46 protein-coding genes are annotated in these 48,523 nt (G+C 59.5%); 29 read left to right on the plus strand and 17 right to left on the minus strand.

The genetic code is table 11. The features are described from left to right. Window positions 1–377 precede the first annotated feature (377 nt). The 4 genes from FQ187_RS25800 to FQ187_RS25815 all read left to right on the plus strand — a co-directional run bounded on the left by FQ187_RS25800 (window position 378) and on the right by FQ187_RS25815 (window position 5,556). Window positions 378–1,982: a tetratricopeptide repeat-containing response regulator gene (locus FQ187_RS25800; protein ID WP_149631639.1), complete on the plus strand. Its 1,605-nt coding sequence runs from the start codon at window positions 378–380 to the stop codon at window positions 1,980–1,982. Further along, window positions 1,979–2,671 (plus strand): sensor histidine kinase KdpD, encoded by a 693-nt coding sequence (locus tag FQ187_RS25805; protein ID WP_149631640.1) that lies wholly within the window; start codon window positions 1,979–1,981, stop codon window positions 2,669–2,671. The genes FQ187_RS25800 and FQ187_RS25805 overlap by 4 nt, the downstream gene beginning before the upstream one ends. Window positions 2,672–2,872: 201 nt before the next feature. Beyond that, window positions 2,873–4,114: a glutamine synthetase family protein gene (locus FQ187_RS25810; protein WP_178122767.1), complete on the plus strand. Its 1,242-nt coding sequence runs from the start codon at window positions 2,873–2,875 to the stop codon at window positions 4,112–4,114. Window positions 4,115–4,185: 71 nt separating this feature from the next. Then, window positions 4,186–5,556, plus strand: coding sequence for an MFS transporter (locus FQ187_RS25815; protein WP_149631642.1), 1,371 nt, complete (start codon window positions 4,186–4,188; stop codon window positions 5,554–5,556). A gap of 72 nt (window positions 5,557–5,628) precedes the next feature. On the opposite strand, the gene FQ187_RS25820 is transcribed toward FQ187_RS25815, so the two are convergent. The 4 genes from FQ187_RS25820 to flgA all read right to left on the minus strand — a co-directional run bounded on the left by FQ187_RS25820 (window position 5,629) and on the right by flgA (window position 8,238). Further along, window positions 5,629–6,375 (minus strand): flagellar brake protein, encoded by a 747-nt coding sequence (locus tag FQ187_RS25820; RefSeq protein ID WP_129437609.1) that lies wholly within the window; start codon window positions 6,373–6,375, stop codon window positions 5,629–5,631. A gap of 92 nt (window positions 6,376–6,467) precedes the next feature. After that, a complete protein-coding gene (locus FQ187_RS25825; protein ID WP_123368748.1) occupies window positions 6,468–6,935 on the minus strand; it encodes a flagella synthesis protein FlgN in 468 nt (155 codons plus the stop codon). A 48-nt stretch (window positions 6,936–6,983) separates the two neighbouring features. After that, window positions 6,984–7,310 carry a flagellar biosynthesis anti-sigma factor FlgM gene (gene flgM, locus FQ187_RS25830; RefSeq protein WP_123368749.1) on the minus strand — a complete coding sequence of 109 codons (327 nt, stop codon included), beginning with the start codon at window positions 7,308–7,310 and terminating at the stop codon, window positions 6,984–6,986. Between the two features lie 166 nt (window positions 7,311–7,476). Further along, the gene (gene flgA / locus FQ187_RS25835) at window positions 7,477–8,238 is read right to left on the minus strand and encodes a flagellar basal body P-ring formation chaperone FlgA (protein WP_149631643.1); all 762 of its coding nucleotides are present in this window, start codon (window positions 8,236–8,238) and stop codon (window positions 7,477–7,479) included. 82 nt (window positions 8,239–8,320) lie between these two features. Here flgA and FQ187_RS25840 point away from each other — a divergent pair, with 82 nt between their 5' ends. From FQ187_RS25840 to flgE, 6 genes are all read left to right on the plus strand, one after another. Continuing rightward, window positions 8,321–9,253 carry a chemotaxis protein CheV gene (locus FQ187_RS25840; RefSeq protein WP_129437603.1) on the plus strand — a complete coding sequence of 311 codons (933 nt, stop codon included), beginning with the start codon at window positions 8,321–8,323 and terminating at the stop codon, window positions 9,251–9,253. Window positions 9,254–9,299: 46 nt separating this feature from the next. Next, window positions 9,300–10,127, plus strand: coding sequence for a protein-glutamate O-methyltransferase CheR (gene cheR, locus FQ187_RS25845; protein WP_008147958.1), 828 nt, complete (start codon window positions 9,300–9,302; stop codon window positions 10,125–10,127). 252 nt (window positions 10,128–10,379) lie between these two features. Continuing rightward, the gene (gene flgB, locus FQ187_RS25850; RefSeq protein WP_007980125.1) at window positions 10,380–10,787 is read left to right on the plus strand and encodes a flagellar basal body rod protein FlgB; all 408 of its coding nucleotides are present in this window, start codon (window positions 10,380–10,382) and stop codon (window positions 10,785–10,787) included. Window positions 10,788–10,790: 3 nt separating this feature from the next. Continuing rightward, a complete protein-coding gene (gene flgC / locus FQ187_RS25855) occupies window positions 10,791–11,234 on the plus strand; it encodes a flagellar basal body rod protein FlgC (RefSeq protein WP_149631644.1) in 444 nt (147 codons plus the stop codon). A gap of 15 nt (window positions 11,235–11,249) precedes the next feature. Next, complete coding sequence (gene flgD / locus FQ187_RS25860; protein ID WP_149631645.1) at window positions 11,250–11,972, plus strand: flagellar hook assembly protein FlgD; 723 nt, start codon at window positions 11,250–11,252, stop codon at window positions 11,970–11,972. 31 nt (window positions 11,973–12,003) lie between these two features. After that, a complete protein-coding gene (flgE, locus tag FQ187_RS25865; RefSeq protein ID WP_149631646.1) occupies window positions 12,004–13,323 on the plus strand; it encodes a flagellar hook protein FlgE in 1,320 nt (439 codons plus the stop codon). A 154-nt stretch (window positions 13,324–13,477) separates the two neighbouring features. Here the strand turns inward: flgE and FQ187_RS25870 are convergent, their stop codons facing one another. Beyond that, window positions 13,478–16,372, minus strand: coding sequence for a ribonucleoside-diphosphate reductase subunit alpha (locus tag FQ187_RS25870; protein WP_008147967.1), 2,895 nt, complete (start codon window positions 16,370–16,372; stop codon window positions 13,478–13,480). Window positions 16,373–17,111: 739 nt separating this feature from the next. Between FQ187_RS25870 and FQ187_RS25875 the strand changes: the two genes are divergently transcribed. Both FQ187_RS25875 and FQ187_RS25880 read left to right on the plus strand, forming a co-directional pair. After that, a complete protein-coding gene (locus FQ187_RS25875) occupies window positions 17,112–17,825 on the plus strand; it encodes a response regulator (protein ID WP_149631647.1) in 714 nt (237 codons plus the stop codon). Next, window positions 17,822–19,432: an ATP-binding protein gene (locus tag FQ187_RS25880; RefSeq protein ID WP_129437591.1), complete on the plus strand. Its 1,611-nt coding sequence runs from the start codon at window positions 17,822–17,824 to the stop codon at window positions 19,430–19,432. The genes FQ187_RS25875 and FQ187_RS25880 overlap by 4 nt, the downstream gene beginning before the upstream one ends. Window positions 19,433–19,559: 127 nt before the next feature. On the opposite strand, the gene FQ187_RS25885 is transcribed toward FQ187_RS25880, so the two are convergent. Next, entirely contained in the window at window positions 19,560–20,285 is a 726-nt protein-coding gene (locus tag FQ187_RS25885; RefSeq protein WP_218580714.1) for a 4'-phosphopantetheinyl transferase, read from the minus strand. 279 nt (window positions 20,286–20,564) lie between these two features. Here FQ187_RS25885 and FQ187_RS25890 point away from each other — a divergent pair, with 279 nt between their 5' ends. The 4 genes from FQ187_RS25890 (at window position 20,565) to FQ187_RS25905 (ending at window position 24,007) form a co-directional block, all read left to right on the plus strand. Continuing rightward, window positions 20,565–21,167, plus strand: a complete 603-nt coding sequence (locus tag FQ187_RS25890; RefSeq protein WP_149631649.1) for a porin family protein — start codon at window positions 20,565–20,567, stop codon at window positions 21,165–21,167. A 116-nt stretch (window positions 21,168–21,283) separates the two neighbouring features. After that, on the plus strand, window positions 21,284–21,961 hold the full coding sequence (locus FQ187_RS25895; RefSeq protein WP_046046505.1) for a response regulator: 678 nt from the start codon (window positions 21,284–21,286) through the stop codon (window positions 21,959–21,961). Then, complete coding sequence (locus FQ187_RS25900; protein WP_129437583.1) at window positions 21,958–23,304, plus strand: ATP-binding protein; 1,347 nt, start codon at window positions 21,958–21,960, stop codon at window positions 23,302–23,304. Before FQ187_RS25895 ends, FQ187_RS25900 begins: the two co-directional genes overlap by 4 nt. 448 nt (window positions 23,305–23,752) lie before the next feature. Next, a complete protein-coding gene (locus FQ187_RS25905; RefSeq protein WP_149631650.1) occupies window positions 23,753–24,007 on the plus strand; it encodes a DUF6124 family protein in 255 nt (84 codons plus the stop codon). A 108-nt stretch (window positions 24,008–24,115) separates the two neighbouring features. Here FQ187_RS25905 and FQ187_RS25910 read toward each other — a convergent pair whose 3' ends face one another. Continuing rightward, on the minus strand, window positions 24,116–25,114 hold the full coding sequence (locus FQ187_RS25910) for an AraC family transcriptional regulator (RefSeq protein WP_149631651.1): 999 nt from the start codon (window positions 25,112–25,114) through the stop codon (window positions 24,116–24,118). Window positions 25,115–25,453: 339 nt separating this feature from the next. Between FQ187_RS25910 and FQ187_RS25915 the strand changes: the two genes are divergently transcribed. Together FQ187_RS25915 and FQ187_RS25920 are read left to right on the plus strand one after the other, a co-directional pair. Further along, the gene (locus tag FQ187_RS25915; RefSeq protein ID WP_149631652.1) at window positions 25,454–26,788 is read left to right on the plus strand and encodes a dicarboxylate/amino acid:cation symporter; all 1,335 of its coding nucleotides are present in this window, start codon (window positions 25,454–25,456) and stop codon (window positions 26,786–26,788) included. Between the two features lie 144 nt (window positions 26,789–26,932). Further along, entirely contained in the window at window positions 26,933–28,114 is a 1,182-nt protein-coding gene (locus FQ187_RS25920; RefSeq protein ID WP_149631653.1) for a CaiB/BaiF CoA-transferase family protein, read from the plus strand. A 106-nt stretch (window positions 28,115–28,220) separates the two neighbouring features. On the opposite strand, the gene FQ187_RS25925 is transcribed toward FQ187_RS25920, so the two are convergent. Both FQ187_RS25925 and FQ187_RS25930 read right to left on the minus strand, forming a co-directional pair. Next, complete coding sequence (locus FQ187_RS25925) at window positions 28,221–28,715, minus strand: SprT family zinc-dependent metalloprotease (protein WP_033055255.1); 495 nt, start codon at window positions 28,713–28,715, stop codon at window positions 28,221–28,223. A 144-nt stretch (window positions 28,716–28,859) separates the two neighbouring features. Then, window positions 28,860–29,462 carry a Yip1 family protein gene (locus FQ187_RS25930; protein WP_008147981.1) on the minus strand — a complete coding sequence of 201 codons (603 nt, stop codon included), beginning with the start codon at window positions 29,460–29,462 and terminating at the stop codon, window positions 28,860–28,862. A 310-nt stretch (window positions 29,463–29,772) separates the two neighbouring features. On the opposite strand from FQ187_RS25930, the gene ttcA reads away from it, so the two are divergent. Together ttcA and FQ187_RS25940 are read left to right on the plus strand one after the other, a co-directional pair. Then, a complete protein-coding gene (gene ttcA / locus FQ187_RS25935) occupies window positions 29,773–30,597 on the plus strand; it encodes a tRNA 2-thiocytidine(32) synthetase TtcA (protein ID WP_149631654.1) in 825 nt (274 codons plus the stop codon). 42 nt (window positions 30,598–30,639) lie between these two features. Continuing rightward, on the plus strand, window positions 30,640–31,314 hold the full coding sequence (locus FQ187_RS25940) for a DNA-3-methyladenine glycosylase I (RefSeq protein ID WP_149631655.1): 675 nt from the start codon (window positions 30,640–30,642) through the stop codon (window positions 31,312–31,314). Window positions 31,315–31,413: 99 nt separating this feature from the next. Here the strand turns inward: FQ187_RS25940 and FQ187_RS25945 are convergent, their stop codons facing one another. From FQ187_RS25945 to arsC, 3 genes are read right to left on the minus strand one after another with little or no spacing between them, the layout of a single operon-like run. Then, the gene (locus tag FQ187_RS25945) at window positions 31,414–31,839 is read right to left on the minus strand and encodes a DUF2069 domain-containing protein (RefSeq protein ID WP_149631656.1); all 426 of its coding nucleotides are present in this window, start codon (window positions 31,837–31,839) and stop codon (window positions 31,414–31,416) included. A gap of 1 nt (window position 31,840) precedes the next feature. Beyond that, the gene (wrbA, locus tag FQ187_RS25950) at window positions 31,841–32,437 is read right to left on the minus strand and encodes an NAD(P)H:quinone oxidoreductase (RefSeq protein ID WP_109633953.1); all 597 of its coding nucleotides are present in this window, start codon (window positions 32,435–32,437) and stop codon (window positions 31,841–31,843) included. Next, window positions 32,434–32,787 (minus strand): arsenate reductase (glutaredoxin), encoded by a 354-nt coding sequence (gene arsC, locus FQ187_RS25955; RefSeq protein WP_149631657.1) that lies wholly within the window; start codon window positions 32,785–32,787, stop codon window positions 32,434–32,436. Before arsC ends, wrbA begins: the two co-directional genes overlap by 4 nt. Window positions 32,788–32,901: 114 nt before the next feature. Here arsC and FQ187_RS25960 point away from each other — a divergent pair, with 114 nt between their 5' ends. Then, window positions 32,902–33,369, plus strand: coding sequence for a TlpA disulfide reductase family protein (locus tag FQ187_RS25960; RefSeq protein WP_149631658.1), 468 nt, complete (start codon window positions 32,902–32,904; stop codon window positions 33,367–33,369). Window positions 33,370–33,420: 51 nt separating this feature from the next. On the opposite strand, the gene FQ187_RS25965 is transcribed toward FQ187_RS25960, so the two are convergent. From FQ187_RS25965 to FQ187_RS25980, 4 genes are all read right to left on the minus strand, one after another. After that, window positions 33,421–33,825, minus strand: coding sequence for an META domain-containing protein (locus tag FQ187_RS25965; RefSeq protein ID WP_134422728.1), 405 nt, complete (start codon window positions 33,823–33,825; stop codon window positions 33,421–33,423). Then, window positions 33,825–34,259 (minus strand): hypothetical protein, encoded by a 435-nt coding sequence (locus FQ187_RS25970; RefSeq protein WP_149631659.1) that lies wholly within the window; start codon window positions 34,257–34,259, stop codon window positions 33,825–33,827. Before FQ187_RS25970 ends, FQ187_RS25965 begins: the two co-directional genes overlap by 1 nt. 77 nt (window positions 34,260–34,336) lie before the next feature. Continuing rightward, window positions 34,337–35,329, minus strand: coding sequence for a 2-hydroxyacid dehydrogenase (locus tag FQ187_RS25975; protein ID WP_149631660.1), 993 nt, complete (start codon window positions 35,327–35,329; stop codon window positions 34,337–34,339). A 21-nt stretch (window positions 35,330–35,350) separates the two neighbouring features. Continuing rightward, the gene (locus tag FQ187_RS25980; RefSeq protein ID WP_149631661.1) at window positions 35,351–38,104 is read right to left on the minus strand and encodes a response regulator; all 2,754 of its coding nucleotides are present in this window, start codon (window positions 38,102–38,104) and stop codon (window positions 35,351–35,353) included. Between the two features lie 214 nt (window positions 38,105–38,318). On the opposite strand from FQ187_RS25980, the gene FQ187_RS25985 reads away from it, so the two are divergent. The 8 genes from FQ187_RS25985 to FQ187_RS26020 all read left to right on the plus strand — a co-directional run bounded on the left by FQ187_RS25985 (window position 38,319) and on the right by FQ187_RS26020 (window position 47,797). After that, the gene (locus FQ187_RS25985; protein WP_149631662.1) at window positions 38,319–39,041 is read left to right on the plus strand and encodes a response regulator transcription factor; all 723 of its coding nucleotides are present in this window, start codon (window positions 38,319–38,321) and stop codon (window positions 39,039–39,041) included. Then, a complete protein-coding gene (locus FQ187_RS25990) occupies window positions 39,028–40,431 on the plus strand; it encodes a sensor histidine kinase (protein ID WP_149631663.1) in 1,404 nt (467 codons plus the stop codon). Before FQ187_RS25985 ends, FQ187_RS25990 begins: the two co-directional genes overlap by 14 nt. Before the next feature lie 203 nt (window positions 40,432–40,634). Continuing rightward, a complete protein-coding gene (locus tag FQ187_RS25995; RefSeq protein ID WP_149631664.1) occupies window positions 40,635–41,657 on the plus strand; it encodes a YhcG family protein in 1,023 nt (340 codons plus the stop codon). A 108-nt stretch (window positions 41,658–41,765) separates the two neighbouring features. Next, window positions 41,766–42,668: a cysteine synthase CysM gene (gene cysM / locus FQ187_RS26000; RefSeq protein ID WP_149631665.1), complete on the plus strand. Its 903-nt coding sequence runs from the start codon at window positions 41,766–41,768 to the stop codon at window positions 42,666–42,668. After that, a complete protein-coding gene (gene rlmD / locus FQ187_RS26005; protein WP_149631666.1) occupies window positions 42,668–44,020 on the plus strand; it encodes a 23S rRNA (uracil(1939)-C(5))-methyltransferase RlmD in 1,353 nt (450 codons plus the stop codon). The genes cysM and rlmD overlap by 1 nt, the downstream gene beginning before the upstream one ends. Before the next feature lie 123 nt (window positions 44,021–44,143). Beyond that, complete coding sequence (relA, locus tag FQ187_RS26010) at window positions 44,144–46,387, plus strand: GTP diphosphokinase (protein WP_149631667.1); 2,244 nt, start codon at window positions 44,144–44,146, stop codon at window positions 46,385–46,387. Window positions 46,388–46,392: 5 nt separating this feature from the next. After that, the gene (gene mazG, locus FQ187_RS26015) at window positions 46,393–47,226 is read left to right on the plus strand and encodes a nucleoside triphosphate pyrophosphohydrolase (protein ID WP_149631668.1); all 834 of its coding nucleotides are present in this window, start codon (window positions 46,393–46,395) and stop codon (window positions 47,224–47,226) included. 28 nt (window positions 47,227–47,254) lie between these two features. After that, entirely contained in the window at window positions 47,255–47,797 is a 543-nt protein-coding gene (locus FQ187_RS26020) for a DUF2058 domain-containing protein (RefSeq protein ID WP_149631669.1), read from the plus strand. A gap of 70 nt (window positions 47,798–47,867) precedes the next feature. On the opposite strand, the gene FQ187_RS26025 is transcribed toward FQ187_RS26020, so the two are convergent. Further along, window positions 47,868–48,056, minus strand: a complete 189-nt coding sequence (locus tag FQ187_RS26025) for a hypothetical protein (protein ID WP_095132420.1) — start codon at window positions 48,054–48,056, stop codon at window positions 47,868–47,870. Between the last annotated feature and the right edge of the window lie 467 nt (window positions 48,057–48,523).

Genomic DNA, 48,523 nt, shown 5'->3' on the forward strand with positions numbered 1-48,523 from the left:
TCTGCTTACGTTTTCCGGCATATTCGGCATCGGCGAAGGACATCTGTTTCATCGGGGTTCAACCGCTCAGTTTGTGCGAGGTGCGTATTTCACCAAATCTGGATGTCTTTTTCAGAGTTTCCTTAAGGATATAAATTTTGGAAAAAGGTAGCACCAAGAGGCAAAAAAGAGCCCCGCCGGGCGATTTCCGACGGGGCTTTTTTAAGCGCGATCACCTGACGATCTACATGGAAAGTCTGTCATTGCTATCAGCGTGTCGCCCAGCACACCTTCAAATATTTAGCGCGTACTAGCGGCATGAAGTCTCAAGGGAACGCCACTACTGGCCGATAACCCGAACAGTCATGGTCTTCTTCTTAATTGCCTGGAAATCTTCGATGCTGTCGTATCACCAAAAGCGTTTTTTGATCGTCGATGATTTCTCGGATTTTCGCAGTTCCGTCAGGTCCATGCTGCGCGAACTGGGCGTCAAGGATGTCGACACCGCCGACTCCGGTGAACAGGCGCTGCGTATGTGTTCGCAGAAGGCCTACGATTTCATCCTGCAGGACTTTCACCTGGGCGACGGCAAGAAGAACGGTCAGCAGGTGCTTGAAGACCTGATGATCGAGAAGCTGATCAGCCATGAGGCCGTGTTCGTCATGGTCACCGCCGAGACCAGTCAGGCGATGGTGCTCAGTGCGTTGGAACACGAACCCGATGCGTACCTGACCAAACCGTTCAACCGTTCCGGCCTGGCTCAACGCCTGGAGCGGCTGGAGCAACGCAAGACCTTGCTCAAGCCGATTCTGCAGGCCCTTGACCGGGGCAAACCGGTTGAAGTGCTCAATGCCTGCATCGCCTTGTGCAAACAAGACATCCGCTATTCGCCGTTGTGCCTGCGCTACCGCGCCGATGCCTTGCGCGACCTGAATCAGAACGAGGCGCTGGAGCGTCTCTATGACAGCATCATTGCTGATCGACCGTTGCCGTGGGCGTTTGCCGGTCTGGGCAAATTGCTGTTCAAGCGTGGCCAGGTCGCTCAGGCCAAAGGCGTGTATGAAAAAGCCCTGAAAGTGTTCCCGATGATGCCGGCGCTCTACGACGGCATGGCTGATGTGCTGGTCGCCGAAGGCGACACCAAGGCGGCCCAGAGTGTGCTGGAAGAGGCGATCCGCTTGTCGCCGCTGGCGGTGCGCCGGCAAGCGCAGCTGGGCAAGTTGGCGATGGCCAACGAAGATTTCGACACCGCCTCCAAAGCCTATCGCCAGGCCGTGGCGCAGGGCGCGCAGTCACGTTTCAAGGATGCGGAGAGCAACCTTGGCCTGGCCCATGCCTTGATCAGTAAAGGCAGCGAAAAAGGTCTGGATACTCGGACTCGACTGGAAATCAACACGACGCTGAGCGCGGTGGCCAAGGAAAACCCTTCCGACCCGGGTCTGCAGATTCGTGCGCGATTGATGAAAGCCACCAGCCTGTTGCTCAACGATGCTGAAACTGCCGAGAAGCTCACCGAGCAGGCGATGATGCGCCTCGATGGCATGGAACAGTTCATGAGCGCCGAAGCGGCGCTGCTGGTGGCCAAGCAACTGCAGATGCTCGGCCAGGCCAGCGCCGGTGCCTCGATGTTGAAAAACTGCGCGGAAATCTACGGCGACGACCCGACGGTGATGAAGGGCATTGCCAAGTTGACCGACGACCCGACCATTCTCAACTCCGGCAACGCCGCTGCGGACCTCAACCGTCAGGGCGTGCGGGTGTACAAGACCGGCAACCTGGTGGAGGCGCGGCAGGTGTTCCGCAAAGCCCTGGCGCTGCAACCCAAGAACATCAGTATCGCGCTGAACATGGCGCAGTCGCTGCTGCACGGCACCGACACCAATGTTCCTTCGGCGGAGCTGGAGGAATGTCGGACCTGCCTGAAAATGGTCGGCCTGATGCCCGATACCGATGCGCGTTTTCCCCGTTATCAGAAGTTGCGAAGCAAGGCGTTTGGCGAATGAACAACAGCGAACAGGCACTCGATTTTTCCACGGTGATTGCCTCCACCGTGCACGACATGAAGAACTCTCTGGCGATGCTGATGCAGGCCCACAGCCAATGGTTGGCGCGCTTGCCGGATCCGCAGCAGCACACCCCGGAGCAGGGTGTGATCGAATTCGAGTTTTCTCACCTTAATGGCATGCTGGTGCAGTTGCTGGGGCTGTACAAACTCGGGGTCAACCAGATGCCGCTGCAACCGGCCTACCATGAACTGGATGACTTCATCGAAGCGCAATTGGCCTGCCACCAGGACGTATTTGCCAGTCGCGGCATCATGGCGACCTATGAAGTGGACCCGTTGAGCCCTCTGGGTTTCTTCGACCGGGAGCTGATTGCTTCGGTGCTGGGCAACAGCATCAACAACGCCATTCGTTACGCCCGCCACGCGGTGTTGATCAGCGTCAGCGATGAAGCGGGGCAACTGGTGCTGACCGTCAACGACGATGGCGAGGGGTATCCACCCGAGATGATCGAGCGTCAGGACGATTACGTGCAGGGCATCAACCACAGCAGCGGAAGCACTGGCCTGGGCCTGTACTTTGCCGGGCGGATTGCCGAACTTCATCAGCGCAACGGCGTGGGCGGACGCACCGAGATCAGCAATGGCGGCCCGCTGGGCGGCGGCGTGTTCAGCCTCTATCTGCCTTGACCGGTTCTTTTTGTGGGCCGCTGCTTGATATTCCGAACAGGCGGCGCCTATTTTGTACGGGTCGCCGTTCGCGGCTCGCACAACAAAAAGGATTGCGTCATGACAACCGATGGCCATAGTTCATTCGCGGAGCGATTGACGGGCATTGATGAGATCGAATGTGTCACGCCGGATTTGAATGGCGTACCCCGTGGCAAGGTAATGACCGCCGAGGGCTTTCTCGAAGGACGGCGTTTGCAGATGGCGCGGGGTGTGCTGCTGCAATGCATCATGGGCGGATATCCGCCAGCGCGCTTTTACGGCAGCGATGATGGCGACCTGGCGCTGGTGCCCGACTCTGCACAGATCCATCGCTTGCCGTGGAGCCAGCAGCCGCGAGCCTTGGCCATTTGCGATGCGGACGAGCTGACCGGGGGCAGCTCAAAGCTGTCGACCCGTGGCCAATTGAAGGCCGTGATCGCACGTTACGCGGCCCTCGGCCTGGCACCGGTGGTGGCGACCGAGCTGGAATTTTTTGTGTTTGCGCCCAACACCGATCCGACTCAACCGTTCCAGCCGCCGCTGGGCCTGGATGGTCGTCGCGAGGACGGTCATTCGGCGTTCAGTATCAGTTCCAATAACGGTTTGCGACCGTTTTTCAATGAGGTCTACGCCTGCATGGCGGCCCTGGGCTTGCCGCGCGATACCTTCATGCACGAGATGGGCGTCAGCCAGTTCGAGATCAACCTGCTGCACGGCGACCCACTGCTGCTGGCCGACCAGACACTCCTGTTCAAACATCTGCTTAAAGAAGTCGCGCTCAAGCATGGCCTGACCGTGGTTTGTATGGCTAAGCCGCTGGCGCACACGCCGGGCAGTTCGATGCATATTCACCAGAGCATCATCGAGATCGGCAGCGGGCGTAACGTGTTCAGCGACAAGGCTGGTGAGCCGACCGCGACCTTCCGTCATTTCATCGCGGGTCAGCAGGTCGGCATGGCGGATTTCACCGCGTTGTTCGCACCGAACGTGAACTCGTATCAGCGCTTGTGCCATCCGTATGCGTCGCCGAATAATGCCTGCTGGTCCCACGACAATCGCGCGGCCGGATTGCGTATTCCGGCCAGTTCGCCCGCCGCTCGTCGGGTCGAGAACCGCTTGCCGGGGGCTGATGCAAATCCTTACCTGGCGATCGCCACCAGTCTTGCCGCAGGGTTGTATGGCATTGAACACAAACTGGAGCCGAGCGAGCCGATCCAGGGTGAATTCGAAGTGCCGGACAATCTTTCGTTGCCGTGTACCTTGCATGCGGCTCTTGAGCGTCTGAAACGTAGCCAATTGGCGAAGGAACTGTTTGGCAAGGAGTTCATCGAAGGCTACATCGCCTCGAAGACCATGGAGTTGACCAGCTTCTTTGATGAAATTACTCCCTGGGAGCGGCGAGTTTTAGCGGCCCAGGCCTGACGATCCGTCGACATCAGGCTATCGTTTGTCGGTAGCCTGAAACTCACTGCAAGGAGCCGCTCGGAACGCCGATGCGCCAAATCTGGAAACCCTTTCGAGCGCTTTATTTTGCCTCGCTGATGATGTTGATCGGCTCTGGCCTGTTGAGTACTTACCTGGCCTTGCGCCTGGCCGCCGACCACGTCGACAGCCTGTGGGTCGGTGCGTTGATGGCAGCCAACTATTGCGGCCTGGTGCTGGGAGGCAAGATCGGCCACCGGCTGATTGCCCGGGTCGGGCATATTCGCGCCTATTCAGCCTGCGCCGGGATTGTCGGCGCGGCGGTGCTGGGCCATGGCCTGGTGGACTGGTTGCCTGCCTGGATCTTCCTGCGGGTCATCGTCGGCCTCGGCATGATGTGCCAGTACATGGTCATCGAAAGCTGGCTCAATGAGCAGGCCGAAGCCTCGCAGCGCGGAACGGTGTTCAGCGGCTACATGATCGCCTCGTACCTGGGGCTGGTGCTGGGTCAGCTGATTCTGGTCATGCACCCGGGCCTGGGCCTTGAACTGCTGATGCTGGTCGCCTTGTGCTTCGCGCTGTGTCTGGTGCCGGTGGCCCTGACTCGCCGGATTCACCCGGCACCATTGCACCCGGCACCGATGGAGCCGCGGTTCTTCATCAAGCGCGTGCCGCAGTCGTTGAGCACGGTGCTGGGGGCAGGGCTGATCATCGGTTCGTTCTACGGTCTGGCACCGCTGTATGCCTCACAGCAGGGGTTGTCCACGGAGCAGGTCGGTCTGTTCATGGGTAGCTGCATTTTTGCGGGCTTACTGGTGCAATGGCCGTTAGGCTGGCTGTCCGATCGTTATGACCGGGCGCTGTTGATCCGCTGTTTTGCGCTGGTCCTGGCGCTTACCGCGTTGCCGCTGGCAATCATGCAACAGGTACCGCTGGAGATTTTGTTTATCACCGGGTTCTGTTGTTCGCTGGTGATGTTCTGCCTGTATCCGCTGGCGGTGGCATTCTCCAACGACCACGTCGAAGGTGATCGTCGGGTGTCCCTGACAGCGATGCTGTTGGTGACCTACGGTGTCGGCGCCAGTATCGGACCGCTGGTGGCCGGGGTGCTGATGAAGCTGTTCGGCAGCCACATGCTCTATGCCTTCTTCAGCTTCTTCGCGTTGGTGCTGGTGTGGCGGATTCGCCCGAAAGCGGTGACCAACCTGCATCAGGTCGACGATGCGCCGCTGCATCACGTCGCCATGCCGGACAGCATGTCGAGTTCGCCGTTGGTCGCTTGCCTTGACCCGCGTGTCGATGAGCAGGTGGTGCAGGACCAGATGCAGAACCCGATCAACCTTGAGCCGGACCCGGAACCTGAATCAGAGCCCGAAACGGATCCGCCGCCCGAAGACCCTGATGCAACTCGCGAGCAAAGTTTTACCGAGGCCAGGCCTTAATGCATAAAAACAACGCATAAAAAAACGGGCAGTCACCGGAAGGGACTGCCCGTTTTCTATTGAAGCGTCGTATTACATGTCGTCTTTATCGAAGCGTCGCGCTTCACGCTGAAGCTGATAGACGAACCGCTCGACCTGCCGCTGTACCAGCCCGCTCATGTTGTGAAAGCGTACGCCGGCGAAGGTGATGGAGATCCTTTCTTCGAAGTGCAGGTAACGCAGCTCGACGGGTGCCGTCATGTTGCCAAAGGGCAGGGCGGCGATGAAGCGGTCATAGACCTGGCCCAGTTGCAGGCTGTCCGTGATGTCGCCTTCGAAGCGCAACTTGCAGCCGGTGGCTGAGATGTCCAATAGCTTGCCGCTGATCGGCGACTTGAGCTTTTCACCGCCCAGATCGACGTTGACCAGTTGTGCCAGCTTCAATGCTGCGCGGAATGCATTGCGACGCTGGTGGTAAACCACCTCGGCGGGCAGGGCGCCACGGTAGCAGCGACCGCCACCAGATTCGTCGATGGTCAACGGGCCGTTGCTTTCCCAGGCAATACGCACGCCGTCGTGAAAGCCTTCGACCTTGAACGGTTCGCCGGCGAGCAGGAAGCGTTCACCATCGCGGGGAATCATTTCGTCCAGGGCAATCATGTTGCTGTCACGGTCAATGTCCACCAGATAACTCTGGAAGCGCTGGCTGCGCTCATGGAACGTGATGATCAGCGGATCATGGCTGTCTTGCAGCTGGCGCAGGTTGCCGGAGATCTCCAACGGCGTGGTGAGCACCTTGGGTGGCTGCGGAGCATCTTCCGCGCTTAAGGCATTGAACACGGTTCATCAATCTCCAGACAAAATATGACTACGGCTGGCCGGCATATTGCCAGTATGTTACGCGTCTTGATAGTGCGCGCTTTTCAGCAGGCTCAAGCCTGACTGAGCGGGCGCGGCTTCGCAAGCATGGAGGTTGATCCGCGTGCATCATAGAGCGCTGGCGGCTCGCCGCCGTTGAGGATTTTCAGCTGATTGGCCGTTGCGGCCTGTTGCACCAGGATTGACTGGCCATTCTTGACGTTGGCGGCTTGGCACTGAGCCAGAAGATCGGTCAATACATCGCTCTGCTCCAATAGCTGATCGCCAATGCTCGAATGGCTGGCAAGTTGCTCCAGGCCGTTGCGATTGGTCGGCAGGTTGAGGCTGGCGAGGATTTCACTGCGCTTGCGGCCATGCTGATCGAGCAAAATGATCAATGCCTGTTTCTGCGCCAGAATCTCTTCGAGCAGTGGCATATCGCGACCGTGCAAGGCGAGGGACTCGGTTTGCAGTAACTCCAGCAAGTGCTGTGCTGGAGCGAAATCGTCGGTGATCAGTTGCAGTAAATTAGTGTCGTGCATGGCTGGCCTTGGGTTTTAAGCGTCCAAAAGCCTGGCGCAGGCCTTGGCCTAGCGCTGGGCTTCGAAGTTGAGCAGTTTGCTGGCTACACGGTTGCTGTCGACTTTGTAGCTGCCATCGGCAATCGCTGCTTTCAACTCGGCCACGCGGGCGTTGTCGACGGCAGGCTGATCGCGCAGCTTGTCAGTGACCTTTTGCAACTGTTGAGCCTCATTGCTGAGATGTACCGATTCCCCGCTTTTGACGGTACTGGCCTGTTCGGCCGGGGTATTCAGCGGCGCGGATTTGCCGGTTTCGGCGGTTTCCTTCGCGGTGCTGGTACGTGTGCTACCGGTAAGTGACGAGGAACTGTTCAAACGGCTGAAATCGATGACCATGACAAAAAACCTCTGGGTATTTGGACGCTTGCCATGTTTTCGGCCATACCCTGAAAAACTTTAGACTCATTTATCAATGAGCTTGCGCGCGTCAGCGCTTGCCCTGCATAGGGCACAGTCTAGGGAACAGTCGAGTGGCGCGCCACTTCTTCACAAACAGAGCGTTCTACATGGCTACTTCCACCTGGCCGGGCGCGGTGACTTGCGCCTTGATGACCCGCTGGGAGTTGAGGTTTTTCACCCGAATCTGTTCGCGCAAGCCGCCGTTGGACAGCGCTTCACCCGGCATGCGCACGCTGAGCGTTCCACTGCGGGCGGTAATCACCACCTGGTCGCCCTTGCTGATGACTTCTGCCTGTTCCATGTGCACCAGGGTCATGACCTGGTCGACGACCATTGGTCGGGTAAGTTTCTGCCCTATCGCCTGGTCGACGGAGGTCAGGTAACCCTGATTGATCAGGCTGATGTCGCGCTCGCGCAGGGTTACATCCTGGGGCTCGACGATGCCGGCGCGCCGCAATGCACGGGTGGTGGTCACAATGTCGCGAAACAGGCGCACTTGAGCGGGTACGAAGACGGTCCAGGGGGACGTGCCTTCGCAAGCAACCTTGACGGTCACCCGCCCCAGCGGTCTTGCAGGACTCTCAAGCGTGGCTGTCAATTCCTTGTCACACATGGGCATGCGCAGTCGCGGATCGAGCTGCTTGACCTCGATCTCGTAGCGGCCTTGCGTTTGACTGGTTGCCAAATAGTCTTCTACGGTGAATTCAAGAAAGCCCTGAGTGACGCCGATAAGCATGTCAGGCAAGGTAACCGCGTCAGCAAGGGCAGGGCAGCCAGCGTTGAACAGGCAGACGGCCGACACCGCGCAAAGCAATTTGCGGGCGTTTGATGTCAGGCGTCGGAAAAATGTCGGTTCTGTGTTCATAAGAGTTAAAAAGCAAGCGCCGTGCCGTTTAGTGAAGAATGCACGTCGCAACACACTTAAGCGTTGGTGTAGGAGTCTGTTCATGGCTGGTGTAATGGATGCGGTAAACCAGCGCACGCAACTGGTAGGGCAGAATCGCCTTGAGCTGTTGTTGTTCCGTCTCGACGGCCAGCAACTGTATGGGATCAACGTGTTCAAGGTTCGTGAGGTGCTGCAATGCCCCAAACTGACTCTGATGCCCAAGTCCAGTCCTGTCGTGTGCGGTGTGGCAAATATCCGGGGGGCGACCATTCCGATCCTTGATCTGGCGATGGCGACCGGCTCCGGCGCGTTGAAAGACCAAAGCAATCCCTTCGTGATCATCACGGAGTACAACACCAAGACCCAGGGTTTCCTGGTGCGGTCGGTGGAACGCATCGTCAACATGAATTGGGAGGAGATTCATCCGCCACCCAAGGGCACGGGACGCGATCATTACCTGACGGCTGTGACTCGGGTCGACAATCAGTTAGTCGAAATCATCGACGTCGAGAAAGTGCTGGCAGAAGTGGCGCCGACACCGGAAGCGATTTCCGTCGGCGTGGTGGATGTCGAAACCCAGCACAAGGCGCTCTCTTTGCGAGTACTGACGGTCGATGACTCGTCGGTCGCGCGCAAGCAGGTGACCCGTTGCCTGCAGACGGTCGGTGTCGAAGTGGTGGCGTTGAACGACGGTCGGCAAGCGCTGGACTACCTGCGCAAACTGGTCGACGAGGGCAAGAAGCCGGAGGAAGAGTTCCTGATGATGATTTCCGACATCGAGATGCCGGAGATGGACGGGTACACCCTCACGGCCGAGATCCGCAGCGACCCTCGCATGCAAAAGCTTCACATCATCCTGCATACTTCGTTGTCGGGTGTATTCAATCAGGCGATGGTCAAGAAGGTCGGTGCCGATGACTTCCTTGCCAAATTCCGTCCTGATGACCTGGCATCCCGGGTAGTCAACCGGATCAAAGCAGCAGACATTAGCTAGGGGCCTTCTGCCCCTGGCGGTTAACACGATTTAAGAGGCGGTATCTTTGTCTACGGGTAATTTGGATTTCGAACAGTTCCGGGTCTTCCTGGAAAAAGCCTGTGGCATTTTGCTCGGTGAAAACAAGCAGTACCTGGTCTCGAGCCGTCTCAACAAACTGATGGAGCAGCAAGGCATCAAGTCCCTGGGTGAGCTGGTCCAGCGCATCCAGACCCAGCCGCGCAGTGGTTTGCGCGAGATGGTGGTGGATGCCATGACCACCAACGAAACCCTGTGGTTTCGTGACACCTATCCGTTTGAAGTCTTGAAGAACAAGGTGCTGCCGGCAGCGATCAAGGCCGCCCCTGGCCAGCGTCTGCGGATCTGGTCGGCGGCCTGTTCGTCGGGTCAGGAACCGTATTCGCTGTCGATGTCGATCGATGAGTTCGAGCGCGTGAACATGGGCCAGTTGAAGATGGGCGTGCAGATCGTTGCCACCGACCTGTCTGGCACCATGCTGACCAACTGCAAGACCGGCGAATACGACAGCCTGGCCATCGGCCGTGGTCTGTCGCCCGAGCGCCTTCAACGTTACTTCGACCCGAAAGGGCCGGGGCGCTGGGCAATCAAGGCACCGATCAAGAGCCGGGTGGAGTTTCGCTCGTTCAACCTGCTGGACAGCTACGCGAGCCTCGGCAAGTTCGACATCGTGTTCTGCCGCAACGTGCTGATCTACTTTTCCGCCGAGGTAAAGAAGGACATCCTGTTGCGCATTCACAGCACGTTGAAGCCAGGCGGTTATCTGTTCCTCGGTGCTTCCGAGGCGCTGAACGGTTTGCCGGATCATTACCAGATGGTCCAGTGCAGCCCGGGGATCATTTACCAGGCGAAGTGATTCGTTGGCGTCATCAAAAAAGCGGGAGTCCTCAGGGGCTCCCGTTTTTTTTGCCTGATGATTTTCCCGAACACATCGCAATTCAATGTGGGAGCGGCAGAAAAGCGGCAGGCGGCGGTAATCAGTTGCCGCTTTTCTGGCATTGCCACATTGCCACTGCCGGCAAAGCCCCGGTTTACGGCCTTTTTTCAATTGGCACGACGCTTGCTATGTCCATGTTACGAAAAATCAGGTCACCCGAAGGTTTCCGACATGAGCATCAGCTTCGATAAAGCGCTCGGTATCCACGAACAAGCCCTGGGCTTCCGCGCTCAGCGTGCCGAAGTCCTGGCCAACAACATCGCCAACGCCGACACCCCGAACTACAAGGCTAGGGATCTGGACTTCTCGAAAGTGCTTGCCGAGCAGAACGAGAAGACCAAGAGCGGCACTTTCGCCTTGAACATGACCAACAGCCGTCATATCGAAGCCGAAGGCCTGGGCAATGGCGACGAGTCGCTGCTGTATCGCACGCCGATGCAACCGTCGATCGACCAGAACACCGTGGACGCCCAGCTGGAACAGTCGAACTACGCGGAAAACGCGGTCAACTTCCAGGCCAGCTTCACCCTGCTCAACAGCAAATTCAAAGGGCTGGTGTCAGCCCTTCGTGGAGAGTAAGTCATGTCACTAGCCAGCGTTTTCAACATTGCCGGTAGCGGCATGAGTGCGCAAACCACTCGCTTGAACACCGTCGCCTCGAACATCGCCAACGCCGAAACCGTCTCGTCGAGCATCGACCAGACCTACCGTGCACGGCACCCGGTATTCGCCACCATGTTCCAGGGTGGCCAGAGCGGCGGCAGTGACTCGCTGTTTCAGAACCAGGACGCCGCCGGTCAAGGCGTGCAAGTGCTGGGCGTGGTCGAGGACCAAAGCAACCTTGAAGCGCGCTACGAGCCGAACCATCCGGCGGCCGACGCCAAGGGCTACGTCTACTACCCGAACGTCAACGTGGTGGAAGAAATGGCTGACATGATTTCCGCGAGCCGTTCGTTTCAGACCAGCGCCGAAATGATGAACACCGCCAAAACCATGATGCAGAAGGTCCTGACCCTCGGTCAGTGATAAGGGGCGACTCAGATGAGTGTTACCGATACCACCAGTGGTTTGAGCCTCAAGGACATCCTGGCCAACTCCTCGATCAAGACCAACACCAGTGCCGACGGCCTGGCGTCGGCGACGAACAGCGCCACCGGCAAAAAGGCCCTGGGCAAGGACGCGTTCCTGCAGTTGCTGGTAACGCAACTGAAAAACCAGAACCCGCTGGAACCGCAGGACAACGGTGCGTTCGTCGCCCAGTTGGCCCAGTTCAGTAGCCTGGAAGGCATCACCACGCTCAACGACACCGTCAGTGGCCTGGCGAGCAATTACAACTCGTCCCAGGCGTTGCAGGCGTCGTCGCTGGTCGGGCGTTCGGTTATTGCACCGGGCGGCACGGCGGTGGTCGATACCTCCAAGAGTTTCAGCGGCACCATTGCCGTACCGGCGTCGGTGGACCCGGTCAAGGTCAAGATCACCGATGCCGATGGCAAGGTTGTCCGCACCATCGACCTGGGCAGCGAAGTCGCCGGTACTTCCACTTTCATCTGGGACGGCAAAAACGACGCAGGCGAAGTGGCCAAGGCGGGTACCTATACCTTCGGCGCTACGGCGACCTACGACGGCAAGGCGACCTCGCTGGTGACGTACCTGCCGGCAACGGTCAACAGCGTGACCATCAGCCAGACAGGCGGTGAGTTGATGCTCAACCTGGCCGGGGCGGGCAGCATCGCGCTGTCCAAAGTACAAACTATTGGTATGTAGAGCCGACTAACACGGCACAAAGGAGTGGAATATGTCTTTCAATATCGGCCTTAGCGGTCTCTATGCAGCCAACAAACAACTGGACGTGACCGGCAACAACATCGCCAACGTCGCGACCACCGGTTTCAAATCGTCCCGTGCGGAATTCGAAGACGTTTACTCGGCCACCAAGCTGGGTTCCGGCAGCAAAACCATCGGTAACGGCGTGCGCCTGGCCAACGTTTCCCAGCAGTTCACCCAGGGCGACGTCAACAACACCGGCAACGTGCTGGACATGGGCATCAACGGTTCCGGCTTCTTCGTGCTGAGCGAGAATGGTTCGATGTCCTACACCCGTGCCGGTACGTTCAAGGTCGACAAAGACGGTTACGTTACCAACACCGATGGCTCTGCGCGTCTGCAGGGTTATGGCGTGGATGCCAATGGCAAGATCCTCAATGGCGTTTTGACTGACCTGCGCATCGATACTTCGAACCTGGCGCCAAAAAACACCTCCACGGTTTCGTCGACGATCAACCTGAACTCCACAGCTCCCATCATCAACCAGATTACCAATCCGTTTGACCCGTCCAAGGAAGCGTCCTTCACCAAGCAGTTCAGTACCCCTATTTACGATACCCAGGGTAACAAGCACGTCATGGATCAATTCATGGTCAAGACTGCTGACAACACCTGGAAGACCTACACCCTGATCGAGGGTCGCAACCCGGATGGCAGCGATCCTACCGTTACTCCTCCTGTCGCTTCGACCATGAACTTCGACAGCGCCGGCAAGCTGACTTCGGTCACCACACCGGTTGTTCCAGCGACCGTTCCGCCATCCGTGATAACCAGCCCTGACCTGAAAGTCACCGGCTGGATTCCGGGTACCGTGACCAATGGCACGTGGACAGCCAACGGCGCTGCGTCCGGCGTCGTTACGGTCTCCATGGACAAAACCACGCAGTACAACGCTGACACCGCGCGTTCGATTCCTTCGCAGAACGGCTACGCCACCGGCCAGATCACCAACCTGACCATCGACACCAGCGGTGTGATGCTCGCCAACTTCAGCAACAGCCAGACCAAGCCCATCGGCCAGATCTCGCTCGCCAGCTTCACCAACGAACAAGGTTTGCAACCGGTAGGCGGCACCAGTTGGAAAGAAACCTACTCGTCGGGTATCCCGGGCTACGATGCGCCGAACACCGGTACCTTGGGAGAGATCCACTCCAACTCTCTGGAAGAGTCCAACGTCAACCTGACCAATGAACTGGTCGACCTGATCAAGGCGCAGAGCAACTACCAGGCGAACGCCAAGACCATCTCCACCCAGAGCACCATCATGCAGACCATCATTCAGATGACCTGATGCGGGTTGGCTGAAAGCGCTGCACAAAGAGCCCCTCGATCGAGGGGCTTTTTATGGCCGACACAAACCTGGAGCAGGCAAAAGAAAACCCCCGACAAACCAGAGGCCTGTCGGGGGTTTCGAGTAAGCGCCTTTCAGCGCCTACCGGCTCAGCTTATTGGCAAGCTTCGCAATCCGGCTCGTCGATGGCGCAAGCCTTCGGCACTGGAGCAGGGCCGGCAGGCGCTGCCAGGACCGAATCTTCACCGTGGTTGCCGCCGCTGGAAACAGCGTTCAGCTTGCCGGTGTTGATGGTCGACTTCTCGGTGCTGGTTGCGGCCAGGGCACGGAGGTAGTAAGTGGTTTTCAGGCCACGGTACCAAGCCATGCGGTAGGTCACGTCCAGCTTCTTGCCCGATGCGCCAGCGATGTACAGGTTCAGCGATTGAGCCTGGTCGATCCACTTCTGACGACGGCTTGCCGCGTCAACGATCCACTTGGTGTCCACTTCGAAGGCAGTCGCGTAGAGCTCTTTGAGTTCTTGCGGGATGCGCTCGATCTGTTGCACCGAACCGTCGTAGTACTTCAGGTCGTTGATCATGACCGAGTCCCACAGACCGCGAGCCTTCAGGTCGCGAACCAGGTACGGGTTGATCACGGTGAATTCGCCCGACAGGTTCGATTTCACGTAGAGGTTCTGGTAGGTCGGTTCGATCGACTGCGATACGCCAGTGATGTTGGCGATGGTCGCGGTCGGTGCGATGGCCATGATGTTGGAGTTACGAATGCCTTTCTGCACACGGGCACGAACCGGTGCCCAGTCCAGGGATTCGTTCAGGTCAACGTCAATGTACTTCTGGCCACGTTGCTCGATCAGGATCTGTTGCGAATCCAGCGGCAGGATGCCTTTGGACCACAGCGAGCCCTGGAACGTCTCGTAGGCGCCGCGCTCGTCGGCCAGGTCGCAGGAAGCCTGGATCGCGTAGTAGCTGACCGCTTCCATCGACTTGTCGGCGAACTCGACGGCAGCGTCGGAACCGTAAGGAATGTGCTGCAGGTACAAAGCGTCCTGGAAGCCCATGATGCCCAGACCGACCGGACGGTGCTTGAAGTTGGAGTTCTTCGCTTGCGGCACCGAGTAGTAGTTGATGTCGATAACGTTATCGAGCATGCGAACGGCGGTGTTCACGGTGCGTTCCAGCTTGGCGGTGTCCAGCTTGCCGTTGGTGATGTGGTTCGGCAGGTTGATCGAGCCCAGGTTGCAAACGGCGATCTCGTCCTTGTTGGTGTTCAAGGTGATCTCGGTGCACAGGTTCGAGCTGTGAACCACGCCGACGTGCTGCTGCGGGCTGCGCAGGTTGCACGGGTCTTTGAAGGTCAGCCATGGGTGGCCGGTTTCAAACAGCATGGACAGCATTTTGCGCCACAGGTCTTTGGCCTGGATGGTCTTGAACAGCTTGATCTTGCCCGGGTACTCGGACAGGGCTTCGTAGTACTCGTAACGCTCTTCGAAGGCCTTGCCGGTCAGGTCGTGCAGGTCTGGAACTTCGGACGGCGAGAACAGGGTCCACTTGCCGTCATCGAAGACGCGCTTCATGAACAGGTCAGGGATCCAGTTGGCAGTGTTCATGTCGTGGGTACGACGACGATCATCACCGGTGTTCTTGCGCAGCTCGATGAACTCTTCGATGTCCATGTGCCAGGTTTCCAGGTAGGCACAGACAGCGCCTTTGCGCTTGCCACCCTGGTTAACGGCAACGGCGGTGTCGTTCACTACTTTAAGGAACGGAACCACGCCCTGGGATTTGCCGTTGGTGCCTTTGATGTACGAACCCAGTGCACGAACCGGCGTCCAGTCGTTGCCCAGGCCGCCCGCGAATTTCGACAACATGGCGTTGTCGTGGATCGCGTGATAGATGCCCGACAGGTCATCCGGCACGGTGGTCAGGTAGCAGCTCGACAGCTGTGGACGCAGGGTACCGGCGTTGAACAGGGTCGGGGTCGAGGACATGTAGTCGAAGGACGACAACAGGTTGTAGAACTCGATCGCACGGTCTTCTTTGTTCTTCTCTTCGATCGCCAGGCCCATGGCCACGCGCATGAAGAAGATTTGCGGCAGTTCGAAGCGGATACCGTCCTTGTGGATGAAGTAACGGTCGTACAGGGTTTGCAGGCCCAGGTACGTGAACTGCTGATCGCGTTCGTGGTTGATCGCCTTGCCGAGTTTTTCCAGGTCGAAGGTGGCCAGGACCGGGTTCAGCAATTCGAATTCGATACCTTTGGCGATGTACGCAGGCAAGGCCTTGGCGTACAGGTCGACCATTTCGTGGTGGGTCGCGCTTTCGGCGACTTCCAGGAAGCTCAGGCCTTCGGCACGCAGGGTGTCCATCAGCAGGCGGGCGGTCACGAACGAGTAGTTTGGCTCACGCTCGACCAGGGTACGGGCGGTCATAACCAGTGCGGTGTTGACGTCGGTCAGGGCCACGCCGTCGTACAGGTTTTTCAGGGTTTCGCGCTGGATCAGGTCGCCGTCGACTTCTGCAAGACCTTCGCACGCTTCGGTAACGATGGTGTTCAGGCGGCCCATGTCCAGAGGAGCAAAGGTGCCATCGGCGCGGGTGATGCGGATCGACGGGTGAGCGTTGACTGCTTCCTCGGCCGGTGCGTGGGCGGCGCGTTCTTTCGAACGACCGTCACGGTAGATCACGTAGTCGCGCGCCACTTTCTGCTCGCCGGCACGCATCAGGGCCAGTTCGACCTGGTCCTGGATTTCTTCGATGTGGATCGTGCCGCCCGAGGGCATGCGACGCTTGAAGGTCGCGGTGACTTGTTCGGTCAGACGGGCAACGGTGTCGTGGATTCGCGACGAAGCGGCAGCGGTGCCGCCCTCAACTGCGAGAAACGCTTTGGTGATGGCGACGGTAATCTTGTCATCGGTGTAAGGAACGACAGTGCCGTTACGCTTGATCACGCGCAGCTGGCCAGGCGCGGTGGCGGACAGATCCGAAGTCGAATCTGCGGCCTGCGGCAAGGTGCCCTGCGGGTTCTCGCGAGTTGTGTCGGTTTGCATGGGGGGTTGTCTCCACATTCTCTATGTTTGTTTGGGCACCATTACGGTGCCCACCGTTCCGTCCTGAAGCACTACAACCGGCGAGGGGCCGGGCATACCAACTTCGGGACAGATCAGGAAGGGGCAATTGGGGCGCCGCTTCCATGCCGAAGTCTTTGGTCCCAGGCCTTGAACCTGAAACCGGGATCCTTTTGGGTGACAGTAATTGACTGCAACACCCGTACCGTTAACGCCGTTTTCGGCTCAAAAACAGTAGCCATCCGCACGCGCGGTTTGGTCTTTCGAAAATACGTTTGGTTCAACCGGACAGAGGCAATAAAAGCGCTTGAAATCGGTGTCTGGTTTGTGTTTGGTTTTTTACGCAAAACCCTACATGTAGGGTTTTTTTGGCGCCGAGGTACAAGATAATGCGTTTTGGGGGGTGTTGCAACGTACTACCTGTGGATAAACCTGTGCGTAAATTGTGTGTGAAAGGTGGAACGGGCGTGTAGGCCGCGACCTAGCTGGAGCGGACCGTTTTTCACTGATTTTCACCGATTGAAAACAGTCGCTCGGGTTTTTAAGGGCGCGAACCCTATCACAAAAAACCGCGTTGTCCGAACGCATTTACCGGCTTGTGTTCTTGGCGAGCGGCGTTTATACAATCGGCCAGTGCGTACGCATTCTTATCCTCCCCAATCATTACAAAAAGACGGGTGGATCCTTCCTTATTAAGTGTTGTTGGCAAGCAGAGGTCACCGTGGAGCAAGAAGCCTGGCAGGTATTGATTGTGGAGGACGACCAGCGTCTGGCCGAACTGACCCGCGATTACCTGGAAGCCAATGGTCTGCGCGTATCGATCGAGGGCAACGGCGCCTTGGCCGCGGCACGGATCATCAAGGAGAAACCGGACCTGGTGATCCTCGACCTCATGTTGCCGGGCGAAGATGGCCTGAGCATCTGCCGCAAGGTCCGCGACAAGTATGACGGCCCGATCCTGATGCTCACCGCCCGCACCGACGACACCGATCAGATTCTTGGCCTGGACCTGGGCGCCGACGACTACGTGTGCAAACCGGTTCGCCCACGTTTGCTGCTGGCGCGCATCCAGGCCCTGTTGCGGCGCAGTGAAAGCCCTGAAGTGGCGCCGGAAAAACAACGACGCCTGCAGTTCGGTCCGTTGGTGGTCGACAACGCATTGCGCGAAGCCTGGCTGAACGACAACGGCATCGAGTTGACCAGTGCCGAGTTCGACCTGCTCTGGCTGCTGGTGGCCAACGCCGGACGCATCCTGTCCCGGGAAGAGATTTTCACCGCACTGCGCGGCATCGGCTATGACGGCCAGGACCGCTCCATCGACGTGCGCATCTCGCGCATCCGCCCGAAAATTGGCGACGACCCGGACCATCCACGACTGATCAAGACCATCCGCAGCAAAGGTTATCTGTTCGTTCCTGAAGCCTGCACGCTGTGAACTCGATCTTCCTGCGCATTTACGGTGGCATGTGCGCGGCGCTGATTCTGGTGGCGGTACTCGGCGTGCTGGCCTTGCACCTGCTCAATCAGGTGCGCGGCGAGCAATACCGTGAGCGCCTGGCCCACGGCACGTTCTCGCTGATGGCCGACAACCTGAACCCGATGAACGAAACCGAGCGCCACCGGGCCTTGCTGGTGTGGGAGCGGTTGCTGGGGATTCCGTTGGCGCTGAAAACCTTTGCCCAGACCGATCTCGACCTCACCCAGCGCACCCGCGTGCTGCGCGGTCAGGCGCTGGTGGAGCAGACCGGTCCGCATGCGGCGAAGGTTTACCGGTTGGTCAGCGACAAGGAACAGCTGGTGCTGACCGGCGAAGTTCAGCAAATCAGCGAACAACTGGCCCGGGCGACTATTTACCTGCTGGCCGATGAACTGGTGCGCTATCCCGTGGCCGAGCAACCCGAACGCCTGGCGCAGTTGAAGCGCGATAAAGGGTTTGGTTTCGACTTGCGGCTGGTGACGATCGAGCAGGCGGACATGGACGAGGACCAGAGTCGCCGGGTGTCCGAGGGCGACACGGTGATGGCGCTGGGCAAGGGCGGCGATTCGATCCGGGTGTTTGCCGGCATGGTCGGTACGCCGTGGGTGCTGGAGATCGGCCCGTTGTATCAGATGAATCCTTATCCGCCGGAATGGCTGGTGCTGATCGCCGCCCTGGGTTTGAGCCTGATCGGTTTGATCGTCTATTTGTTGGTGCGCCAACTTGAGCGTCGTTTGCGTGGCCTGGAGGCGGCCGCCACGCGCATCGCCAAGGGCAGCCTGGAAACCCGCGTGCCGGCACGCGGCGCGGACTCGGTGGGACGGCTGGCTTCGGCGTTCAACGGCATGGCCGAGCACCTGCAGCAGTTGCTGGCGATCCAGCGTGAGCTGGTGCGCGCCGTGTCTCATGAGCTGCGCACACCCGTGGCGCGGTTGCGTTTTGGTCTGGAAATGATCGGCTCGGCCACCACGCCGCAGGCGTTGGAAAAATACTGTGAAGGCATGGACCACGACATCGAGGATCTCGATCGCCTGGTGGACGAGATGCTCACCTACGCACGACTGGAGCAGGGTTCGCCGGCGCTGAATTTTCAGCGGATCGATCTGGATACGTTGGTCAATCAGGTGATCGAAGAACTGGCGCCGTTACGCGCCGAGGTCACGGTGCAGCGCGGTTTGTGTTTGTCCGCCGCTGACAACGACGACGCCTGGGTCGAGGCCGAGCCGCGTTACCTGCACCGGGCGTTGCAGAACCTGGTAAGCAATGCCATGCGCCACGCTCAATCACGGGTGACCGTCAGCTATCAGGTCGGGCAGCAGCGCTGTCGGGTGGATGTCGAGGATGACGGGCCGGGCGTACCGGAAACGGCCTGGGAGAAGATTTTTACACCATTCCTGCGCCTTGATGACAGTCGCACCCGCGCCTCCGGTGGGCATGGGTTGGGGCTGTCCATCGTGCGGCGAATCATCCATTGGCATGATGGCCGGGCGTTGATCAGCAAGAGCAAGAGTTTGGGGGGGGCGTGTTTCAGCCTGAGCTGGCCGAGGAATCAGGAGAAGCGGTGAGACATGTGGTGAATGAACCACCGCTTTCGCGAGCAAGCCCGCTCCCACATTGGATCTATGTCTCACCGCAAATCCCCTGTGGGAGCGGGCTTGCTCGCGAAGAGGCCCTCCCAAACACTGAAGATCCTCAGGCCTTGATGCTGACCAGACTCAGCAACTGCCCATCCACCACCCCGAACTGCGCATCCATCTCAGTGCCATTGCACCATTCGCTGGACAGATCAGTCAGCAACCGCAGCCGCACTTCACCGCTTTCGGCCCACTCCAACACTTCAGCGTGCTCGAAATAGAAGCGCTGCTGAACGATCGGATACAGCGCCTTGAACAGGCTTTCCTTCACCGAAAACGTCAGGGTCACCAGCATCGCCAACTGATCGCGACGGCCGGCGGTCATGCGTTGCAACTCTGGCGGGGTGAGGATCTCCCCGGCCAGTCGCTCGGCCCGTTCAGGGTTGAGCAGGTTTTCCAGGTCCATTCCCAGGCCGCGCCAGTGGGTTTTCTTCGCGACAATCGCCGAGGCCTGGCCGGTGCTGTGGGTAATCGAGCCCGTGATGTGCGTCGGCCATACCGGTGCCCGGTCCTCGCCGATGGCCGGGATGAAGTTCAGCCCTTCCAACTGTTGTAACGCAGCCCGAGCGCAAACCCGCCCGGCGAGGAACTCCGCCTGACGCTTGGCGACCGAACGCTGGATGGTGGGCGGTGGCTCGATGGCGCTGCGCTGGAAATCATCGCTGGCCAGTTGCGAGGTATCGAAGTGAGTGCTCAACAGCACCGTATCGGGCAGCGCAAACGGCAGCGGCCAATGGGCATCGAGTGGAGTGCAGCAGACGGGGAGGGCGGGGGCGCGATTCATGTGGGGCATTTTGCCGGGTTGCTCTCAGGCTGGGTAGTACAAAGCTTTGGATTGGCGTCGCGGCCATAGGCTGACAAATTTATAGTCAGCCCGCTCAAGGCCAGCAAAACGAAAGCGAGAAACATGCGCATGGTCGGATCTCCTGACAGAAAAGTCGTCAAAAACAGCTGGGTCGATCTGGTTCAGCTCAGGTTCAGAGTGCGTTCAGGGGGAGTTCAGGGCCGGGTGAGTAACCTTGCCCCGTACCCAAATAGCACATAGCGCATAAGGAACTCCCCTATGACTGGCTTCAAAAAACTGCTTCTGGCTTTCACTGTCCTGAGCGCGAGTACCGCGGCTTTCGCTTCCGACGACAATTTCGCCAGCCTTACTTTTGGACAGACCAGCGACAAGGTCAAAAAGTCTCACGCCCTGAACGACAACCTCAACAGCCCGAACGCCGACGGCGTGATCGGCAAGGACAACACCTGGGGTGTGCGTCTGGGCCAGCAAAATAGCCAGGGCCGCTACTACGCCACTTACGACAACGTGTCGGGCTCACACAATGGCATTAAACTGCGTCAGGAAAACCTCTTGGGCAGCTACGATCTGTTCTACCCGGTGGGCGGCAGCACCAAGCTGTTCGGCGGCGCCACGGCCGGTTTGACCAAAATGACTCAGGATTCCCCAGGCTTCAGCCGCGACAGCGACATCGGTTACGCCATCGGCGGCCAATTGGGTGTCCTGCAACAGGTTTCGCAAAACACCTCGGTGGAACTGGGTTACCGTTATCTGCGCAGCAACGCCAGCACCGAGATGAGCGAACGCGGTGGCAGCAAACAGGGTTCGCTGGACCTGACCAGCAGCGCCCAGACTTACCTGTCGGCGAACTACGCTTTCTAAGAAACGCGTCCGAAAAGGCCGGCGCCGGATCAATCCAAAAGACTGATCCGGCGTCGCCATGTTAGCCATCGAGGTACGCATGCCTCTGGAGATGATGATTTGCCTGGGAGAGCGTTATGAAACTGCTGGTCGTCGAAGATGAAGCACTGTTGCGCCATCACCTGCAAACCCGCCTGACGGACAGCGGCCACGTGGTCGAGTCCGTGGCCAATGCCGAAGAGGCGCTGTACCAGACCGAGCAGTACAACCATGACCTGGCGGTGATCGACCTCGGCCTGCCGGGCATGGGCGGGCTCGACCTGATTCGTCAATTGCGCTCGCGCGGCAAGACCTTCCCGATCCTGATCCTAACCGCGCGCGGCAACTGGCAGGACAAGGTCGAAGGCCTCGCCGCCGGCGCCGACGATTACGTGGTCAAGCCGTTCCAGTTCGAAGAGCTCGACGCGCGCCTGAATGCCTTGCTGCGCCGCTCCAGCGGTTTCACCCAGTCGACCATCGTCGCCGGGCCGTTGCTGCTGGACCTCAATCGCAAACAGGCGTCCCTCGATGAACAGCCGCTGGCGCTGACCGCTTACGAGTATCGGATCCTCGAGTACCTGATGCGGCATCACCAGCAAGTAGTGGCCAAGGACCGCTTGATGGAGCAGCTCTACCCGGACGACGACGAGCGCGATCCAAACGTGATCGAGGTGTTGGTCGGCCGTCTGCGCCGCAAACTTGAAGGCCCGGCCGGCTTCAAACCGATCGATACCGTGCGTGGTCTCGGCTACCTGTTCAATGAGCGCTGCACTTGATTCGTTCCCTTCGTGTCCGTTTGATGCTCGCCGCCACGATCCTGGCGGTGTTGTTCATGCTGGCGTTGCTGCCGGCGATGCAGGGCGCGTTCAGCCTGGCGTTGCAGGACTCGATCGAACAACGCCTGGCGTCGGACGTCACCACGCTGATCTCTGCCGCGCGGGTGGAAAACAACACCCTGCAAATGCCGGCGCAGTTGCCCGACGAGCGCTTCAACCTGACCGACAGCCGTTTGCTCGGCTACATCTACGACCGCGAAGCTCACCTGGTGTGGCGCTCGAAGGCCACCCGCGAAGAGAAGATCAACTACAAACCGCGTTACGACGGACGCGGCAACGAGTTCGCCCGAATTCGCGAGGCCGACGGTCAGGAATTCTTCGTCTACGACGTCGAAGTCAAACTGCTCGGCGGTAAAAGCGCGGCGTTCAGCATCGTCGCGCTGCAACCGGTACGTGAGTACGAAGCCACCCTCGAGGGCCTGCGGGAAAACCTCTACCTCGGATTCGGTGCCGCCTTGCTGGTGTTGCTCGCGCTGCTGTGGATCGGCCTGACCTGGGGCTTGCAGGCGTTGCGCCGGCTCAGTCAGGAGCTGGACGAGATTGAAAGCGGCACCCGCGAAAGCCTCAGCGAACAACACCCGCGCGAACTGCTGCGCCTGACCGGCTCCCTCAACCGTTTGCTGCACAGCGAGCGCGAACAACGCAGCCGCTATCGCGATTCCCTCGACGACCTGGCCCACAGCCTGAAAACCCCGCTGACCGTGCTGCAAGGCGTCAGCGAAGACATGGCCCAGCGCCCGGCCGATCGTAATCAGGCCTGGGTGCTGCAAACCCAGATCGAACGCATGAGCCAGCAGATCAGCTATCAGCTGCAACGCGCCAGCCTGCGCAAAAGCGGTCTGGTGCGCCATCAGGTACGCCTGCGTCCGGTGCTGCAAAGCCTGTGCGACACACTGGACAAGGTCTACCGCGACAAACGCGTGCGGGTCGCCTTCGATCTGCCAGACCCGTGTTACGTGCCGATCGAGCAGGGGGCGTTGCTGGAAATGATGGGCAACCTGCTGGAAAACGCCTATCGCCTGTGCCTCGGCGAAGTACGCATCAGCGTGCGCGAAAGCCTTGGCGGGGTTGAGTTGTGTGTCGAGGATGATGGGCCGGGCGTGCCACCGGATCAGCGGGCGCGGATTCTGCAAAGGGGCGAGCGGCTGGATCGGCAGCATCCGGGGCAGGGGATTGGGTTGGCGGTGGTCAAGGACATTATTGAAAGCTACAGCGCGAAGCTGACGCTGGGGGACTCGCCCATGGGTGGGGCGGCGTTTCGGATTCATTTTCCGGTGGTTTGATGGTGTTCTTACGGGCCTCTTCGCGAGCAAGCCCGCTCCCACATTCGATCGCATTTCTCCTGAATAACTCGTTCAAATGTGGGAGCGGGCTTGCTCGCGAAGAGGCCCGTGTAAGCAATGAAATAGTTAGTGTTTAAAACACATCTCCAGACACTCACGCAGGCTACACATCCTTGCGCCGCTGCCTACGACTACGCCAGAATCCGCCGGCTTGTGCGCCTTGGGTCTGGGGCTCTATCGTTTCCCTGTCGCTGACCATCAGCGATCGGGTTTAGCAGCTCGGGTCATCTCTAGACGTACAGCGTCCGCCGTAGATGTTATGGCGGCTTTGCGTGGGGCACTTCGGTGCGCCGGGTTCTAGAGTCCTGGTCTGCTAACCCGCGTACAGCCGCCACCCCTTTTTCGTTTAGCAGCGATGCGTAGCGGCTCCATTACTCTAGGAGCTCAAATGTTCAAGATCACCCCCAATCCGCCTGAAACCCCGCGCACACCCAGCACGATGTTCATCGTCAACCCGGAGCTCGATACCGAAACCCTGCTGGCCCATGCGTGCGAGTCGCTGGCCTCGGCCAATGTAATGACCATGGATCTCGCGGATCATATGGAGGGGACGAGTCGCAATTCGCTGTTGGGCATTGCGCAAATCATCATGCTGGGTGAACTGGCGGTGAATCGGGCGCTGGATAGGCTCGATCTTCAGTAGTAGCGGTAGATCAAAAGATCGCAGCCTCGTTTCACTCGACAGCTCTTACAGGTGTACGCCAAACCCCGTAGGAGCTGTCGAGTGAAACGAGGCTGCGATCTTTTGATCTTAATTCTCTTGCGCGCGGTAAGCCCCAGGCGTCAACCCGGTCCACTTCTTGAACGCCCGGTGAAACGCCGAAGGCTCTGAAAACCCCAGTTGCTCGGCAATCTGCTGCAACGACAGATCCGCCCGCCCCAAGTGATAAATCGCAATGTCCCGCCGCAGTTGATCCTTCAATTCCTGAAAACTCGACCCTTCTTCCCGCAAATGCCGACGCAATGTCTGCGGGCTGATGTGCAAGTGCGCGGCCACCGCTTCCAGGTCTGGCCAGTGTGAACTGTCGCGGCTGAGCAACCTTCGTAGCTGGCTGCTCAAACTGTCGCCATCATCCGGGCGCGACAACAGGTCGGCGGGGGAGTGTTCGAGGAAATGTTTGAGTGTCCGTTCATCCTGCAACAGCGGCATGTTCAGGTAGCGACTGTGAAACAACAGGCTGCTCTGAGCCGTGGAAAAGGCCATCGGGCAGGGGAACAACAAGTCGTATTCGGCGCCGTGCTCGGGCCTTGGGTAGCTGAACGTCGCCTGTTCCAGCCGAATGCGCTGGCCGATCAGCCAGCTGCCGAGTCGATGCCACACCATCAACTGGCTCTCGGTGAGGAAGTGGTCCGGGTCGCGGAACTGCGAATCGTCGAGGCTCAGGCGAATCATGTCGTCTTCGCGGGTCAGGGTCAGACGCGGGCTGTCGGGGAATAAGCTGTAAAACAATAGGCCGCGGTAGAGTGCTTTCTCCAGAGTGCGGCAGTGGATCACCGCATGGCACATCATCGCGAAACTGCCGGTTTTGCTCGGGACTGGCCCGAAGCCCAGGTATTCGTCGTCCAGTGCCAGCCACAGTCCCTGGATCAATCGGGTGAACTGTTCAGGCGCGATTCTCGCTCGTGGCTCTTCAAGCAACTCGGGGCTGATGCCGAGTTGTTGCAGCAAATTTGAACAGTCATAACCCAGCCGGCGTGCGCCACCGAGGGCGGCACGGGCGAAATGACTGGCGATGGTGCGTTCGCGCATAGAAGGCAGGTCCGTCCATTGAACGGCGGATGGTAGCTGTGGTGCCTGATGATGAACAAGGCGGATATCCGCCAATTTGTAGGACGAGGTCTGGTCGATGGGCGGAAATCCGCCACTTTGCCGTAACCGTTTGGCGACAAAGAAAAACCTGCAACCCTTGATGTCAAAAGGCTTGATGGCGATTTGACGAAGGTGGCACGGGCCTTGCGATACAACCCGCAGATGCCTGCCGTTGCGCAGCTCGACAAAACAAATCCCTCCAGTGCAGGAGGGTTCGCAATTGAAGTGTCTTTGGCAACAGATGGATGTTGTCACCTGGCACTCTTGAGGAACTTTGCAATGACGACTCGTCAGCCACTGTACAAATCCCTGTATTTCCAGGTGATCGTTGCTATTGCCATCGGCATCCTGCTCGGTCACTTCTACCCGCAGACCGGTGTAGCCCTCAAGCCGCTGGGTGACGGGTTCATCAAACTGATCAAAATGATCATCGCCCCCATCATCTTCTGCACCGTCGTCAGCGGTATTGCGGGCATGCAGAACATGAAGTCGGTCGGCAAGACCGGCGGTTACGCGCTGCTCTACTTCGAAATCGTTTCGACCATTGCATTGCTGGTCGGTCTGGTGGTGGTCAACATCGTGCAGCCGGGTGCCGGCATGCACATCGACGTCACTACGCTGGATGCCTCCAAAGTGGCTGCTTATGTAGCGGCCGGTGCTGATCAAAGCGTTGTTGGCTTCCTGTTGAACGTGATCCCGTCCACCATCGTCGGCGCGTTCGCCACAGGCGATATCCTGCAAGTGCTGATGTTCTCGGTGATCTTCGGTTTCGCCCTGCATCGCCTGGGTGCCTACGGCAAGCCGATCCTGGACTTCATCGATCGCTTCGCCCACGTGATGTTCAACATCATCAACATGATCATGAAGCTTGCGCCAATCGGTGCCTTCGGTGCCATGGCGTTCACCATCGGTGCCTACGGTGTGGGTTCGCTGGTGCAACTGGGTCAGTTGATGGCGTGCTTCTACATCACTTGCCTGTTGTTTGTTCTGGTGGTGCTGGGCGGTATCGCTCGCGCTCACGGCTTCAGCGTGCTGAAAGTGATTCGCTACATCCGTGAAGAGCTGCTGATCGTGCTGGGCACTTCTTCTTCGGAATCGGTGCTGCCACGCATGCTGATCAAGATGGAGCGTCTGGGCGCGAAGAAATCCGTTGTGGGTCTGGTGATCCCGACAGGCTACTCGTTCAACCTCGACGGTACGGCGATCTACCTGACCATGGCGGCGGTGTTCATTGCTCAGGCAACTGACACCCACATGGACATCACTCACCAGATCACCCTGCTGGTGGTGTTGCTGCTGTCCTCCAAAGGCGCTGCGGGCGTGACCGGTAGTGGCTTCATCGTGTTGGCGGCCACCTTGTCCGCCGTTGGCCACTTGCCGGTTGCCGGCCTGGCGCTGATCCTCGGTATCGACCGCTTCATGTCCGAAGCTCGTGCCCTGACCAACCTGGTCGGTAACGCTGTTGCCACCCTGGTGGTGGCCAAGTGGGTCAAGGAGCTGGACACCGACGTGATGCACGCCGAACTGGCTTCTGGCGGTCGCGGCATCGCCGACACCCGTCCTGAAGACGACCTGGGCGTGGCCGAAGGCCCAACCCCAATCAACGTCAAGTAAGACGGCTGCACTGAAAAAACCCGCTTCGGCGGGTTTTTTCATGCCTGCGATTTGAGCGCAACGGTCAGCGCAACTGATGCATAAGGTGATTGCTGCAACGCCGTCGGCTGCCTAGTCTGGGAACATCGTTTACGGAGAACGCCCATGCTCGGTCCACTGGCATCACTCAAGGTTCTGGATTTCTCGACACTGCTGCCGGGGCCGTTCGCCTCGTTGTTGCTGGCTGACATGGGCGCCGAGGTGTTGCGCATCGAATCGCCAACGCGCATGGACCTGCTGCGGGTATTGCCGCCTCACGATCAGGGCGTTTCCGCCAGTCACGCCTACCTCAATCGCAACAAGCGCAGCCTGGCGTTGGACCTCAAGCAGCCTGAGGCGCTGGAGGTGATCAAGCAGTTGCTGCAGGACTACGACATCGTGCTGGAGCAGTTCCGCCCCGGCGTGATGGCGCGATTGGGCTTGGGTTATGAAGCCTTGAAGGCGATCAATCCGAAACTGATCTACGTGTCGATCACCGGTTACGGCCAGACCGGCCCCTACAAGGACCGCGCCGGCCACGACATCAACTACCTGGCGCTGGCGGGACTGGCGAGCTACACCGGCCGCGCCGACAGCGGACCGCTGCCGTTGGGCATGCAAGTGGCGGATATCGCCGGTGGCTCGTTGCACGGGGTGATTGGGCTGCTGGCGGCGGTCATCGCCCGGCAGCAGACCGGGCAGGGGCAGCATCTGGATGTGAGCATGACCGACTGCGTGTTCAGCCTGAACGCCATGGCCGGCGCCGGGTATCTGGCCTGTGGCGTGGAGCCGGGAAGGGAGGATCAGATGCTCAACGGTGGCAGTTTCTATGACTATTACCGTTCCCGCGATGGGCGCTGGTTCTCGGTGGGCAGTCTGGAGCCCGCGTTTATGAAACAACTGTGTGCGGCGCTGGGGCTGGAGGAGCTGGAAACTTTGGGCTTATCGCCTGAACCAGCCTTGCAGAAGGCGCTGAAGAACGCGCTGAGGATTGAATTCGAGACGCGCGATTTCGCCGAGTTGTGCGCGCTGTTTGCCACGTTGGATGCGTGTGTCGAGCCGGTGTTGAGTTTGGGCGAAGCGGTGCGGCATCCGCAGTTGAAGGCTCGGGCGCTGGTGACCGAAGTGCCGCGTGGGGATGGGACGACTCAGGCGCAGATGGCCTGTCCGTTGAAGTTTTCAGAGGGGTTGCCTGAGCCGAAGCACATTGGCGCGGCGCTGGGGCAGCATACGGATCAGGTGTTGGGGGAGTTGGGGTTTAGTGCTGAGCGGATCGAGCAATTGCGGGCTGCCAAGGTGGTTGTGTAGCGCCTGCCAGGACGCCTTCGCGAGCAAGCCCGCTCCCACAGGGGATCTTCGGCGTGACATAAATCCAGTGTGGGAGCGGGCTTGCGCACAAACACAGAAAATCTAACTACTCGACCCGCATTTCCCCACTGAACACCAACGTGCTCCGGCACCGCCGACACAAATAACGCCGCCCCTGTCTCACCAATCCATGGCGCTGGGCCGAAAACGGAAAGTCACTGTCCGCACACGGGCATTTGTAGATGTAGCGGGTCACGCTGCGGCGTTTGACGTCATAGGTGTGGCATCGATTGGGCGGCAGCTCGTACACGCCGCGCATGATCAGTTGCCACTCTTCGCCATGGGGCTGGATGCGGTCGCCGAACAGTTGATGGGCGATCAGGTGCGCAACCTCGTGGGCCACGGTTTGTTTGAGGAAGTCTTCGGTGTTTTCCCGGTACAGCTGCGGATTGAAGCGCAGCAGGTTCTCGTGCAAATGCGCGACACCGGCTTTTTGCCCGCGCAGCTTGAGGCTCACCACGGGGCGTTTGAAAGGTCGTTTGAAAAAGGATTCGGCGAGTTGGTAACAGTCTTCGACGCGGGTATTGAGTTGCTCGGGCATGCTTGATGGATCTCCAGAGACGTCGAGTATGCCGCAACCCTCGGGACTTGCGAATCGCTCAGGCGCCGAATGGTAGTCGCTCACATTAGAAGGCCGCCTTGCGGCGGCCTGTGTTGGCAGATCTTGTTTTTGGGTGATGTGTTGCTAGTTCGTATAGACCGGCCCCACGCCGAGTCCCCAAACAATTACCGTGAACGCCATGATGGCCACCAGCACCACCAGGCCTACCGCAAGCACCGAACTTGAAAACAGAAATCCCTCGTCTGATGGAATGTTCATGAAAGTGGGTAGCCCCACATACAGCAGGTACACCGTGTAGCAGATGGCCGCGGTGCCGACGATCATCCCAAGCCACATGTGTGGGTACAGCGCCGCCAGACCGCCGATAAACAGCGGTGTCGCGGTGTAGGTCGCAAATGCAACGCAGCGTGCCAGGCTCGGGTTGGCGTCATAGGTGCGAGCCATCCAGTGGATGAACGCGCCCATGACCGCAACTCCGCCGAGCATGGCCAGGTACGACATGACCGTCATCCATATCGCGCTTTCCACCGTCAGCATCACCGGTGCGCGACTGCCAATGACCCAGCCGACCTGAGTGGTGCCGATAAACGCGGATACCGCGGGGATCGCCGCCAGAATCAGGGTATGAGTGAGATACATGTGGCTGATGCTTTCCTCCTGATCGCCACGGATCTCTTTCCATTCTTGGTCAGGGTGGGTGAAGAGCCCCACTACGTGATGGATCATGCCAGTCACTCCTCTTGTTTTTGCCGTCGCCCCCCAGTGGAGCGCCTACGGGCCAAAGTGGCCGAGTAAGGAAAGGTCTGGATATGTGTGCGACCTTATGTCGCAGTATAGGAAGGACTTAACGACGCAGGTTGCAGGGCTTTAGAGCAAATTGCGCTGTAAACCCTCCTGTTAATCGCCGCAGGGTCTGTCACCACAATCCATGTGGGAGCGAGCAAGCCCGCTCCCACAGAGGATAGGGGGCTCTTCGCCCGTGACCGGTTTTTGCGTAAAATGCCGGCCTTTCGTCACACCTCACGGATTTCGCGTCATGGGCACTCTTACGGTCAACCAGAACAAACTGCAAAAGCGCCTTCGCCGCCAGGCCGGTGAGGCTGTTGCCGATTTCAACATGATTGAAGACGGCGACAAGGTCATGGTCTGCCTGTCCGGTGGCAAGGACAGCTACACCATGCTCGATGTGCTGATGCACTTGCAGAAGGTCGCCCCGATCAAGTTCGAGATCGTGGCCGTGAACATGGACCAGAAACAGCCGGGTTTCCCTGAGCATGTGCTGCCGGCCTACCTCAAAGAGTTGGGCATCGAGTACCACATCGTCGAGAAAGACACCTACTCGGTGGTCAAGGAGCTGATCCCGGAGGGCAAGACCACCTGTTCGCTGTGCTCGCGCCTGCGTCGCGGCACGCTCTACACCTTCGCTGACGAAATCGGCGCGACCAAAATGGCCCTCGGTCATCACCGCGACGACATCGTCGAGACCTTTTTCCTGAACATGTTCTTCAACGGTTCGCTCAAAGCCATGCCGCCGAAGCTGCGCGCCGACGATGGCCGCAACGTGGTGATCCGCCCGCTGGCCTACTGCAACGAAAAAGACATCCAGGCCTATTCGGACTTCAAGCAATTCCCGATCATCCCGTGCAACCTCTGTGGTTCCCAGGAAAACCTGCAACGCCAGGTGGTCAAGGACATGCTTCAGGAGTGGGAGCGCAAGACGCCAGGCCGCACCGAAAGCATTTTCCGCAGCTTGCAGAACGTGATCCCGTCGCAACTGGCGGACCGCAACCTGTTCGACTTCACCAGTTTGAAGATCGACGAAACCGCGGCCTCGCGCTTCGTCAACGTCGTCAATCTCTGACACAAACTGTGTGGGTTTCATTTCAAAACCTCAGGAGAGGGCATGCGCGATTACAAGTGGCTGCACGAATACTGTCTGAACCGCTTCGGTTCAGCGGCTGAACTGGAAGCCCATCTGCCCGTTCCGAAAACCCCGGCGCAATTGCGCAAGATCAGCGACGACCGCTACCTCTCGACCATGGCGCTGCGCGTCTTCCGCGCCGGGCTCAAGCACAGTCTGGTGGACGCCAAATGGCCGGCGTTCGAAGAAGTGTTCTTCAAGTTCGACCCTGAGAAAGTCGTGCTGATGAGTGCCGAACACCTTGAGCGCTTGATGCAGGACGCGCGGATCATTCGTCACCTGGGAAAACTCAAGAGCGTGCCGCGCAACGCGCAGTTCATGCTGGATGTGGCGCATGAGAAGGGCAGCTTCGGCGCGTTGATCGCCGATTGGCCGGTCACGGATATCGTTGGGTTGTGGACCTACCTGAAAAAGCGCGGTCATCAATTGGGCGGGTTGTCGGCACCGCGGTTCTTGCGAATGGTGGGCAAGGACACGTTTGTGCCGAGCTACGACGTGGTCGCGGCGTTGAGTGCGCAGAAGATCGTCGACAAGGTGCCGACCAGTCTGCGGGATCTGGCGTTGGTGCAGGATGTGTTCAACCAGTGGCATGAACAGAGTGGTGGGCGGGCGATGAGCCAGATATCGATGATGCTGGCCTACACCGTGAACCATTAAGACCGAGTCGATCCCTTCGCGAGCAAGCCCGCTCCCACAGGGGATTTGTGAACGACGCAGATCCAATGTGGGAGCGAGCTTGCTCGCGATGGCGGTGTGTCAGGCGACGGAGGTTTCGCCTTCACCTGCCAACTTGCGGTTCAACTGAAACCGCCACCGCACATACAACAGCGCCGAGCAGAACACCGCCAGGCTCGCGCCCATCTCGAGCAAACCAAACAGCTGCCGGTTCGGGTCATACGCCGCCAATGCGCCCTTGATGAAATACAGGTTCACCACAAAACACATCCATGAATGCCCGCGCGCACTGCCGATAATCATCCCCGGCGCCAGCAACAGCAGCGGCACCAGCTCGATCAGCAGAATCACCCACGGTCGGGCGCCGTGCAGGTCGGCGACCACCAGGTAGTAGGCGCACAGCAAACCCACCAAACCGAAGTAGCACAGCAGGCTGATGATGCGCATCGCCCGAACCCGGGGTTCGAGCCATTCGATGGATGGCAAAATCTTCGGCTTCTTGGCCACGTCAGTTCCCCAGTTTCTGTGCAGTCTTCGCCAAGCGCAGGCCCAAGGCCCGACACAGCGCGACTTCATGTTCATTCAAACCGCTTTTGCCATCGGCCCCGGCGTGATGGCTGGCGCCGTAAGGCGTGCCGCCGCCACGGGTTTCCAGCAAGGCCGATTCGCTGTAAGGCAGGCCGGTGATCAGCATGCCGTGGTGCAGCAACGGCAACATCATCGACAGCAGCGTGGTTTCCTGGCCGCCGTGCAGGCTCGCGGTGGAGGTGAAAACGCCAGCCGGCTTGCCCACCAGAGCGCCGGTCAGCCACAGGTTGCTGGTGCCGTCGAGGAAGTACTTGAGCGGCGCCGCCATGTTGCCGAACCGGGTCGGGCTGCCCATGGCCAGTCCCGCGCAGTTCTTCAAATCATCGAGGCTGGCGTACAGCGCGCCTTCGTCCGGAATATCGGGTGACACGGCTTCGCACTCGGTGGAAATCGGCGGCACGGTGCGCAGACGCGCTTCCATCCCGGCCTGCTCGACGCCCCTGGCGATCTGCCGGGCCATTTCATTGGTCGAGCCGCTGCGGCTGTAATACAGAACCAGAATGTATGGCGCACTCACGGCAGCAGCTCCAGCACATTCTCCGGCGGACGGCCGATGATGGCTTTGTCGTCGGCTTCGAGAATCGGTCGCTCCATGAGTTTCGGGTTGGCGGCGATGGCGGCGATCAATTGCGCCTCGCTGAGGCTGCTGTCGGCCAGGTTGAGGGTTTTGTACTCGTCCTCACCGGTGCGCAGCAGTTGCCGGGCGCTGATGCCGAGCTTGGCCAGCAGGCTCTGGATTTGCGCGGCATTGAGCGGGGTGTCCAGGTAGCGGACCACCGTCGGGGTCAGGCCACGGGCTTCGAGCAGTTCGAGCGCACCGCGGGATTTCGAGCAGCGCGGGTTGTGATAAAGCGTCAGATCGGTCATGTGCGGTTCGCATCTTGCGTAAGGTGACGGCTATTCTAACTGTGCAGCGCGTAATCCAGAACCTTGGGAGGCGATGGGTCGCAGGCGCATTCAATTTTGAACAAGGAATACGACATGACTAGGCGACTGGCAGCGGCATTGGCGATCATCGGTACGTTATTGCTGGGGGGCTGTGGTAACGACTATGGCATCGACCAGAGCGGCCAGAAAGTTGCCGCCGAACGTCTGGACAAACAATGGCTGGTGCTCAATTACTGGGCGGAATGGTGCGGGCCGTGCCGGACCGAGATCCCGGAATTGAACACCTTGGCCGATCAGCTCAAGGACAAGAAGATTGGTGTGTTCGGGGTCAACTTCGACAATGTGCAGGGTGAAGAGCTGAAAAGCGCCAGCGAGAAGTTGGGCATCAAGTTCACCGTGCTGGCTCAGGATCCGGCGGAGCTGTTCGAACTGCCACGCAGCGAGGCGTTGCCGGTGACTTACATCATCGATAACAAAGGCAAGGTAAGAGAACAGCTGGTGGGGGAGCAGACGGCGGCGGGGGTGATGGCCAAGTTGGAGGCGTTGCAGGCCAAGAATTAGAAGCAAAAGATCGCAGCCTCGCCAAGGCTGCGATCTTTTCGGGGCCGCCGATCAACCCTCTTCAAGCCACCAACGCAGCGGCTTGCCTTCGGCCGGCCAGAAACGCATCTGGTCGATCGGCGAGACGTCCCAGCGCTGAACGTTTTCCAGCGCCTGGAGGAAACGCTTTTCCTGCTCCATCAACGCCGGCGCACACAGTTTGCGGGTGCTGCCAACCTTGCCAAAGCTCAGCTTGTCGCCTTCCAAGGTGTATGGCGCGAACCAGTGGTTGCAGCCGCCGTTGCCGTAGGCCCGACCGTCTTCACCGAGGGTGACGGTCAGGTGGCTGTAATCCATCAACGGACGTTCGCCAATCCACTCCAGAATGTAGCTGCGGTTCTGTTGCAATTGCACCGGCTCGGCGGCGCAGCCCAGCAGGCTGGCGCCAACCATAGCGGTCAGAGCGAGGCGTTTCATCACACGGGCTCCTGGCATTTCGGGCACAGGTGCTTCTCGCCGACCGTGGACCAGCCCAGTTCGGCGATCCGCGCGGTGGCAGCAGGCTTTTCAGCCTTGTTGCCCAGCTTGGCGTCGACCGCGAACTCGAAGTTCAGCTCTTTGGCGCAGCTGTCGCAGTTGACTTTCCAGGTGTGGATCGCCAGTTCACCGAACACCGGACCACTGGCCACCGCGACCCATTGGCCGGGCGGATTGATCAAGTGGCGAACCGTTTCGACGGTCAGGCGCATGGACAAGTCCTTGGCGCCTTTGAGGGTCACTACCAGCACGTCGTTGTTACGAATCGAGCCGCCGTTGCCGGTGACTTGATAACGCCCCGGCACAAGGGCGCGGCATTCGGTGAGGGTGTGTTGCGGGTTCATCAGGCTATAGCGGAAATCGTGTTCGACCATGGGTCCTCCAAATATGCGCGGCATGCTAGCACGGACATCAGCGCAGTATGGCGCGGGCGTATGACCTTCGATCTGGTTCAGTCACCCTTCACCAGATTCGTTGGCGCGCCTGCAGCCCAGGCGGCGATGTTCTGCAGGGTGGTCGCGGCAATCGCACCCAGGGCCTCGCGGGTCAGGAAGGCCTGGTGAGCGGTGATGATCACGTTCGGAAAGGTCAGCAGCCGTGCCAGCACATCGTCCTGCAGCGGCAGGTCGGAACGGTCCTCGAAGAACAACTGCGCCTCTTCTTCGTACACGTCCAGTCCCAGATAACCCAGTTGACCGTCCTTCAACGCGTCGATCAGCGCCGGCGTGTCCACCAGACCACCGCGGCCGGTGTTGATCAGCATCGCACCGGGTTGCATGTGCGCCAGTGACTCGCGATTGATCAAGTGTTTGCTTTGTTCGTTGAGCGGGCAGTGCAGGCTGATGATCTGCGACTCGGCCAGCAGCTCCGGCAGGCTCAGGTAACGGGCGCCGAGGGCTTCGACTTGCGGGTTGGGGAAGGGGTCGTACGCCACCAATTGGCAGCCAAAGCCGTTCATGATTTTCGCGAAGGTCGCGCCGATCTGCCCGGTGCCGACCACGCCGACGGTCTTGCCCACGAGGTCGAAGCCGGTCAGCCCGTGCAGGCTGAAATCGCCTTCGCGCGTGCGGTTGTAGGCGCGGTGCAGGCGTCGGTTGAGGGCCAGGATCAGCGCCACCGCATGTTCCGCCACCGCGTGGGGCGAGTAGGCCGGGACGCGCACAACCGCCAGCCCCAGACGCTTTGCTACTGCCAGATCGACATGGTTGTAACCGGCCGAGCGCAGGGCGATCAGGCGTGTGCCGCCCGCGGCCAGGCGTTCGAGCACCGGCGCGCTGAGGTCATCATTAATGAAGGCACAGACCACTTCGTGATGCTCCGCCAGCGCCACCGTATCAAGGCTCAGTCGCGCCGATTGAAAGTGCAGTTCAATGCCGGCCGGCAGCTCGGCACTGAGAAAACTGTCGCGGTCGTAGGTCTGGCTGCTGAAAAGAATCGTGCGCATGCGGTCCTCCTGGAATGTACATCAGGCATTTATACGGGCATGGGCTGCCAGGCGATTGATGGCCCGGTCGAGGTCTTCCAGTGCGCTGGGGGCTTTCGGGTCCTGTTTCTTGAGCAAGGTTTCGCTGCGCTGGCAGGCGGCCCGCAGTTGCGGGACGCCACAATAGCGTGTCGCACCGTGCAGGCGATGGACGCGCTCGATCAGGGCGTTCTGGTCGTTGGTTTCCCGGGCGAAGCGAATCGCCTCGCGGTCGGCTTCGAGCGACGCCAGCAGCATTGCCAGCATGTCCGCGGCCAGATCAGCCTTGCCGGCGGCCAGGCGCAAACCTTCTTCGTGATCGAGCACCTGCAATTCATGACCGCCACCTTGGCTGTCGCTGGAGCGCTCCGGCCCATGATTGCGCAGCGCCAGACCGGTCCACTTCAGCACCACCTGGGCCAACTGCCGTTCGCTGATCGGTTTGGTCAGGTAGTCGTCCATGCCACTTTGCAGCAGCGCACGTTTTTCGTTGGCCATGGCGTGAGCGGTGAGGGCAACGATCGGCAGCGGTGTGCAATGCCGTTCACTTTCCCACTGGCGAATCGCTTCGGTGCTTTGCCGCCCGTCCATGCCGGGCATCTGAACGTCCATCAGCACCAGGTCGAAGGTTTCGGTCTGCACTGCCTTGACCGCGGCGTAACCGCTTTCCACCGCGAGGACTTTGGCGCCCATGTCTTCGAGCAGGGTTTGCACCAGCAGCAAGTTGGCCGGGTTGTCGTCGACACAAAGCACTTTCGGCGCACGGCTGGACACCGGTTCGCCGGGCTCGCTGCGGTGCTGACGCGGGTTGACCAGGTCGGACAAGGCCCGCCGCAGCTTGCGGGTGCAGGCCGGTTTGGCCTGGAGCTGGCTGTGCGGATTAGGCACCGAGAGGTGGAACAGCGTCTGTTCGGTGGTCGGACACAACACCAGCACCTTGCAGCCCAGGTGTTCGAGGTCCCAGATGTGCTGGTTGAGGCGCTCCGGTGGCATGTCATTGCTGGTGATGCCGAGCACCGCCAGGTCGATCGCCTGATCGGTCTGATGCGCGCTGGTCACGCCATTGGTCAGGCTTTCCAATGTATTGAACGGAGTAACTTCGAGGCCACAGTCTTCCAGTTGATGCTGCAATGCCTGGCGGGCCAGTTCATGGTTTTCCAGCACGGCCACCCGACGCCCAAGCAACGGCGGACCGGGCAGGTCTTCGGCGTCGTCGCGGGTTTTGGGCAGGCTCAGGCAGATCCAGAATTCCGAGCCTTCGCCGGGGGTGCTCTCGACACCGATCTCGCCACCCATCTGCTCGATCAGACGTTTGGAAATCACCAGCCCCAGACCGGTGCCGCCAGGTTGCCGGGATAGCGAATTGTCGGCCTGGCTGAAGGCCTGGAACAAGGCGCGCACGTCCTGGTTCGACAGCCCGATGCCGGTGTCCTGAATGCTGATGCGCAGTTGCACGCTGTCTTCGTGCTCTTCCTCGAGCATGGCCCGGGCGACGATGGTGCCTTCGCGGGTGAACTTGATCGCATTGCTGACCAGGTTGGTGAGGATCTGTTTGAGCCGCAGCGGATCACCCACCAGCGACAACGGCGTATCGCGATAAACCAGGCTCACCAGCTCCAGTTGCTTGGCGTGGGCGGCCGGGGCGAGGATGGTCAGCGTGTCCTGGAGCAGGTCGCGCAAGTTGAACGGAATATGGTCGAGCACCAGTTTGCCGGCCTCGATTTTCGAGAAGTCGAGAATCTCGTTGATGATCCCCAGCAGGCTGTCGGCGGATTTTTCGATGGTGCCCAGATAGTCGAGCTGGCGTGGGGTCAGTTCGCTTTTTTGCAGCAGGTGCGTGAAGCCGAGAATGCCGTTGAGCGGCGTGCGGATTTCATGGCTCATGTTAGCCAGGAACTCGGATTTGATCCGGCTGGCTTCAAGGGCTTCCTTGCGCGCCAGATCCAGTTCGATGTTCTGGATCTCGATGGTTTCCAGGTTCTGGCGTACGTCTTCGGTGGCCTGGTCGATGCTGTGCTGTAATTCTTCCTGCGCGTTCTGCAAGGTGCCGGCCATGCGGTTGATGCCGGACGCCAGTGTGTCCAGCTCCTGGCTGCCGAGGGGCGGCAGGCGGGTTTCCAGATGACCGTCCTTGAGTTGGGCCACCGCTTGCTTGATCTGGCTCAGCGGCCGATTGATGCTCCGGCCCATGCGCAACGCCAGCAGCGCTGCGCCGGCCAGGCCTGCGCCGATCAGCAGCAGGCTGGCGAACAGGCTGCGGTAACCGCGCAGCAGCATGCCGTTGTGGGACAGTTCGAGTTCGACCCAGCCCAGCAGGCGGTCGGCTTCTTCGGGAATCACGTCACCGGCCAGATTGCGGTGCTTGCCGAACACCGGCAGCAAGTAACGCGTCGCATCATTGCCGCTGCGGCGCAGCATCTGCGAACCGTTGCCGATTGGCGCCTGATTGAGCATGGTCGGGCCGGCATGAGCCAACAGGGAGCGGTCGGGCGCGAGGAACGAAACGGCGCGAACGTCTGTTTGTTCGAGGGATTGGGTGGCAATGCGTTCCAGCAGGTCGGTGTTCTTGTGGCCCATGGCCGGGGCCACCAGGGGCGCCAGTTGTTCGGCGATCATCTCGCCACGCTGCATGAGCTGGGTTTGCAGGTCGGATTGCTGCATCCAGGTGAAATAGCCGCCCAGAACCAAGGCCATCAGGCTGGTCGGCAACAGGGTCAGCAATAGCACGCGGCCTTTAATTCCCAGTTTCTTGAGCACGCATCTCTCCTGCTTCCAGCGATTTAATGACCTGCACGTACGTCCAGCACGCGCCACCTGCGCAGTGTAGCCATTTGCAGGCGGGCAATCTTCGTAAAATTGATGTCGGCATTCGTCGGCAGGATCGCCACTTTTACGTCACGGGCAAACCTTGTGTTGCCCGCAGCGAGGCAATCTTGAATAATCGCCAACTGAGAATTATTTGCAGATACTCATGACTCCCATCACTGCTGGCCATCCTCGCATCCTGTCTATAGAAGACGACCTCGTGCTCGGTGCTTATGTTCATGAGCACCTGGGACGTTGCGGTTTTCAGGTGACGTGGTGCCAGAACGGTCTGGAAGGCTTGACCATCGCCCGCCAGCAAGCCTTCGATGTGGTGCTGATGGATATTCTGCTGCCGGGCCTGGACGGGCTGAATGTACTGACGCAGTTGCGCCAGAGCCAATCCACTCCGGTGGTGCTGATGTCAGCACTGGGCGCCGAAGCCGATCGCATCAGTGGTTTTCGCCTGGGCGCCGATGATTACCTGCCCAAACCCTTCAGCATGGTCGAGTTGCGGGTGCGCATCGAAGCGATCCTGCGACGCGTCGCGCTCGACCGCCAGCCAGCGCTGGCACCGATTGCCCCTTCGGCAGACAGCCTGCGTTTCGACGATGAATGCTGTGATGTCTTTTATGGCGAACACGCTGCCGGCCTGACCCGCAGCGAATACCGGTTGCTGGAAACGCTGAATCGCAATGGCGATGAAGTCCTGAGCAAAGCCTTCCTTTACCAGCATGTGTTGCAGCGCGGTTACGCGCCCCATGACCGCAGCCTCGACATGCATATCAGTCAGATCCGCCGCAAGCTCAAGGCCGTCGGTTACGTCGAGCGCGAAGTGCGAACGGTGTGGGGCAAGGGTTACGTATTGAGTGCTGTCGATGAAGTGGGCTGACCTGCCGGGCAGGCATTCGCTGTTCTGGAAACTGGCGTGTTTGTTGGTGGCGTTCTGTCTGCTGATGATCTGGCTCAGTTGGTCCTGGGGGCGCTACATGGAACAGAAAAACCTGTTCCTGTCCGACGAGGCTCGGGGCACGTTGGTGCGCTACGCCGCCGAGGCCGAGCAGGCTTGGAATCAGCGTCAGAGTGCAGGCGTCGATGCCTGGTTGCAGAGCGTCAGCCATCGCGAGTCGACATGGGTCGGTGTGATTGGCGGCGATTTGCAGTCATTGAGCAGTTACCCGCTGACGGAAAAAGAAACCCAGCGCCTGACCTTTTTGCGCGGTCTGGATTGGCCGACGAGTCGCCATACCAAGGGCCTGCCGTGGTTGAGAGTGCCTTTTCCCAACGATCCGTCCGCCGGCAGTCTGGTGATCGAACTGCCCCAGCGTTTCGTGCCCGGGCACTACCGGGTGTTCTGGCGGGTGATCACCAATGGGGTGATTCCCGGACTGTTCACCTTGCTGCTGTGCGTCGGTCTGTATCGGTTGCTGGTCGTGCCTTTGAACAGTCTGCGCGAACAGGCCAATGCCTGGCGTGCCGACCAGTTGAGTGTGCGGTTGTCGAGCCGCATCACCAATCGCCCGGATGAGCTGGGTGAACTGGGCCGGGCCTTCGATCACATGTCCGAGCGTCTGCAAAGCACGGTGGCCCTGCAACAACAACTGCTGCGCGACCTGTCCCACGAATTGCGCACGCCACTGAGTCGCCTGCGGGTGGCCAGCGAAAGCGAGCAGGGGTTGACGCCATTGCGCGAGCGCATTGGCCGAGAGGTCGATGGCATGCAGCGTCTGGTGGAAGACACCCTGCAAATGGCCTGGCTCGACACCGAACGCACTCGGTTGCCCGACGAATCGATCCAGATTCAGGCGCTGTGGGACATGCTCACGGAAAATGCCTGCTATGAAAGTGGCTGGCCGGCGAGCCAGTTGCAGTGCGCGGTGGATTCGTCCTGCTGGGTGCGCGGCCATCTCAACACGTTGGCTCAAGCGCTGGAAAACATCCTGCGCAATGCCATTCGTCATTCACCGCCGGGTGGCGTTGTGCGTCTTGGTGGACAGCGTGATGGCGATTTCTGGCATGTGTGGCTGGAGGATGAGGGCGGCGGGGTGGCTGATGAAGATCTGGAGCGGATCTTCTCGCCGTTCATCCGACTTGACGGATCGCGGCCGGGGGATGGTGGGTTCGGGTTGGGGTTGAGCATTGCGAGGAATGCGGTGCAGCGGCAGGGCGGGCGGCTTTGGGCTGAGAACACTGAGTCCGGGTTGCGGTTGAATATGCGGTTGGTGGCTGATATTGATGGCGTGAGTGATGACGCTTTCGCGAGCAGGCTCGCACACAGTTGATGTGTGTCGGCCACAAATGGTGTGATCAACCCTTAACCCTGTGCGAGCCTGCTCGCGAAGAGGTCCTTCCCTACACCACCGTTCTTTTTTTACCGGAGCGTTCCCGTTATTTTGTACGACCTTTCCTAAAGGGTATCGTCGACACCTTAAGCCTGACTTGACGGAATAGACTCGCGTTTTTCCTCGTCCAGCAGGTGTTCGGCATGAATGCATCCAGCGTCCCAGGCAACGCAGCCGACGACCGTTTCAATGAAGTACTTGCGCTGATTCACAGTGCCAAGCAGCAGGCCATGCAGGCGGTGAATACCCAGTTGATCGAGCTGTATTGGCAGGTGGGTGCTTACATTAGTCGCAAGCTGGAACAGGCTGAGTGGGGCGATTCTGTGGTCAATCAATTGGCCGAGCATCTGGCTCAGACTCAACCGGGGTTGCGCGGGTTTACCCGGCGCAATCTGTTCCGTATGCGCCAGTTTTACGAGGCTTATCGGGACAATGAAAAAGTGTCAGCACTGCTGACACAATTACCCTGGACCCACAATCTGCTTATCCTGACTCAGAGTAAACACCCGCAAGAGCGTGAGTTCTATCTGCGTCTGGCCGTCCAGGAAAAGTGGTCAACGCGTGAGTTGGAACGCCAGCTAAAAGCCGCGCTGTTCGAGCGCAGCGTTACCCAGCCAGCAAAAGTCTCAGCAGTGCTGAAACAAACTCACCCGGCAGCGCTGGAGATATTCCGCGACGCCTACATGGTCGAGTTTCTCGAACTGCCCGGCGGCCATGGCGAAACCGATCTGCATAAAGGTTTGCTGGCTCGCCTCAAGGAATTTCTGATCGAACTGGGTCGCGACTTTTGTTTTGTCGGCTCTGAACACCCGCTGCAAGTCGGCGGGCGTGATTTCGCCCTGGATCTGCTGTTCTTCCATCGTGGGCTCAACTGCCTGGTGGCCATTGAGCTTAAGGTCGGTCGTTTTGAGCCGGAGTATCTGGGCAAGCTGAGCTTCTATCTGGAAGCGCTGGATCGCGATGAGCGCAAACCCCACGAAAACCCGGCCATTGGTGTGTTGCTGTGTGCCAGCAAGGATGACGAGGTGGTCGAGTACGCCCTTAACCGCAGCCTGTCGCCAGCGCTGATCGCTGAATACCAGGTGCAGCTACCGGATAAACAGTTGTTGCAGGCCAAGTTGCATGAGTTCTATGCATTGAATCTCGCGCAAGGCGAAGAGTACTGATCCAGCCCCTTATTCCCATAAACCATAAGCACCGTACTTTGCGTGATATGGCCTGCGATGGATTGCCGGTATGATAGTCGCCCCCGCAGTCTGGATTGCGAATACGCCATGACCTTGCAGTACCCAACCATCGCCGATTGCGTCGGCAACACTCCGCTGGTTCGTTTGCAGCGCCTGCCTGGCGCCACCAGCAATACCCTTTTGCTCAAGCTCGAAGGGAATAACCCGGCGGGTTCGGTCAAGGACCGTCCGGCGCTGTCGATGATCACCCGCGCTGAATTGCGCGGGCAGATCCACGTCGGCGATACGCTGATCGAAGCGACCTCGGGCAATACCGGGATCGCCCTGGCGATGGCCGCCGCGATCAAGGGTTACAAGATGATCCTGATCATGCCGGACAACTCCAGCGCCGAACGTAAAGCCGCCATGACGGCTTATGGCGCCGAGCTGATTCTGGTCACTCAGGAAGAGGGCATGGAAGGCGCTCGTGACCTCGCCCAGCGAATGGAAGCCGAAGGCCGCGGCAAGGTGCTGGATCAGTTCGCCAACGGCGACAACCCGCAAGCGCACTACACCACCACCGGCCCGGAAATCTGGCGTCAGACCGAAGGCACCATCACCCATTTCGTCAGCTCGATGGGCACCACCGGCACCATCATGGGCGTCTCGCGCTACTTGAAAGAGCAGAACGAGCGCGTGCAGATCATCGGTCTGCAACCGATGGAAGGCTCGGCGATTCCGGGCATCCGTCGCTGGCCGCAGGAATACCTGCCAAAGATCTACCAGGCCGAGCGCGTGGACCGGATCGTCGACATGGCGCAAAGCGAAGCCGAAGACGTGACCCGTCGTCTGGCCCGCGAAGAAGGCATCTTCTGCGGCGTGTCCTCGGGCGGCGCTGTGGCAGCCATGCTGCGTCTGTCCAAAGAAGTTGAAAACGCGGTGATCGTCGCGATCATCTGCGACCGTGGCGACCGTTACTTGTCGACCGGCATTTTCGACGCGCCCAACTGATGGCCAAGCAAGAGAGAGGCCTGCGCTTCCAGCCCACCGGCGGCAGCAAGGCCCCGCAAATTCCGACTGGCAAAAAGCAGCGCTTGAGTATTGAGCGCCTGGCTAATGACGGTCGCGGTATCGCGTTTTTTGAAGGTCGCACCTGGTTCGTCATCGGCGCATTGGCCGGTGAAGAAGTCGAAGCACGCGTGTTGGGTGCCCACGGCAAAGTGGTCGAGGCGCGCACCGAACGGGTGTTCCAGGCCAGCGAACTGCGCCGCCCGGCACCGTGTCCGCATGCTGGTCGCTGTGGCGGTTGCAGCGTGCAACATCTGCCGCACAACGAACAACTCGCCCTGAAACAGCGCATGCTCGCCGAGCAGTTGTCGAAGGTCGCCGGTGTCGAACCCGAAGAATGGGCCGCGCCGTTGAGCGGTCCGGAATTCGGTTACCGGCGTCGAGCCCGAGTGGCGGTGCGCTGGGACATGAAGGCGAAAAAACTCGAAGTCGGTTTCCGCGCCGCTGGCAGTCAGGACATCGTTGCGATCAACGAATGCACGGTGCTGGTACAGCCCTTGCAACCGATCATGACCCGCTTGCCGGAAATGCTTCGGCGCTTGAGCAAACCTCAGGCGCTGGGGCATGTGGAATTGTTCAGCGGTTCGTCGTTGGCGGTGTTGCTGCGGCACATGGCGCCGCTGTCCGACGCCGACATGACGATCCTCAAGGATTTTTGCGCCTTCCATGAAGCCCAACTGTGGCTGCACGGCGACGGGGAACCGCAACCAGTCGAGGCTGACCAGTCGTTGGGTTATCGGCTTGAACAGTGGGACTTGAACCTGGCCTATCGGCCGGGCGATTTCATCCAGGTCAACGCCGGGGTCAACGAAGCGATGATCGCCCAGGCGCTGGAGTGGCTGAAGCCGACGGCGGAGGAACGAGTTCTCGATCTATTCTGTGGTTTGGGTAACTTTGCGTTGCCGCTGGCCAAGGTCGTTCGCGAAGTGGTGGCGGTGGAAGGTGTGCAGGCGATGGTCGAGCGAGCGGCCGCGAACGCTGCTAGCAACAATCTTCATAATGCGAAGTTTTTTCAGGCCGATTTATCCCAGCCTTTGACCGATGCCGAATGGGCGCGCGAAGGCTTTTGTGCGGTACTCTTGGACCCACCGCGTGACGGTGCTTTCGAGGCAGTGCGCAAGCTTGCGTCCCTGGGCGCCAAACGGTTGGTGTATGTGTCGTGCAATCCGGCAACTCTGGCGCGCGATACGGTTGAATTGATCAAGCAGGGCTACCGGTTAAAACGTGCCGGGATTCTCGATATGTTTCCTCAGACGGCACATGTCGAGGCCATGGCGTTATTTGAAGCGAGCTAGGACGGCTCGTCTGGTCCGACTGGCCCGCCCGTGCAGCCGCGTACCGGCCCTGATGTGGGCGCACGGGCAACGAAGGTCAGCGATTTGACGCATTGAATCTGCGTCGTAGGGAAGGTAAGCAAGATGGTACAGGTGAGAGCACACCAGCCGATCAACACCGACGGCAGTATCAATCTCGAGGCTTGGCTCGATCACGCGGTCAGTGTCGATCCGGCACTGGATCGCGAAGCCTTGAAGGAAGCGTGCGAGTTTGCTCGTGCGTCTGAACAACAAGCCAATGCGGCGAAAAACCTGTGGTCCGAAGGGACCTCGAGTTTCCGCACGGGCCTTGAGATCGCCGAGATTCTCGCCGACCTCAAACTCGATCAGGATTCGTTGGTTGCCGCGATCCTGTATCGCGGCGTGCGCGAAGGCCAGATTGAGTTGCCGGCGGTCAGCCAGCGCTTCGGCCCGGTGGTCGCCAAACTCATCGACGGCGTGTTGCGCATGGCGGCGATCAGCGCCAGCCTCAGCCCCCGTCAATCCCTGGTGCTGGGCACGCAGGGCCAGGTCGAAAACCTGCGCAAGATGCTGGTCGCCATGGTCGACGACGTTCGCGTTGCACTGATCAAACTGGCCGAACGCACCTGCGCGATCCGTGCGGTGAAAACCGCCGACGACGAAAAACGCAACCGCGTCGCCCGTGAAGTCTTCGACATCTACGCGCCGCTCGCCCACCGTCTCGGTATCGGTCATATCAAGTGGGAGCTGGAGGACTTGTCCTTCCGTTACCTCGAGCCCGATCAGTACAAGCAGATCGCCAAGTTGCTTCATGAGCGGCGTCTGGATCGCGAGCGCTTCATCAGCGACGTGATGACTCAGCTGAAAAATGAATTGCAGGCCACCGGCGTCGATGCCGACATCAGCGGCCGTGCCAAACACATCTATTCGATCTGGCGCAAAATGCAGCGCAAGGGTCTGGAGTTCAGCCAGATCTACGACGTGCGCGCCGTTCGCGTGCTGGTGCCGGAAATGCGCGACTGCTACACCGCGCTCGGTATCGTCCACACCCTGTGGCGGCACATCCCGAAAGAATTCGACGACTACATCGCCAACCCGAAAGAGAACGGCTACCGCTCGCTGCACACCGCGGTGATCGGCCCCGAGGGCAAGGTGCTGGAAGTGCAGATCCGCACCCACGCCATGCACGAAGAAGCCGAGCTGGGCGTGTGCGCGCACTGGAAGTACAAGGGCACCGACGTCAAATCCGGCTCCAACCACTACGAAGAGAAAATCTCCTGGCTGCGTCAGGTCCTCGAGTGGCATGAAGAATTGGGCGACATCGGCGGCCTGGCTGAACAACTGCGGGTCGATATCGAACCGGACCGGGTCTACATTTTCACCCCGGACGGTCACGCCATCGACTTGCCGAAGGGCGCGACGCCGCTGGACTTCGCCTACCGCGTGCACACCGAAATCGGTCATAACTGCCGTGGTGCGAAGATCAACGGGCGCATCGTGCCGCTCAACTACAGCCTGCAAACCGGTGAACAGGTCGAGATCATCACCAGCAAGCACGGCACCCCGAGCCGCGACTGGCTGAACCCGAACCTGGGTTACATCACCACCTCGCGGGCACGGGCGAAGATCGTTCACTGGTTCAAATTGCAGGCGCGCGATCAGAACGTCGCGGCCGGTAAAACCCTGCTCGAACGTGAACTCAGTCGCCTCGGTTTGCCGGCGGTGGACTTCGACAAGCTGGCCGACAAGGCCAACATGAAGACCGCCGAGGACATGTACGCCGCGTTGGGCGCCGGCGATTTGCGCCTGGCGCAACTGGTGAACCTGGCGCAGCAACTGGTCGAGCCGGAGCGGGGCAACGAACAGCTGGAACTGATTCCGCGCAAGGCCACCGGTTACAAACCGGGCAAGCGCGGCGACATCCAGATCCAGGGCGTCGGCAACCTGATGACCCAGATGGCCGGCTGCTGCCAGCCGCTGCCGGGGGATGCGATCGTCGGTTACATCACCGTGGGCCGCGGCGTGAGCATTCACCGTCAGGACTGCGCCTCGGTGCTGCAACTGGGCGGGCGCGAGCCCGAGCGGATCATCCAGGTCAGTTGGGGGCCGGTGCCGGTGCTCACCTATCCGGTGGACATCATCATCCGCGCCTACGACCGGTCCGGTCTGCTGCGTGACGTTTCGCAAGTGCTGCTCAACGAGCGGATCAACGTGCTGGCGGTCAACACCCGCTCGAACAAAGAGGACAACACCGCGTTGATGTCCCTGACCATCGAGATTCCGGGGCTGGATGCACTGGGGCGGTTGCTGGGGCGGATTTCCCAGTTGCCGAACATCATCGAAACCCGTCGTAACCGGACGCCGTGAAACCGATGTACAGCCTTGAAGACTTGCTGCATCTGATGAGCCGTCTGCGCGACCCGCAGTTCGGCTGCCCGTGGGACATCAAGCAAACCTACGAAACCATCGTCCCGCACACCCTTGAGGAAGCCTACGAAGTCGCCGACGCCATCGAGCGCGGTGACTTCGATCATTTGCAGGGTGAGTTGGGCGATTTGTTGTTCCAGGTGGTTTATTACAGCCAGTTGGCCCGGGAAGAAGGGCGCTTCGAATTTGCCGGCGTCATCGACAGCATCACTCGCAAGCTGATCCGCCGTCATCCTCACGTGTTTCCCACTGGTGATTTGTACGCACCGCTGGATGTTCCGCGTCTGAATGAAGATCAGGTCAAGCAACGCTGGGAAGAGATCAAGGCTGAAGAACGGGCGGAGAAATCTTCGGCGCCCGAACAACTGTCCTTGCTCGACGACGTGCCGGCAGCACTGCCGGCATTGTCCCGTTCGGCGAAGCTGCAGAAGCGTGCAGGCCAGGTCGGGTTCGACTGGCCGGACGCCTTGCCGGTGCTGGACAAAGTGCGCGAAGAGCTCGATGAAGTGCTCGAAGCCATGGCCGACAATGACTCGGCAGCGATTGCCGATGAAGTCGGTGATTTGTTGTTTTCCGTGGTCAATCTGGCGCGCCATCTCAAGGTCGATCCCGAAACTGCACTGCGGGGCGCCAACAGCAAGTTCGAAAGACGCTTCCGTTTTATCGAACAGGCATTGCGCGACACCCACCGTCCCATAGAAGATTGCACCCTCGAAGAGTTGGACGCCTTGTGGGGCGAAGCCAAACGTCAGGAAAAGAATTTGCCCAGCTGCGGTTGAGCAGTTGCCTAAGTGAGTAATAAGCACCATGAGCATTTCCCTTCGCGACCAGTTGCTCAAAGCAGGGCTGGTCAACCAGAAGCAGGCCAAACAGGTCGGCAAAGAGAAGCAGAAACAGCAGCGTCTGGCCCACAAAGGTCAGATCGAACTCGATGACTCGCAGCAGCGGGCGGCTCAGGAAGCCATGGCCGAGAAGGTCAAGCGCGATCAGGAGCTGAACCGTCAGCAACAGGAGAAGGCCGAGGCCAAGGCTCGCGCCGCTCAGGTCAAACAGTTGATCGAAGTCTCGCGTCTGCCGAAGCTGACGACCGAGGACTACTACAACTTCGTTGACGACAAGAAGGTCAAGCGCATCTGCGTCAACACCCTGATGCGCAACAAGCTCAGCAGCGGTTCGCTGGCCATCGTGCACCATGCCGGCGGTTATGAAGTGATCCCGCGTGAGGCGGCCCTGAAGATCCAGGAGCGCGATCCACAGCGCATCGTGCAGCTGAATGTGAAGACCGAAGAAGTCATCGTCGAGGACGATCCGTACGCGGCCTATCAGATCCCGGACGATCTGATGTGGTAAGCCGTTAAAGGCTGCAACAACGACAAACCCCGCTCATGGCGGGGTTTGTCGTTTTCAATGCTGTCATTGCTTATGCGGATTGGAGTTCGCGTTGCTGCTCCAGTTTTTCCAGTTCGGCCTTGTAGCTGTGGGCATCTGTTTCGGAGTGGAACATCCCCACCAGCATGTCTTGTTGGTGCACGTCCCAGATCCGGATACCGGCGGCTACGCCTTCGTGGGACTTATGTGAATCGTCGCGTTCAGTTACTTTTACAGTCATCTGCTAGCTCCAATCTCTGTTATCTGCAGCAAGGCGTGTGCAGGACTCTGTTATATGTTTGGTTAGCCTGCTAAGTAAACGACTGACTTTGGTAACGGACTTTTGCGAGTTCGGTAAAAATCCTGCAGCCCGCCAAGCACGCGACACTCGGTCGCAGGGCGTTGAGTTTTATGACAAAAGCTTCATGTTCGCGAAGAACAAACCTGCAGGTTACGCACGAGCTTTGTAGCAGCTGGCGAAGCCTGCGTTCGGCTCGGGCCGCGTTCGGACGAAGCAGTCGTAAATCCTGCGTATGCGATTTACCTGACACGCCGAGGTGCTGAATTCACGACGACTTCGTCGCCGAACGCAGGCTTCGCCAGCTGCTATGTATGGACTCGCCCCCACTGTCTACCCGCTTTTGAAAAACCGCCGCCCCGTTGCATCTATGTATCAGGCCTATTCGAAGAAGCCGTCTTCGGCTTCTG

The organism is Pseudomonas sp. ANT_J28 (assembly GCF_008370005.1).
Taxonomy (GTDB): Bacteria; Pseudomonadota; Gammaproteobacteria; order Pseudomonadales; family Pseudomonadaceae; genus Aquipseudomonas; species Aquipseudomonas frigoris.

Coding starts and splice junctions, on each gene's coding strand:
- FQ187_RS25870 (WP_008147967.1), bottom strand. CDS start 16,372: ATGCAAACCGACACAACTCGCGAGAACCCGCAGGGCACCTTGCCGCAG.
- FQ187_RS25960 (WP_149631658.1), top strand. CDS start 32,902: ATGACTAGGCGACTGGCAGCGGCATTGGCGATCATCGGTACGTTATTG.
- FQ187_RS25825 (WP_123368748.1), bottom strand. CDS start 6,935: ATGCACGACACTAATTTACTGCAACTGATCACCGACGATTTCGCTCCA.
- FQ187_RS26025 (WP_095132420.1), bottom strand. CDS start 48,056: ATGACTGTAAAAGTAACTGAACGCGACGATTCACATAAGTCCCACGAA.
- flgB (WP_007980125.1), top strand. CDS start 10,380: ATGAGCATCAGCTTCGATAAAGCGCTCGGTATCCACGAACAAGCCCTG.
- relA (WP_149631667.1), top strand. CDS start 44,144: ATGGTACAGGTGAGAGCACACCAGCCGATCAACACCGACGGCAGTATC.
- cysM (WP_149631665.1), top strand. CDS start 41,766: ATGACCTTGCAGTACCCAACCATCGCCGATTGCGTCGGCAACACTCCG.
- flgC (WP_149631644.1), top strand. CDS start 10,791: ATGTCACTAGCCAGCGTTTTCAACATTGCCGGTAGCGGCATGAGTGCG.
- FQ187_RS25985 (WP_149631662.1), top strand. CDS start 38,319: ATGACTCCCATCACTGCTGGCCATCCTCGCATCCTGTCTATAGAAGAC.
- FQ187_RS25810 (WP_178122767.1), top strand. CDS start 2,873: ATGACCGCCGAGGGCTTTCTCGAAGGACGGCGTTTGCAGATGGCGCGG.
- flgE (WP_149631646.1), top strand. CDS start 12,004: ATGTCTTTCAATATCGGCCTTAGCGGTCTCTATGCAGCCAACAAACAA.
- FQ187_RS25905 (WP_149631650.1), top strand. CDS start 23,753: ATGTTCAAGATCACCCCCAATCCGCCTGAAACCCCGCGCACACCCAGC.
- FQ187_RS25930 (WP_008147981.1), bottom strand. CDS start 29,462: ATGATCCATCACGTAGTGGGGCTCTTCACCCACCCTGACCAAGAATGG.
- FQ187_RS25925 (WP_033055255.1), bottom strand. CDS start 28,715: ATGCCCGAGCAACTCAATACCCGCGTCGAAGACTGTTACCAACTCGCC.
- FQ187_RS25940 (WP_149631655.1), top strand. CDS start 30,640: ATGCGCGATTACAAGTGGCTGCACGAATACTGTCTGAACCGCTTCGGT.
- FQ187_RS25915 (WP_149631652.1), top strand. CDS start 25,454: ATGACGACTCGTCAGCCACTGTACAAATCCCTGTATTTCCAGGTGATC.
- flgD (WP_149631645.1), top strand. CDS start 11,250: ATGAGTGTTACCGATACCACCAGTGGTTTGAGCCTCAAGGACATCCTG.
- arsC (WP_149631657.1), bottom strand. CDS start 32,787: ATGACCGATCTGACGCTTTATCACAACCCGCGCTGCTCGAAATCCCGC.
- FQ187_RS26020 (WP_149631669.1), top strand. CDS start 47,255: ATGAGCATTTCCCTTCGCGACCAGTTGCTCAAAGCAGGGCTGGTCAAC.
- flgA (WP_149631643.1), bottom strand. CDS start 8,238: ATGAACACAGAACCGACATTTTTCCGACGCCTGACATCAAACGCCCGC.
- FQ187_RS25995 (WP_149631664.1), top strand. CDS start 40,635: ATGAATGCATCCAGCGTCCCAGGCAACGCAGCCGACGACCGTTTCAAT.
- flgM (WP_123368749.1), bottom strand. CDS start 7,310: ATGGTCATCGATTTCAGCCGTTTGAACAGTTCCTCGTCACTTACCGGT.
- FQ187_RS25815 (WP_149631642.1), top strand. CDS start 4,186: ATGCGCCAAATCTGGAAACCCTTTCGAGCGCTTTATTTTGCCTCGCTG.
- FQ187_RS25990 (WP_149631663.1), top strand. CDS start 39,028: ATGAAGTGGGCTGACCTGCCGGGCAGGCATTCGCTGTTCTGGAAACTG.
- FQ187_RS25800 (WP_149631639.1), top strand. CDS start 378: ATGCTGTCGTATCACCAAAAGCGTTTTTTGATCGTCGATGATTTCTCG.
- FQ187_RS25890 (WP_149631649.1), top strand. CDS start 20,565: ATGACTGGCTTCAAAAAACTGCTTCTGGCTTTCACTGTCCTGAGCGCG.
- ttcA (WP_149631654.1), top strand. CDS start 29,773: ATGGGCACTCTTACGGTCAACCAGAACAAACTGCAAAAGCGCCTTCGC.
- mazG (WP_149631668.1), top strand. CDS start 46,393: ATGTACAGCCTTGAAGACTTGCTGCATCTGATGAGCCGTCTGCGCGAC.
- FQ187_RS25885 (WP_218580714.1), bottom strand. CDS start 20,285: ATGAATCGCGCCCCCGCCCTCCCCGTCTGCTGCACTCCACTCGATGCC.
- FQ187_RS25895 (WP_046046505.1), top strand. CDS start 21,284: ATGAAACTGCTGGTCGTCGAAGATGAAGCACTGTTGCGCCATCACCTG.
- FQ187_RS25975 (WP_149631660.1), bottom strand. CDS start 35,329: ATGCGCACGATTCTTTTCAGCAGCCAGACCTACGACCGCGACAGTTTT.
- FQ187_RS25840 (WP_129437603.1), top strand. CDS start 8,321: ATGGCTGGTGTAATGGATGCGGTAAACCAGCGCACGCAACTGGTAGGG.
- FQ187_RS25920 (WP_149631653.1), top strand. CDS start 26,933: ATGCTCGGTCCACTGGCATCACTCAAGGTTCTGGATTTCTCGACACTG.
- FQ187_RS25970 (WP_149631659.1), bottom strand. CDS start 34,259: ATGGTCGAACACGATTTCCGCTATAGCCTGATGAACCCGCAACACACC.
- FQ187_RS25910 (WP_149631651.1), bottom strand. CDS start 25,114: ATGCGCGAACGCACCATCGCCAGTCATTTCGCCCGTGCCGCCCTCGGT.
- FQ187_RS25965 (WP_134422728.1), bottom strand. CDS start 33,825: ATGAAACGCCTCGCTCTGACCGCTATGGTTGGCGCCAGCCTGCTGGGC.
- rlmD (WP_149631666.1), top strand. CDS start 42,668: ATGGCCAAGCAAGAGAGAGGCCTGCGCTTCCAGCCCACCGGCGGCAGC.
- FQ187_RS25805 (WP_149631640.1), top strand. CDS start 1,979: ATGAACAACAGCGAACAGGCACTCGATTTTTCCACGGTGATTGCCTCC.